At 68.1% G+C, this 56093-nt stretch carries 53 protein-coding genes and 1 riboswitch (1 of these 54 running past the window's edge); of the genes, 31 read left to right on the forward strand and 22 right to left on the reverse strand.

Going from position 1 to position 56093, the window contains the following annotated elements:
- Window positions 1–63: 63 nt before the first annotated feature.
- A complete protein-coding gene (locus AC6CHL_RS12370; RefSeq protein WP_038691305.1) occupies window positions 64–951 on the reverse strand; it encodes a hypothetical protein in 888 nt (295 codons plus the stop codon).
- 92 nt (window positions 952–1043) lie between these two features.
- On the opposite strand from AC6CHL_RS12370, the gene AC6CHL_RS12375 reads away from it, so the two are divergent.
- Window positions 1044–2339: an acetyl-CoA C-acetyltransferase gene (locus tag AC6CHL_RS12375; protein WP_102100653.1), complete on the forward strand. Its 1296-nt coding sequence runs from the start codon at window positions 1044–1046 to the stop codon at window positions 2337–2339.
- Between the two features lie 247 nt (window positions 2340–2586).
- Here AC6CHL_RS12375 and AC6CHL_RS12380 read toward each other — a convergent pair whose 3' ends face one another.
- From AC6CHL_RS12380 to AC6CHL_RS12390, 3 genes are all read right to left on the reverse strand, one after another.
- Window positions 2587–3948 carry a heme biosynthesis protein HemY gene (locus tag AC6CHL_RS12380; protein WP_038691301.1) on the reverse strand — a complete coding sequence of 454 codons (1362 nt, stop codon included), beginning with the start codon at window positions 3946–3948 and terminating at the stop codon, window positions 2587–2589.
- Window positions 3945–4928, reverse strand: a complete 984-nt coding sequence (locus tag AC6CHL_RS12385) for a uroporphyrinogen-III C-methyltransferase (protein WP_038691299.1) — start codon at window positions 4926–4928, stop codon at window positions 3945–3947. The genes AC6CHL_RS12380 and AC6CHL_RS12385 overlap by 4 nt, the downstream gene beginning before the upstream one ends.
- A gap of 108 nt (window positions 4929–5036) precedes the next feature.
- On the reverse strand, window positions 5037–5813 hold the full coding sequence (locus AC6CHL_RS12390) for a uroporphyrinogen-III synthase (protein WP_498294579.1): 777 nt from the start codon (window positions 5811–5813) through the stop codon (window positions 5037–5039).
- Window positions 5814–5856: 43 nt separating this feature from the next.
- Between AC6CHL_RS12390 and AC6CHL_RS12395 the strand changes: the two genes are divergently transcribed.
- From AC6CHL_RS12395 to AC6CHL_RS12415, 5 genes are all read left to right on the forward strand, one after another.
- On the forward strand, window positions 5857–6327 hold the full coding sequence (locus AC6CHL_RS12395; protein WP_038691295.1) for a YiiD C-terminal domain-containing protein: 471 nt from the start codon (window positions 5857–5859) through the stop codon (window positions 6325–6327).
- Between the two features lie 30 nt (window positions 6328–6357).
- Entirely contained in the window at window positions 6358–6792 is a 435-nt protein-coding gene (locus tag AC6CHL_RS12400; RefSeq protein WP_038691293.1) for a hypothetical protein, read from the forward strand.
- 131 nt (window positions 6793–6923) lie between these two features.
- Complete coding sequence (locus tag AC6CHL_RS12405) at window positions 6924–7361, forward strand: rhodanese-like domain-containing protein (protein ID WP_038691291.1); 438 nt, start codon at window positions 6924–6926, stop codon at window positions 7359–7361.
- A 105-nt stretch (window positions 7362–7466) separates the two neighbouring features.
- Entirely contained in the window at window positions 7467–7982 is a 516-nt protein-coding gene (secB, locus tag AC6CHL_RS12410; protein ID WP_038691289.1) for a protein-export chaperone SecB, read from the forward strand.
- A gap of 20 nt (window positions 7983–8002) precedes the next feature.
- A complete protein-coding gene (locus tag AC6CHL_RS12415) occupies window positions 8003–9028 on the forward strand; it encodes an NAD(P)H-dependent glycerol-3-phosphate dehydrogenase (RefSeq protein WP_038691287.1) in 1026 nt (341 codons plus the stop codon).
- 331 nt (window positions 9029–9359) lie between these two features.
- On the opposite strand, the gene AC6CHL_RS12420 is transcribed toward AC6CHL_RS12415, so the two are convergent.
- Window positions 9360–9932 (reverse strand): OmpO family porin, encoded by a 573-nt coding sequence (locus tag AC6CHL_RS12420; protein WP_038692680.1) that lies wholly within the window; start codon window positions 9930–9932, stop codon window positions 9360–9362.
- 260 nt (window positions 9933–10192) lie between these two features.
- Here AC6CHL_RS12420 and AC6CHL_RS12425 point away from each other — a divergent pair, with 260 nt between their 5' ends.
- The 6 genes from AC6CHL_RS12425 (at window position 10193) to AC6CHL_RS12450 (ending at window position 14569) form a co-directional block, all read left to right on the forward strand.
- Window positions 10193–10558, forward strand: coding sequence for a hypothetical protein (locus tag AC6CHL_RS12425; RefSeq protein WP_498294581.1), 366 nt, complete (start codon window positions 10193–10195; stop codon window positions 10556–10558).
- A gap of 46 nt (window positions 10559–10604) precedes the next feature.
- Complete coding sequence (locus tag AC6CHL_RS12430; RefSeq protein ID WP_463600128.1) at window positions 10605–11192, forward strand: DUF3011 domain-containing protein; 588 nt, start codon at window positions 10605–10607, stop codon at window positions 11190–11192.
- A 73-nt stretch (window positions 11193–11265) separates the two neighbouring features.
- On the forward strand, window positions 11266–11745 hold the full coding sequence (locus AC6CHL_RS12435; RefSeq protein WP_498294583.1) for a lysozyme inhibitor LprI family protein: 480 nt from the start codon (window positions 11266–11268) through the stop codon (window positions 11743–11745).
- A 135-nt stretch (window positions 11746–11880) separates the two neighbouring features.
- Entirely contained in the window at window positions 11881–12198 is a 318-nt protein-coding gene (locus tag AC6CHL_RS12440) for a MafI2 family immunity protein (protein WP_498294585.1), read from the forward strand.
- Window positions 12199–12511: 313 nt separating this feature from the next.
- Window positions 12512–13780: a hypothetical protein gene (locus tag AC6CHL_RS12445; protein ID WP_498294587.1), complete on the forward strand. Its 1269-nt coding sequence runs from the start codon at window positions 12512–12514 to the stop codon at window positions 13778–13780.
- Window positions 13781–13822: 42 nt separating this feature from the next.
- Window positions 13823–14569 (forward strand): DUF6794 domain-containing protein, encoded by a 747-nt coding sequence (locus AC6CHL_RS12450; RefSeq protein ID WP_498294588.1) that lies wholly within the window; start codon window positions 13823–13825, stop codon window positions 14567–14569.
- An 86-nt stretch (window positions 14570–14655) separates the two neighbouring features.
- On the opposite strand, the gene AC6CHL_RS12455 is transcribed toward AC6CHL_RS12450, so the two are convergent.
- Entirely contained in the window at window positions 14656–15156 is a 501-nt protein-coding gene (locus AC6CHL_RS12455) for a hypothetical protein (RefSeq protein ID WP_498294590.1), read from the reverse strand.
- Between the two features lie 197 nt (window positions 15157–15353).
- Between AC6CHL_RS12455 and AC6CHL_RS12460 the strand changes: the two genes are divergently transcribed.
- A complete protein-coding gene (locus tag AC6CHL_RS12460) occupies window positions 15354–15752 on the forward strand; it encodes a hypothetical protein (RefSeq protein ID WP_498294592.1) in 399 nt (132 codons plus the stop codon).
- A gap of 36 nt (window positions 15753–15788) precedes the next feature.
- Here the strand turns inward: AC6CHL_RS12460 and AC6CHL_RS12465 are convergent, their stop codons facing one another.
- Window positions 15789–16553 (reverse strand): EAL domain-containing protein, encoded by a 765-nt coding sequence (locus AC6CHL_RS12465; RefSeq protein ID WP_038691260.1) that lies wholly within the window; start codon window positions 16551–16553, stop codon window positions 15789–15791.
- A 149-nt stretch (window positions 16554–16702) separates the two neighbouring features.
- Window positions 16703–17767: a hypothetical protein gene (locus tag AC6CHL_RS12470; RefSeq protein ID WP_498294594.1), complete on the reverse strand. Its 1065-nt coding sequence runs from the start codon at window positions 17765–17767 to the stop codon at window positions 16703–16705.
- A 161-nt stretch (window positions 17768–17928) separates the two neighbouring features.
- On the opposite strand from AC6CHL_RS12470, the gene AC6CHL_RS12475 reads away from it, so the two are divergent.
- The 6 genes from AC6CHL_RS12475 (at window position 17929) to AC6CHL_RS12500 (ending at window position 28390) form a co-directional block, all read left to right on the forward strand.
- Window positions 17929–18561, forward strand: a complete 633-nt coding sequence (locus AC6CHL_RS12475) for a TetR/AcrR family transcriptional regulator C-terminal domain-containing protein (RefSeq protein WP_320489973.1) — start codon at window positions 17929–17931, stop codon at window positions 18559–18561.
- Between the two features lie 50 nt (window positions 18562–18611).
- Window positions 18612–19712 carry an efflux RND transporter periplasmic adaptor subunit gene (locus AC6CHL_RS12480; protein WP_498294596.1) on the forward strand — a complete coding sequence of 367 codons (1101 nt, stop codon included), beginning with the start codon at window positions 18612–18614 and terminating at the stop codon, window positions 19710–19712.
- Window positions 19709–22786, forward strand: a complete 3078-nt coding sequence (locus AC6CHL_RS12485; RefSeq protein ID WP_447591250.1) for an efflux RND transporter permease subunit — start codon at window positions 19709–19711, stop codon at window positions 22784–22786. The genes AC6CHL_RS12480 and AC6CHL_RS12485 overlap by 4 nt, the downstream gene beginning before the upstream one ends.
- A gap of 203 nt (window positions 22787–22989) precedes the next feature.
- Entirely contained in the window at window positions 22990–23820 is an 831-nt protein-coding gene (locus AC6CHL_RS12490) for a carboxylesterase family protein (protein WP_498294597.1), read from the forward strand.
- 74 nt (window positions 23821–23894) lie between these two features.
- Window positions 23895–26255 (forward strand): TonB-dependent receptor, encoded by a 2361-nt coding sequence (locus AC6CHL_RS12495; RefSeq protein ID WP_498294599.1) that lies wholly within the window; start codon window positions 23895–23897, stop codon window positions 26253–26255.
- Window positions 26252–28390, forward strand: coding sequence for a phosphocholine-specific phospholipase C (locus tag AC6CHL_RS12500; RefSeq protein ID WP_498294601.1), 2139 nt, complete (start codon window positions 26252–26254; stop codon window positions 28388–28390). Before AC6CHL_RS12495 ends, AC6CHL_RS12500 begins: the two co-directional genes overlap by 4 nt.
- Window positions 28391–28409: 19 nt before the next feature.
- Here the strand turns inward: AC6CHL_RS12500 and AC6CHL_RS12505 are convergent, their stop codons facing one another.
- The 7 genes from AC6CHL_RS12505 to AC6CHL_RS12535 form a co-directional block, all read right to left on the reverse strand.
- Window positions 28410–28829 (reverse strand): VOC family protein, encoded by a 420-nt coding sequence (locus tag AC6CHL_RS12505; protein ID WP_498294603.1) that lies wholly within the window; start codon window positions 28827–28829, stop codon window positions 28410–28412.
- Window positions 28826–29299: a helix-turn-helix transcriptional regulator gene (locus AC6CHL_RS12510; protein WP_498294605.1), complete on the reverse strand. Its 474-nt coding sequence runs from the start codon at window positions 29297–29299 to the stop codon at window positions 28826–28828. Before AC6CHL_RS12510 ends, AC6CHL_RS12505 begins: the two co-directional genes overlap by 4 nt.
- 55 nt (window positions 29300–29354) lie before the next feature.
- Window positions 29355–29939: a nicotinamide riboside transporter PnuC gene (gene pnuC, locus AC6CHL_RS12515; protein ID WP_181406194.1), complete on the reverse strand. Its 585-nt coding sequence runs from the start codon at window positions 29937–29939 to the stop codon at window positions 29355–29357.
- Window positions 29936–32107 carry a TonB-dependent siderophore receptor gene (locus AC6CHL_RS12520; protein ID WP_498294606.1) on the reverse strand — a complete coding sequence of 724 codons (2172 nt, stop codon included), beginning with the start codon at window positions 32105–32107 and terminating at the stop codon, window positions 29936–29938. Before AC6CHL_RS12520 ends, pnuC begins: the two co-directional genes overlap by 4 nt.
- A gap of 65 nt (window positions 32108–32172) precedes the next feature.
- Window positions 32173–32269: riboswitch (TPP riboswitch) on the reverse strand.
- A 39-nt stretch (window positions 32270–32308) separates the two neighbouring features.
- Window positions 32309–33445 carry a phosphotransferase enzyme family protein gene (locus AC6CHL_RS12525; RefSeq protein WP_498294608.1) on the reverse strand — a complete coding sequence of 379 codons (1137 nt, stop codon included), beginning with the start codon at window positions 33443–33445 and terminating at the stop codon, window positions 32309–32311.
- 116 nt (window positions 33446–33561) lie between these two features.
- Complete coding sequence (locus tag AC6CHL_RS12530; RefSeq protein WP_038691231.1) at window positions 33562–33966, reverse strand: glycine zipper 2TM domain-containing protein; 405 nt, start codon at window positions 33964–33966, stop codon at window positions 33562–33564.
- Between the two features lie 164 nt (window positions 33967–34130).
- On the reverse strand, window positions 34131–34769 hold the full coding sequence (locus AC6CHL_RS12535; RefSeq protein WP_448132717.1) for a response regulator: 639 nt from the start codon (window positions 34767–34769) through the stop codon (window positions 34131–34133).
- A 78-nt stretch (window positions 34770–34847) separates the two neighbouring features.
- Here AC6CHL_RS12535 and AC6CHL_RS12540 point away from each other — a divergent pair, with 78 nt between their 5' ends.
- Window positions 34848–38447 (forward strand): ATP-binding protein, encoded by a 3600-nt coding sequence (locus tag AC6CHL_RS12540; RefSeq protein ID WP_498294610.1) that lies wholly within the window; start codon window positions 34848–34850, stop codon window positions 38445–38447.
- Between the two features lie 15 nt (window positions 38448–38462).
- On the opposite strand, the gene AC6CHL_RS12545 is transcribed toward AC6CHL_RS12540, so the two are convergent.
- From AC6CHL_RS12545 to AC6CHL_RS12555, 3 genes are all read right to left on the reverse strand, one after another.
- Entirely contained in the window at window positions 38463–38849 is a 387-nt protein-coding gene (locus tag AC6CHL_RS12545; RefSeq protein ID WP_463600143.1) for a c-type cytochrome, read from the reverse strand.
- Window positions 38850–38938: 89 nt separating this feature from the next.
- A complete protein-coding gene (locus tag AC6CHL_RS12550) occupies window positions 38939–40615 on the reverse strand; it encodes an electron transfer flavoprotein-ubiquinone oxidoreductase (RefSeq protein ID WP_498294612.1) in 1677 nt (558 codons plus the stop codon).
- Between the two features lie 233 nt (window positions 40616–40848).
- Complete coding sequence (locus tag AC6CHL_RS12555; protein ID WP_051599017.1) at window positions 40849–41349, reverse strand: GNAT family N-acetyltransferase; 501 nt, start codon at window positions 41347–41349, stop codon at window positions 40849–40851.
- 117 nt (window positions 41350–41466) lie between these two features.
- Here AC6CHL_RS12555 and AC6CHL_RS12560 point away from each other — a divergent pair, with 117 nt between their 5' ends.
- A complete protein-coding gene (locus AC6CHL_RS12560) occupies window positions 41467–42630 on the forward strand; it encodes an acyl-CoA dehydrogenase family protein (protein WP_038691223.1) in 1164 nt (387 codons plus the stop codon).
- Between the two features lie 82 nt (window positions 42631–42712).
- On the forward strand, window positions 42713–43177 hold the full coding sequence (locus tag AC6CHL_RS12565) for a hypothetical protein (RefSeq protein ID WP_038691220.1): 465 nt from the start codon (window positions 42713–42715) through the stop codon (window positions 43175–43177).
- A gap of 180 nt (window positions 43178–43357) precedes the next feature.
- Here AC6CHL_RS12565 and trmL read toward each other — a convergent pair whose 3' ends face one another.
- Window positions 43358–43834 carry a tRNA (uridine(34)/cytosine(34)/5-carboxymethylaminomethyluridine(34)-2'-O)-methyltransferase TrmL gene (gene trmL / locus AC6CHL_RS12570; RefSeq protein ID WP_498294614.1) on the reverse strand — a complete coding sequence of 159 codons (477 nt, stop codon included), beginning with the start codon at window positions 43832–43834 and terminating at the stop codon, window positions 43358–43360.
- Window positions 43835–43877: 43 nt separating this feature from the next.
- Window positions 43878–44345, reverse strand: a complete 468-nt coding sequence (locus tag AC6CHL_RS12575) for an XAC0231 family protein (RefSeq protein ID WP_498294615.1) — start codon at window positions 44343–44345, stop codon at window positions 43878–43880.
- Window positions 44346–44749: 404 nt separating this feature from the next.
- Here AC6CHL_RS12575 and AC6CHL_RS12580 point away from each other — a divergent pair, with 404 nt between their 5' ends.
- The 4 genes from AC6CHL_RS12580 to AC6CHL_RS12595 all read left to right on the forward strand — a co-directional run bounded on the left by AC6CHL_RS12580 (window position 44750) and on the right by AC6CHL_RS12595 (window position 50191).
- Window positions 44750–47617: a M16 family metallopeptidase gene (locus tag AC6CHL_RS12580; RefSeq protein ID WP_498294617.1), complete on the forward strand. Its 2868-nt coding sequence runs from the start codon at window positions 44750–44752 to the stop codon at window positions 47615–47617.
- A gap of 173 nt (window positions 47618–47790) precedes the next feature.
- Entirely contained in the window at window positions 47791–48108 is a 318-nt protein-coding gene (locus AC6CHL_RS12585) for a DUF4156 domain-containing protein (protein ID WP_137191338.1), read from the forward strand.
- Between the two features lie 114 nt (window positions 48109–48222).
- On the forward strand, window positions 48223–49239 hold the full coding sequence (locus AC6CHL_RS12590) for a 3-oxoacyl-ACP synthase III (protein ID WP_038691210.1): 1017 nt from the start codon (window positions 48223–48225) through the stop codon (window positions 49237–49239).
- A 61-nt stretch (window positions 49240–49300) separates the two neighbouring features.
- The gene (locus AC6CHL_RS12595; protein ID WP_463600147.1) at window positions 49301–50191 is read left to right on the forward strand and encodes an alpha/beta fold hydrolase; all 891 of its coding nucleotides are present in this window, start codon (window positions 49301–49303) and stop codon (window positions 50189–50191) included.
- A gap of 251 nt (window positions 50192–50442) precedes the next feature.
- Here AC6CHL_RS12595 and AC6CHL_RS12600 read toward each other — a convergent pair whose 3' ends face one another.
- A complete protein-coding gene (locus tag AC6CHL_RS12600; protein WP_038691207.1) occupies window positions 50443–50868 on the reverse strand; it encodes a YkgJ family cysteine cluster protein in 426 nt (141 codons plus the stop codon).
- Window positions 50869–50971: 103 nt separating this feature from the next.
- Between AC6CHL_RS12600 and oleC the strand changes: the two genes are divergently transcribed.
- The 3 genes from oleC to AC6CHL_RS12615 all read left to right on the forward strand — a co-directional run bounded on the left by oleC (window position 50972) and on the right by AC6CHL_RS12615 (window position 53851).
- The gene (oleC, locus tag AC6CHL_RS12605; protein WP_498294620.1) at window positions 50972–52627 is read left to right on the forward strand and encodes an olefin beta-lactone synthetase; all 1656 of its coding nucleotides are present in this window, start codon (window positions 50972–50974) and stop codon (window positions 52625–52627) included.
- Window positions 52624–53634, forward strand: coding sequence for a 2-alkyl-3-oxoalkanoate reductase (oleD, locus tag AC6CHL_RS12610; RefSeq protein WP_038691203.1), 1011 nt, complete (start codon window positions 52624–52626; stop codon window positions 53632–53634). Before oleC ends, oleD begins: the two co-directional genes overlap by 4 nt.
- Window positions 53635–53695: 61 nt before the next feature.
- On the forward strand, window positions 53696–53851 hold the full coding sequence (locus tag AC6CHL_RS12615) for a DUF1328 domain-containing protein (RefSeq protein WP_038691201.1): 156 nt from the start codon (window positions 53696–53698) through the stop codon (window positions 53849–53851).
- An 81-nt stretch (window positions 53852–53932) separates the two neighbouring features.
- On the opposite strand, the gene ddlA is transcribed toward AC6CHL_RS12615, so the two are convergent.
- On the reverse strand, window positions 53933–55039 hold the full coding sequence (gene ddlA, locus AC6CHL_RS12620; protein ID WP_498294621.1) for a D-alanine--D-alanine ligase: 1107 nt from the start codon (window positions 55037–55039) through the stop codon (window positions 53933–53935).
- Window positions 55040–55181: 142 nt separating this feature from the next.
- Here ddlA and AC6CHL_RS12625 point away from each other — a divergent pair, with 142 nt between their 5' ends.
- Both AC6CHL_RS12625 and ubiB read left to right on the forward strand, forming a co-directional pair.
- Window positions 55182–55823: a ubiquinone biosynthesis accessory factor UbiJ gene (locus AC6CHL_RS12625; protein ID WP_498294623.1), complete on the forward strand. Its 642-nt coding sequence runs from the start codon at window positions 55182–55184 to the stop codon at window positions 55821–55823.
- On the forward strand, window positions 55820–56093 hold the 5' portion of the coding sequence (ubiB, locus tag AC6CHL_RS12630) for a ubiquinone biosynthesis regulatory protein kinase UbiB (protein WP_038691196.1). It continues 1385 nt past the right edge of the window; 274 of the gene's 1659 nt are visible here — the first part of the coding sequence; its start codon is at window positions 55820–55822; its stop codon lies beyond the right edge, outside the window. Before AC6CHL_RS12625 ends, ubiB begins: the two co-directional genes overlap by 4 nt.

Consider the following 56093-nt stretch of genomic DNA (forward strand, 5'->3'; position numbering starts at 1 on the left):
CATGCGTGGCTGCCATGATCGCTATCGATGCCCGGAGGAGCCGGCCAGCGGCCGGCACTACCGTTAGCGGGTGAGCAGCTCGCGCGCGTCCTGGCCGGCTTCGCAATGCACGAACAACACCGGCAGGCCATGCGCTTCGAGCACGGCGGCCATCTGCCGCTGGCGCATCAGGAACTGGTCGTAGATGCCCTGCAGGCGCTCGCAATCGCCGGTGCCGTGGTTGTAGAACGCGCACCAGCCGGCGGGATCGAACAGGGCCATACGCACTTCGCCATCAGCGTATCGAAGCAGCGGCTCCGGTGCGGCATCCAGCCATTCCTCAACGTGCGGCGCCATCAGGGCGGTTTCGATCACCGGCCACAGGGCGGCCAGGCCCTGGTTGTCGTACTGCATCGACATCATCGCGGCGAGATCGTTCACCGTGAAGAAGCGTGCGTGCTCGATCTGCGCACCGAAGGCCGTCTGCGCCAGCAGCGCCGTGTCCGGCTGGGCCATGCCCTGGGCCAGCAGCACCTCTTCCAGCGCCTCGGCCACGGCCTGGGTCTGCGCCACTTCGGTGCCGGTCAGCAGGAACGGCACCACGCGCAGGCCACCGCCGGTCAGCGCGGCCTCGGCCTGGAAGGGCAGCGGCACATCACCATCGGCACCGGCACCGAATGCCAGCATGCGCGGGCCCTGGCTGCGGCCGGGGGCGCGCATCTGCAGTTCTTCCAGGCGGCGGTGCACGGGCCAGCCGGGGCGCAGCACTTCGGCTGGATCGAAATGCGCGCCGGCGAACACGAAGTCCAGCCCGCTGACGCCGGGGACCAGCTTGGCCAGGTCGCGGCCGACGCGTTCGGCCAGTTCGCCAGCCTGTTCGGAGGACAGCGCGGCATGGCGCGGCGCGTCGCCGCCGGCCAGTTCCAATGCCAAGACGCCAAGGGCATTCATGCCGGGGTCGGGTTTGCTCATGGTTTCACGGTTGGCCCATCACAGGGCGGCAGCTACACTTGCCCCCATTATGCCTGCTCCTTCGTGCAGGCCATGTTGCAGACACCCCTCCCATGCCAGGTATCTCCATGCCCAACGCCCGTCCCGTCGCCATCCTCGGTGGCGTCCGCATCCCGTTCTGCCGCCAGAACACGGCCTATTCGGACGTCGGCAACCTCGGCATGTCGGTACGTACGCTGGGGGCGCTGGTCGAGCGCTTCGGCCTGCACGGCCAGCAGCTCGGCGAAGTGGCGATGGGCGCGGTGATCAAGCATTCCAGCGACTGGAACCTGGGCCGCGAAGCCACGCTGTCCTCCGGCCTGTCCCCGCTCACGCCCGGCATCACCATGCAGCGCGCCTGCGGCACCTCGCTGGACACCATTATTGCGGTGGCCAACAAGATCGCGCTGGGCCAGATCGACTCGGGCATCGGCGGCGGCTCGGACACCACCTCCGACGTGCCGATCGTGTACGGCAAGAAGCTGCGCGCGCGCCTGCTGGCGGCCAACCGCGCCAAGAGCACCGGCGACAAGCTCAAGGCGCTGACCCGCGGCTTCAAGCTCAGCGAGCTCAAGCCCGAATTCCCCGGCGTGGCCGAGCCGCGTACCGGCAAGAGCATGGGCGACCATTGCGAGGACATGGCCAAGGAATGGAACATCTCGCGCGACTCGCAGGACGAATGGGCGGTGTCGTCGCACAAGAAGCTGGCTGCCGCCTATGAGCGCGGGTTCTTCAACGACCTGATCGCCCCGTTCCGCGGCGTCGAGCGCGACAACATCCTGCGCGCCGATACCTCGCTGGAAAAGCTGGCCACGCTCAAGCCGGCGTTCGACAAGGTGTCCGGTCGCGGCACGCTGACCGCCGCCAACTCCACCCCGCTCACCGACGGCGCCTCGGCGGTGCTGCTGGCCAGCGAGGAATGGGCGCGTGCGCACGGCCACGAACCGCTGGCCTACCTGCGCGACTCGCAGGTGGCCGCGGTGGATTTCGTGCACGGCGAAGGCCTGCTGATGGCGCCCACCATCGCGGTGCCGGAAATGCTCAAGCGCAACGGCCTGACCCTGCAGGATTTCGACATCTACGAAATCCATGAAGCGTTCGCCGCGCAGGTGCTGTGCACGCTGCGCGCGTGGGAAAGCGAGGACTACTGCCGCAACCGCCTGGGCCTGGACGCACCGCTGGGCCGGATCGACCCGGCCAAGATCAACCCGCTGGGGTCCTCGCTGGCCACCGGCCACCCGTTCGCCGCCACCGGCGCGCGCGTGATCGCCACGGCGGCCAAGCAGCTGGCCGAACGCGGCGGTGGCCGCGCGCTGGTCTCGATCTGCACCGCTGGCGGCATGGGCGTGGTGGCCATCGTCGAACGCTGATCCGGCAGGATGCGCAAATCCAAAAGGCCGCCCAAGGGCGGCCTTTTTCATGGGGGGGTAGAGCCACCCCATGGGTGGCTGCACAACCACCGAAGCCCGGTAGTGCCGGCCGCTGGCCGGCTCTTCATAAACCTTGGACGGGTGTGCGTGGAGCCGGCCAGCGGCCGGCACTACCCGTATGCGTGGATCCGGCGTGCGCGATCAGGGCAACCGTGGGTTGCCGTATGCGTGGATCCGGCGTGCGCGATCAGGGCAACCGCGGGTTGCCAAATTCGTCACGGTCATCACGCACCACTGGATCCACCGGATCAATGCGATCGACCGACTGCAACGGCTGCACCGGCAGCGGCTGCGACATCAGCGACTGTTCTTCCACCGTGGCGCGCTCGGGAACCACCGGGCCCAGCGGCGTGACCACCGCGTCGGCGCGCGCCAGTGCGATGCTGTCGTCGCCGCGCTGCTGGCGCAGCGCATTGGCGAAGCACTGTGCGGCCAAGGCCGGCTCGCCACGTTCCACGAACAACTGGCCCAACGCTTCCCACGCCGCCGGACCGGCACCGGCGGCAATCGCGCGGTGCAGGTAGTCCTCGGCCTGGCTGTGCTGGCGCTGGCGGGTCGCGATACGGCCCAGCGCCAGCAGCAATGCCGGGCTGGCCGGCTGGTTGACCAGCCAACGCTGCAGGTTGGCCTGGCGCGTGGCCAGCTTGTCCACCGGCATCTGGCCGTACAACTGCACCAGCGATTCGTCCCAGCGCGTGTCCAGCGCCTGCTCGATGTTGAGCAGGGCCGGTTCGTCCCAGTCCAGCGCCACGGCACGCAGCGCATACGCCGACACCACGTCCGGATCGCTGCGCAGCGCCTTCGGGGTGGCTTCCCATTGCGCGGCCAGCGCATTGACGTCGCCCGCTTCCAGCAGCGACTGCGCCGCCAGGCGGGTTTCCAGCTCGGCCACGGCCTCGTCGGGCAGGACCTTCTGTTTGCGCAGCGCGCCCAGCTGGCCGTATGCCTCATGCGCGCGCTCGGCGCGGGCCAGCGCTTCGGTGCGCAGCCACAGGCCGCGCGGCGGCAGCGGTTGAATGGTGGCGGTGTCCAGCAGGTTGATCGCATCCACCGGGCGCTCCTGCACCAGCAGGCGTTCGGCCTGCAGCAGGGCGTGCAGGGTGGCGTCTTCACCGGCCAGGCGCTGCAGGTACTGGTTCACGGCCGCCTGGTCATCGCGCGCCTGCGCGCTGCGGACCGCGGTGACCATTGCAACGGCGGTCACTTCCTTGTCTTCGGCCGCGCTTTCCAGCAGCTTTTCAGCCCGCTGCCACTGGCCCTGTTCGTGCGCCTGGATGCCGTCGATCAGGCGGGCGCGGCCCTGCTTGCGGCGGTAGCGGCCCCACGCACGGAACGGCGAGGCCAGCAGGCTCCACAGCAGCCACAGCACCAGCAGGCCCACCAGCACCATCAGGGCCACCTGCGGCACCGTGGAGCGGTAGTCGTTGCCGCCGTAGCGGTAGATCACTTCGCCGAACTGGCGCAGTTGTTCGGTGCCCAGGAATTGCGAGGCGATCACGCCAAGGGCTACCGCCAACAACAGCACCACCAGGGATTGGAAGGGTTTCATCGGTCATCTCCATCGCGCATCGCGCGCAGTTGCTGCAAGGTGCTGCCCAGTTCGGGTACCGCAGGATGCAGCACGCGCGTACGCAGTTGCTGCAGTTCAGCACGACGCTCGCGCAGGGCGGGTGAATCCGGCCACAGTCGCGGCAGCCACGCCGCCACGCGGTCCACGGCGCGGGTGAAGCCTTCCTGGTCGCCGCGCTCCACCGCTGCGCGCGCCAAGGTGAGTTCCAGCTGCAGGGAATCCCAGCCGGCCACGCGCTCGGCATCGGTCAACGGGCCCTGCGTGCGGGTGGGGGTGATGGTCACGAACGGCGCCAACACCTGATGCCACCACGGCGTGCCGGCGGCTGCGCCGGCACCGGCATCCACCTGTTCGGGGACCTGTTCCAACGCCGTGGCGAACGCGGCCAGCTGCGCGCCGGTGGTGGCACGCACGCCCGGACCCAGCGCGTCCACCGCATTGCGTTCCTGCATCAATGCCTGGCGCAGGTTGAGATAGTCGTTGCCCTGCACATCGGCCAGGGTGGTGGCGGCCAGCGCGTACAGTCGCTTGGCACCGTCCACGTCGTCGGCGTAGGCCAGGCGCTGCGCGGCCTGGCCCAGCAGCAGTTCGGTCTCTTCCAGCTGCAGCGCCTGCGCGCCATGGCGGGTGCTGTCGGCCAGCTTGGCCAGGTTGTCTTCCAGCAGCGCGTTGCGCTGGCTCAGGCCCAGCATTTCATCGCGCAGCACGCGGTTGGTGGCGGCCGCGTCCTGCACCCGTTGTGAGGTCGAACGCTGGTCGCGGCGCAGCGCTTCCACGCTGTCTACCAAGCCCTGCAGCTGCAGCCCGGCATCGGCCTGCGCCTGGGCGGCACGGGCCTGTTCGGCCTGCCAGCGGGTCCAGCCCCAGGCCACGCCCACGCCAATCACCAGAACGACCGCGAGCGGCACGATCCAGCGCAGGGAACGGGGGTCAGGCGGTGGCGAAACGTCGTCAGTCATGCGGGCATCCTTGTCGCGCGCGCCGGGGTGTCCACAAGCTGGCGTGCGACGTGGTGCACAGCATCACCCGGCGTGCGCGCGGCCCGCAAGGCCGGGAGCGTCGCCTGTTCAGGTAGATGCGGAAGTGATGATCGCCGCGTGTGCGGCCTGCACCAGCTGGCGTGGTAGGGGGCCTTCGGCGACGCAGACCCGCGCGAAGCCGGCTGCGTGGGCCTGATCCGCAAGCCGCGAGCTGGCGGCCACCACAAGCGAGGCACGCAGGCGTGGCAGCAGGTCCGGCGGCGCCTTGGCCAGCAGCAGGTCCAGCGCCTCGCCACTGCTGAGTGCCACCACCCAGGGCGCGGCCCGGCGGCGCAGCCGCTGCAGGGCGCGCGGTGGCAAGGGCAGCGGCACCCGCTGGTAGACGTCGGCACGGTGCAGCGTGGCGCCGCGCGCGACCAGGGTGGCCGCGATGATGCCGCGGCCACCGGGGGCGGTGACCAGGCCCGCGTCGAGCCCGTCCAGAGTGGCCAGTTCAGGCAAGGCCAGCAGGCCTTCGCTGTCCATCCGCGCCGGTGCCAGCACCGGGCCGGCGGTATGGGCGCGCAGTGCCGCCGCGGTCCCGGCGCCGACCGCCAGCCAGATACCGGCACGCGCCGCGTCCAAGGGCAGCAGGCGCGCGGCGGCGTGCACCGCCGCCGGGCTGCTGAATACCACCCGCTGGGCGGCCAGCGCGCGCGCCAACCGGGCGCGGCTGGCGTCGTCGTTGCGCACCTGCAGCGCCCACGGCGACAGCGCCACCACAGTGGCGCCCACGGCCTGCGCAGCCCGCCGCAACGGCGCATGCTGGCCGCGCGGGCGCAGTGAAATCAGGGTCCATTCCGGCACATGTGCATCGCTCTTCATTGCGGGCATTATGCGAGCCCTTTGCCGTCACGTTGTCGTATCGATGTCCAATCCTGAATCCCTGACCGCGCACCTGGCCGAACTGCAGCATGTGCTGGACCGGATGCCCCCGGTGGCGGCCATGCAGATCCGCGTGGTGTCCTACCGCGACGGCATGCTCGACCTGGGCGCGCCGCTGGCGGCCAACGTCAACGACAAGGGCAATGCATTCGGTGGCAGCCTGGCGTCGGCGCTGACCCTGTCCGGGTGGGCGCTGGTGACCCTGCGCCTGCGCCTGGCCGGGTTCGATGCCGACGTTTACGTGGCCGACAGCCATGTGCGGTACCTGGCCCCGGTCTACGAGGACCTGCACGCCCAGGCCCAGGCCGCCGACCCGGCCGACTGGGACGGCTTCCTGGCCACCTTCGCCCAGCGCGGCAAGGCCCGGATCGGGCTGGTGGCCCGCCAGCCCGGCACCGCGGGCAAGCCGGCCGCTGAACTGACCGGGCGTTTCGTGGCCTTCGCAAGGCGGTAGGATGGGCGCCTTGCCGATTGGGGAATTCGCATGCGCCGTTTGTTTCAGATCCTGCTGCTGACCGTGTTCGCGCTGACCAGCGTGAGCGCGCTGGCCGCCGAGCCGAAAACCACCAAGAAACAGCGCAAGGAGCTGGAAGAGACCCAGGTCAAGTACGACTCCACGATGCGCTGGGGCACCGTCGAGGACGCCCTGCCGTACCTGGACCCGGAATACGCCAAGGTCCACCCGCTGACCGACCTGGAGCTGCGCCGCTTCGAGCAGGTGAAGATTTCCAGCTATCGGGCCGGCGACAACGTGCCGCTGCCCGATGGCCGGGTGGGGCGCAACGCCGAGGTGCGGGTGATCAACAACAACACCCAGGCCGAGCGCACCATGCGCGTGAAGGAAATCTGGCGCTGGGATGCCGAGGGCAAGCGCTGGCTCCAGGCCAACGGCCTGCCGGACCTCTGGCAGGAGCTCTGAGCCTCGTAGAGCCGGGCTCTGCCCGGCTGAAGCCATGATCGCCGAACGCTGAGCCCCGCCCAGGCGGGGGCTGGACGCCGATTCGCCCGCATGTGCGACAATCGGCGCCCGATTATCGACCCGTGATCTTAGTGAATTACGAAGAGCTGCTGGCCTTTGCCGGCCGAAACCCGATGTTGTCGATGGCCCTGGTCGGCCTGACCGTGGCCATCATCGTCACCGAAGTACGCCGCCTGTTCCGGGGCTTCAAGTCGCTCAAGCCGGCCGAACTGACCCACCTGATGAATGCCGGTGGCGCGATCGTGGTCGATCTGTCCTCCAGCAGCGATTTCGAGAAGGGCCATATCGCCGGCAGCCGCAATGTGCAGCCCAGCGCGTTCGGCCCGGAGCACAAGCTGGTGGCCAACGCCAAGCAGAGCCCGGTGGTGTTGCTGTGCCGCACTGGCAACGCCTCGGAAACCGCCGCCAAGGCGCTGAAGAAGGCCGGTTTCGAGCAGGTCAACGTGCTCGACGGCGGCATTCCGGCCTGGCAGCAGGCCGAGTTGCCGCTGGTCAAGGGCCGCAACTGATTTCCGCGCGATTGCGCTGCATGCCTTGTGCGCGGCGCCACACGCCCGCATAGCAGGGCATGTAACAATCCATTCTTATTGCATTCATTCTTGGAGCTACAGGAAATGTCCGAAGAGACCACCAACGGCGCCGTCGCGCCGGCCGACGCCGCCACCGGCCCCGCGTTCACCGTCGAGAAGATCTACGTCAAGGACGTTTCGTTCGAGTCGCCCAATGCGCCGGCCGTGTTCAACGAAGCCGTGCAGCCGGAACTGCAGCTCAACCTCAACCAGCGCGTGCAGCGCCTGGGCGAGAACGCCTTCGAAGTCGTGTTGGCCGTCACCCTGACCTGCAAGGCCGGCGACAAGACCGCCTATGTGGCCGAAGTGCAGCAGGCCGGCGTGTTCGGCCTGGTCGGCCTGGACCCGCAGTCGATCGACGTGCTGCTCGGCACCCAGTGCCCGAACATCCTGTTCCCGTACGTGCGTTCGCTGGTGAGCGAGCTGATCCAGGCCGGCGGCTTCCCGCCGTTCTTCCTGCAGCCGATCAACTTCGAAGGCCTGTACGCCGACACCCTGCGTCAGCGCCAGGAGCAGGGTGAAACCTCGCTGGCCGACTCCGAGCCGGCCGGCAACGCCTGATCGGCGCTGCTGTCGTTGCGATGAGCACCCACGCAGAAAAAATCGCGGTTCTCGGCGCCGGCTCCTGGGGCACGGCGCTGGCCAGTCTGCTTGCCCGGCACGGTCATTCGACCGTGCTGTGGGGGCGTGATGCGGCCATGGTCGAGGCCATCGACCAGCGCCACGAGAACACCCGCTACCTGCCCGGTATTCCGCTGCCGGCGGCGTTGCGTGCCACCACCGACCTGGCCGCTGCCGTCAGCGACGCCACCTGGATCCTGGTGGTGGTGCCGTCGCATGCCTTCGGTGAAACCGTGCGCGCGCTGGCGCCGCTGCGTCCGGCCAATGCCGGCGTGGCCTGGGCAACCAAGGGCTTCGAGCCCGGGTCGGGCCGTTTCCTGCACGAAGTAGCGCGCGAGGTCCTCGGACCGGACGTGCCGCTGGCGGTGGTAACCGGTCCGTCGTTCGCCAAGGAAGTCACCGAGGGCCTGCCCACCGCGATCACCGTACACGGTGACGCGCCGGCATTCGCCCAGCAGGTGGCCGACGCGATGCACGGCCCGGCGTTCCGCGCCTACACCGGTGACGACATGGTCGGCGCCGAACTGGGCGGGGCCATGAAGAACGTGCTGGCCGTGGCCACCGGCGTGGCCGATGGCATGCAGCTGGGCCTGAACGCCCGTGCCGGCCTGATCACCCGCGGCCTCAACGAGATGCTGCGGCTGGCCGCGGCGATCGGGGCCAAGCCGGAAACCCTGATGGGCCTGGCTGGCCTGGGCGACCTGGTGCTCACCTGCACCGGCGATCTGTCGCGCAACCGTCGTCTCGGCCTGGCGCTGGGACGCGGCCAGACCCTGCAGGACGCCGTGCGTGAAATCGGCCAGGTGGTGGAGTCGGTGCAGACCGCCGACGAAGTCATGCGCCAGGCCCGCCGCCACGGCATCGACCTGCCGATCTCCGATCGGGTGCGCGCGGTGCTGCACGGCGAGCAGACCCCGGAAGAAGGCTTGCGTGCGCTGCTGGCGCGCGAACAGAAGCCGGAATATCCGGACACGCTGTTCAAGTGATCCACGAAAACCCCGGCAAACGCCGGGGTTTTTTGTAGGCACCGACGCCCGGACACACCGCCCCCGGAAACGAAAAAACCCGGCACATGGCCGGGTTTTTTCGTGGCGTACCGACGAGGGTGTCGCCATGCCAACCGCAAAGAACGCGGCGGCCCTGCAGGTAGAGCCGACCATTGGTCGGCTGCTGTCCGCGCAAAAAATGCGACGGCCCAACACAGGTAGAGCCGACCGTTGGTCGGCTGCCGTGAAAGTGAAGCCCGACCTAAGCCGGGCTTCATGGCGCAGGGGAGAGAGACCGCGCCATCCAACAACGTACCGCGGTGAAACTGTATTACCAGGTGAAGCGCGGACCGACGAACCATTCCTTGTCGCCGCCCTTGGCCAGCTTCACTTCGCCAGCCAGGCCCCAGTTCTGGTTGAGCTTGGCCTGGGCGCCGACGCGGCCGTAGAACTCGCCGTCCGGGTTGATACCGTGCTTCTTGCCGAAGTCTTCGTAACCGGCCAGTGCGTAGCCTTCGAAGTTCGGGGTGAACGCGGTGCGCACGCCCACTTCGGTGGCATAGCCGTTGAAGTCCAGGCCGTGCTTGATGTCCAGCTTCTGGTAGGCAACGCGCGCCACCAGGTCGGTGGTCGGGGCGATGCCGTAGTTGTAGCCCACGCCGACGCGCCACTGGTCAACGTCGTTGCTGCCACGCTTGGTTTCCTGCGAGTTGTAATCGCCGAAGACGTGGAAGTTCGGCGCCACGGCGACCGAGCCCTTCGCGGCCCAACCGTCAGCGTCGCCACCCTTGGCATCGGTGTTCACGTAGCCGCCTTCAACATAGTTGTACGACAGGCCATCGGTTGCAGACGCAGCGAACGGCAGAGCAGCGAGCAGACCCAGGGCAAGCAAGGAAGACTTCATCATCGGGACACCTTTAATTATTTTTGGTTTTGCCGAACCGCCCCCCTTGGGAGGGGGAGAGAAGGGGCGGTCGACAGGTGTTAATTATTCATTTGTCGTCCCAATCGCTCCTGAATATTGAACTGACCGGTACATGAATGAAGCGCCCGTTCAGGGAACTTGAGTGGTAGGCCGATAGCCTCTCGTCGAGCCACCGGCACTGTCCGTTCGTCGCTGGAAACAGAGGAAGTGGCCATGAGGGGGCAGGGCGGAGAAAGCGCATGTTCAGCTCACAGCTTTTTCACCCGTTGGCGTCGTTAATTGGCCGTGGCCAACCGGGCCACGTCGGATTGACTGGAACCCTCATGCGGACCACGTTGATTGGCGCGTTTGCCGTGCTCTCTGGTGCAGTGATGCTGGCGGGATGTGGCACCACCCAGATCAAGGCATGGAGCAAGCCTGGTGCAAGCGAAGAGCAGAAGCAGCGCGATCTGGCCGAATGCGATTACGACGCCTCCAAGGCTACGACCGGGGATGGAAAAGCGCCCAAAAGCACCGGCGACGCAGTAGGGGATGGCGTGGTCCGCGGCATGGAAAAATCGGATCTCATCAAGAAGTGCATGCGAGTCCGCGGCTATAGCGGTTGAGTTGGATGCAGGCGTCAACCTTCCTTCCACGTGCAAGGAGCGTCGTATGCGAGGTTTGCTTTCCTTGGTGGCACTGATCGGTCTGGTTCCCATGGGCCAGGCTGCAGCGGGCGAAACCGTCGAATGCGCGTCGCGCCATTTCGAGTACAACGAGTGCGGTGCCGGACCTCTCAGATCCCCGCAGCTCATTCGCCAATCTTCGTCCAGCGCCTGCATCGTCAACAGTACGTGGGGCTTCAACAGGCGCAGTGGCTACATCTGGGTGTCAGACGGCTGCGCGGGCGTATTTGCGGATGTCGGCGGATACCACCATGGCAGGGGCGACGGATACGACGCCAATGCGCGTCGCTACGACGACCACGGTCATGACGTGGGGGCGGTGGCCGCCGGCGTGGTGATTGCTGCGTTGTTGGCGGGTGCGGCCGATGACAATTCGCACAAAAGCCACAAGCACCACAGCAGCAGCGGCTACGACGGCTGCCATGGCAATGGTTGCCTCGTCGACAACCCCGACGCGATCGATACACGGCCCCAGTTCGACAAGGACGGCAATCCAAACTTTGACACCCATGGCAACTACCAGGGCTGCCACGGCGAGGGCTGCAAGGTAGACAACCCGGACGCCAACAACTGATTTTCCGTGCGGGCGCGCCTAACGGTCGCCAGTCAGTTGGCACCGTATGCACGTCCTTGAAGGAGTGACCCGAATGAGAGTTCTTGTCGCAGTACTTTCTCTAGCGTGCGCCCTCTCCGTTGGGACCGTAGCCAACGCTGAGGCGAAGAAAGGCAGTGCAACGCCTGCGGCGGCACCGCATACCTCCGATGGCATGGCCTGTGACAGTCCCAACCAGTCGCAGGCGGGCCTCAACCAATGTGCAAGCAACAGCGCCAAAAGCGCTGACGCCGAGCTCAACCGGATCTACGCAAAAGTACTGGCCGCCAATGCAACCGACACGGCCTTCCTGGAGAAGTTCAAGGCCGCACAACGTGCCTGGATAGTGTTTCGCGATGCACAGATTGCGGCGCGATACCCGAGTCCCGCCGATTACGGGAGCGTCCTGCCGATGTGTGAAAGCGGAGAGTATGAGCAGCTGACGCGTGATCGGATCAAACAGCTCAATGCGTGGATAGCAGGGACGGAGGAAGGCGACGTCTGCGCGGACTCCTATCCCATGAGCGGACAGTAGAGGACGCGTCGGGGCGTGCCAACGCTTGGTGCGGATCTTGGGGCCGCGTTGTAACAAGCGCTGGCGCGCCGTAGATTTCGCTATGGGTGAGTGATGTAATCAGGCACTGTGGGCTGCTCTGGAGACGTTGGACGCATGGACGACATCGCATCACCCCTGGCGCTCGTCTTCTCGTTGGCCCGAGGCCTCTGGGGCGAGGTCCATCCAACCTTACGTCAGGCTTCGATCGAGACCGACGAGGAAGCGCAGATGGTTCGTCTTCGTTTCGAGTACGACGGAGACGCCACGGGTCCGGCTCAAGAGAGTTGCTCATGCGCGGCGACCAGCGTCATCGCTGATTTTCCCTCGCCGTGGGACGTGGATGAGCAGCATGTAGCGTCTCCGGCACCAAGCCCTCTATCCCCGCTAAGGCACGTTGTTTACCGCCGCTGGGAGCCTGATGGTGCGGCCTGAAGGTGAAGCGTGGGCCGTGGATGCTCCTGGTCCAGGTTCCACCCGATGCCCTTGCCTCTGGCGCACAGCATCCAATTCCAACCATCGGATCACCAGACGTAGTTTCGCCCGGATGGAAAAGAATCGAGCGCTGTAGAAAAGCGGCGAACGCCTGCTCTACACTGGCCCGCAGCTCGTCCACCCGCTTCTCCTGGGCCTACGGTCCAGAAGGCGTTGAACGGGCTGCACGCAGCGAAGGGAGCTGTGGCCGCGATTCAACTCGCGGTCTTTCGGGGATAGCCGTAACGCCGAGTCATCCAAGGGGATAAGCGAGATGCGTCTGACGTTGATTGGGGCGGCACTGTCGCTCGCCTGCCTGTGCGCCGCGTCCGCTCATGCGGAGACCGTTGTACCGCTCACCTTCGCCGACCGCCTGGCACAGGCGGGGTCGCCGCTGACCGTCCGGCCGGACGGCTTCTCGGGTCCGGGCGCCGCCATCTTGTCGGGCGCCGTAGATGCCAGCCGGTACGTCCTCATCGGCGAGAGCCATTTCTCGCGCGAGATCCCCGCCTTCACCACGAACGTCTGTCGATTGATGGCGCCCGGCGGCCTGACCGCCATGGCCGTCGAGACCGGGCCGGAGGCCGCCGGCGCAGTCAACGCACGGATGAGAGCACCGGACCGCGAACAGCAGATTGCCGACTTCCTGACCACCTATCCCGACGTCATGGCGTTCCTCAACAGCCGCGCCGAAGGCCAGACGGTGGCCGATTGCGCCGCTGTGGCCGGGCCGGGCTTCACGTTGTGGGGGCTGGACCAGGAGTTCCTGGGGGTAAGCGGCTATCTGTTCGACCAGATGCTGGCGTCCGGCCCCGGGCCGCTCGCCCGTGCCCAGATCGAGGCCTTGGCCACGCAGGAGCGGGCGGCCGTGAAAGCCGCGCTCGCCTCCGGTTCCCCCATGGACCTGTTCCTGTTGAAGGCCACCGATGCGACGCTGGATCCGGCAGGGAAAGCCATCAACCAGGACGGCGGCGACCGGGCAAAGGCGCTGTTCGCCGCCTTGCGCGAAACACGCGCCATCTATCAGGCTTCGCAGTCTGGTCGTGGCGATGCGAACGGACGCAGGGCACGGCTGATGAAGCGGACGCTCACGGCCCATTTCGCCGAGGTGCCGCAGGCGCGCGTGCTGATGAAGTTCGGCGCCTATCATCTCTACAAGGGCTACAACCCACTCGGCCAGCGCGACGTGGGTAACTTCGTCGCCGAACATGCCGACGGACAGGACGTGAAGGCGCTGAACCTGATCGTCGGGGGCGCGAAAGGCGTGGGCGCCGGATACAACGGCGTCGGTCGCCCGATGAAGGTGTACGACTTCGATGCGACCACGGGCGAGGACAGCGACTGGCGCAAGGATGTGATGTTGGCCCGCCCCTCGGGTGCGGCGCCCGGGGACTGGATTCTGGTGGATCTGCGCCTGCTGCGCAGCAAGGATCTGGACGCCCCGACGCCGGAATGGCGCGCGCTCATCTTCGGCTACGACCTCGCCATTGTGGCGCCGACGCTGTCTCCGTCCACCAAGCTTGGCGCGGATGTCGGCCTCTAGCGGGCGTACGCGTTCCAAGGCCGGCATCAGGCACCCACACCGATGAAAGGCATGCGCAAAACGGGGCTTCGGGCGATCGCGTTGCTTTCGCTGGCGCTTGTCGCGTGCGCGCCGCGCGCGTCTGACGCGCCGGCGAGCGCCTCGTTGCCTGGCACCGTTGACGAAGCCGTCGACCGACTTCTGGCTGAACTGTCGGCCGATGACATCGATTGGATGCGACGAAACCCAAAGGCCAGTGTCCTCAGCCAGCTTTACATGGGATACGGTACCGGCGCGCGCAACGAGTTTGGCGTGTGGGGTGGCAACCAGGCCCTGCTCACGTCCTGCGGAACTGACGATGCGGAGGGGTGCTCGGTCGTCATCCTCCATGGACTGTGGGACAGAGTGCAGGCGCAAACCGATCTTGCGCTACGTGCGTCCCTGCAATGCCAGTTCGCAACGGTGCACACGATCCGAATCGATACGACGGGTTGGTATCTGCTCACCGTGGGCGACATGCTGGATGCCATGCAGGCGCAGATTGATCGCCAAGTGGCCGACGCGGCCGCACCGGGCTGCCCGACCCAGTTGCGCATCGTGCCCGTGGGCGAGGTGAACCGCCACTGCTTCGTGCGTGCGGAGTTCGAGCATGAGGAGCCGCTGGACGTCGTGTTGATGTGGCTCGGGTTCCGAAACGCGCTTACTCCTCGGCATGCGCCGCCCGATCTGGAGCTAGAATTCAACCAGGCGTGCGCGTGGCCCGAGCGTCCGATGCACTTTGAACCCGAACACAAGGCGTCCGCTGGCTGACACGGGACGCGTAGCGCGTGTGCCAAGGTCTGCTTCTGGCCGATAGCGGACCTCGATGAGCGACCGTTCGAGCCTGTACACCGCGTCTAATTGATTCCCTTGCTTGGCGCACTGAAGTAGATCCACGCACATGCTAGTCCTGCGACTGCTCCAAAGGTGGCGAACTGTGCTACGTCGCTCAGGCCTCCAGGGCGGCTCGCTGCAAGTGTCAGGATCGATGAGAGCACTGCGCCAAGAGCACAGCTTACGGTGAGCGCGCGCCACCCCCACAGCCACGGCTTCAATGCCCCGATGATTGCGCCCGTAGCTATCGCCGGAATTGCACCAATCGGGTAACCAAACAACAGGAAAATCAGCAAGCCGAGAGAGTTGGGCAGCGTTCCAGCCATCAGCCAAGCCATGAGGAACGCTGCAAGTGACCCTACAAACGGGCCAACAAATACGTACAGAGTCAGGGCGAAGAATTGGTCTACAACGCAATCCCAAGCGGACATCCGAGCCCCACCATCCACATTCGCACATGCCCAGATCCGGAACATAGCTGCCAGCAACGGAAGGATCAGGATCAGCGCATAGCCCTTGTGCATCTGGATGCTGGATCTAGGTCAGCCGGATCGGCGTACATTTATACAGTTTGGAGCGGCGCGCGAGCAATCTGGTTGGACGCGCATCCGGAGTAGCGTAGCCAGGAATGGCGAAAGCAGACACCCCGCCGGGGCGGGGTCGTTGCGCCCGTGGTAGTGTCCGCTTCCGATCCAGAACGCATGCATGGACTTGTAAATTCATGGAACCCAGCAAGATCGATCCGGCATGGCCAAACGCCCTTCGTTGGTTTCTAAGTCAGGGACTGACCCGGTTCACGCCATGGCATTTTTTGTCCGACGCCTCTGATTTTGCATTCGCTTCGCGCGCTTTCCAGCGCGAGGACGTAAGCGGCGAAGAGGTCTTTGTTTTTGCTGCCCGGCAAGATCGCGACGACTTCGCGGGTCTATTGATTGTTGATGGCCGCATCACAGATCGGGTTGTGTACTTCCATCCGGTTTTTGCCGACAGCAGCCAGCCATCGCCCAGGACATGGAACATCGTCTGCGACGCCTACGTAGACGTGTTCGAGTTCGTCAAGGCGCGGGTGATTGAGGATATGAAGGATTGCGCGCTCGACGAAGACGCTGCGGATCTTTGAGCAACGACCGCTTCTGGCCGAACGCGAGCGCGCCTCTCATATCGCCCAGGGTATGTCCGCCTCGCATGCAGCGCTCTCGAACTGCGGCCGGCCGAACCAATAGCCTTGCATCAGGCGGATGCCGAGATCGGACAGGCAGTGCGCTTCATCGCGGGTCTCTATGCCTTCGGCAATTACGCCAATAGACAGTTGCTCACACATGGACACCACGCCGGCCACGATCGCGCGACGCGGCGGGCTGTGGTCGATTCCGCGGATCAACGCCATGTCCAGCTTGACCATGTCCGGCTGGAAGTCGGCCAGCAGATTCAGGCCGGCGAAACCGGCGCCGAAATCATCAATGGCCGTCTTGAAGCCGATGCGTTTGTACTCGCTCAGGATCTCCGCCAACCACTTTCCATCGCTGACCTGCTCTCCCTCGACGGTCTCAAAGATGATCCGCTCAACAGGAAAGCCATACCGTTCCGCTGCCTGAAGCGTGGAGCGTATGCACACCTCGGGCCGGTAGATCGCATTGGGCAGAAAATTGATGGAGAGATGGGATCGCAGATCCAACGATGCAGCGATCCGGATCGCCTTCTCACGGCAGGCCTGATCGAACGAATAGCGGTTATCCGCCGTGACACGTGACAGCACCCAGCTCGCGGGCTCGCCGGCCGGACCGCGTACCAGCGCTTCATGCGCGAACACCTCGCGCGCATGCACATCGACGATGGGCTGGAATGCGTAACTGAAGTCGAACTGCAGCGGCTCGGCATCGCGGCATAGGGCACAGCCAGCACGCATATTGGTGGAAGGCATGCGCCTGATCCCGTGTTCGGATGGAGGAAACCAGAATAGTCGACGCCCATCACGGCCATGTGGACGTCGCCTGCGCCGCCGCGGCCAATGGCCGCCAACGGGCACCCGGGCAGTACCCTTCGCTTCTGGCCGGAAGCGGTCTCCCGAGGCTACAGCGCCTCCGCCGCACCCGGCTCCTTGCGCAGGAACGCCACCAGCGCAGCCACCTGGCAATACTCCGCCGCGGCCATGAACGTGGTCGGCACGTGCTCTTCGGTCTGTTGCGCAGTGCGCATGCTGTCGATCGGTTCGACGATGGCCGGGAAGTCCTTGGCCTGCTCGTCGAGGACGCGTTTGAGCCGGTCGAACAACGGGCTGGTGTAGTCGAACCCCGGGGCGACGATGCACATCTGCGTGCCCGGGCGCGTGGCGATCTCGCGCATCGCACCTTCGAACGCATCGGCGTGGGCGGCGGCGTCGGACTGCAGTTCCAGGTTGGCGGACTCGCCGGTCACCCGGTAGTACACGCTGCCGGGCCGGAACAGGAACGTGTACAGGTGCGCACCGTCCACCTTGCTGGTCTGCGGCGAGCGCTGCCGCTGCCGTTCGCCGCGCAGTGGGGTGGCGCTGCCGTCGGCCAGCAGCTGACGGGCCGTGATGCCGCAGCCTTGACCGTCGGTGCCGAAGGACACTTCATAGTCCGTACCCGGTTCGGCCGTGAAGGACACCGAGGGGCCACCGATGTAGCGCAGCGCATCGCGCGACTGACCAGCGGCGGCCACCGGAATGCAGCGTCGGTTGGGGCCCTCGAAATTGGCCGAGATCGTCACGTGTTGGCCAGGGTCCACCGCGACCTCGTGGTAGAACGGCTTGGCACCGAAGCGGGTGTTCTCGTTCAAGGTGCGGGTGGCGAATGAGGCCGGCATGCCGATGGTCACGTTGTCGTTCTTGCGCGCCATCGAAAACAGGGCGCCGATCGGCGTGACGCTACCAGCGCTCCTGCCCTCCACGCTGACCATCTCGGCCTTGCCGCCCTGCTCAAGGGCATTGGCGCGCAACGACAGCCGCACCAGGTTGCTGCCAAACAGGCGCACCCGTGCCTGTTGCTGCAGTGCCGTGGCCGACGATGGGGCGGGCCCCGCTGCGTCAGGCGCGGCCACGACCGGCGCGGAATCGGCCAGCGCGGTCGCTGAAAGGGCCAGGCAAAGAACGAACGCGGCAACGCGAAGGGTCATCGGTATATCTCCATGAATATTCAGGCGCCTCATGCGCCATCTGCGCCGCTCCATCGGCACCCTGGCGAAAAACTTGAGTCGGCGCGGGGGGCGAGGGCCTTGCGGGGCACTCCCTAACACTGTTAGATTCGCCCCCTAACAGCGTTAGTCCAGGTCCCTTCGTGCGCCAACCCATTGCCCGCGAGAACATCGTCGAGGCCGCTTTCCGGATCCTCGATGAAGCCGGCCTGGAAGGCATCACGCTGCGCAAAGTGGCCTGCTCGCTGGGCATCCGAGCGCCGTCGCTGTACTGGCACTTCAAGAGCAAGCAGGCGCTGATCGACGCCATGGCCGACGCGATGATCTGCGACGTCGCCCGTGACATCCCCGCCGGCCAGCCCTGGCGGCAGACCCTGCTGCAGATCGCGCGCGAGTTCCGCCTGGCGTTCAAGGCCCGACGCGACGGCGCACGGGTCTATGCCGGCACCTTCCTGGCCACCGAGAACGTGCTGCGGGTGGGCGAGGCCAGCCTGGCCGCACTGGTCGGCGCCGGGTTGCCGGCGCGCTTCGCCGCGACCACCGCGATGGACCTGGTGTACTACACGATGGGCTTTGTGATTGAAGAGCAGTCCTGGCCCGGCGACGGCAGCATGGAAGCGCTCGGTGAGACGTTCATGGCATTGGCCGAGCAACGTTTCCCGCATTGCTGGTCTGCCCGCGAGGTGTGGAGCGAGGTCGATTTCGACGCGCGCTTCGAACAGGGTCTGGGGCTGATGCTGGACGGCATCGCACTGCGCCTGGCTGCTACCCCCTGATCCCGCTAACTCCCCGCTGTTCCCGCTGCTCCGACACGGAAGCCCCACCGATGCGTGACCGAATTCTTCGCTGCTCTTCCCTGATCCTGGTTGCCGCGCTGCTCAGCGCCTGTGGCGGCAAGGATGACACCCCGTCGGCCGAGGCCACCGCCGAGACCTCGGCGTTGCCGGTGTCGCTGGCCACCGCCCAGCAGCAGAGCATGGCGCGCACGGTGCTGGTGTCCGGACCGGTCAGCGCCTACGAAGAGATGCAGCTGGGCGTGGAAATCAGCGGCCAGCGCGTCACCGCGTTGCCGGTGGACGTGGGCCAGTGGGTCAAGAAGGGCCAAGTGCTGCTGCAGTTGGACCACCGCACCCTGGACAGTGAACTGGCCCAGGCCGACGCGTCGCTGCGCCAGGCGCAGGCCTCGCAGGAGCTGGCGCGCCTGAACTACCAGCGCAGCGAGAAACTGGCGGCGCAGCAGTTGATCAGCGCCAGCAGCCTGGACGAACTGCGCGCTGCCCGCATCAATGCGGAGGCGCAGACCGCCACCGCGCGCGCGTCCCGCGATGCCGCCCAGCTGCGGCGCGACTTCGCCGACCTGCGCGCGCCGGCCGACGGGCTGATCTCCAAGCGCCTGGTGCAGCCCGGCCAGGTGGTCTCGGCCGGTACCGAGCTGCTGCGGCTGATCCGCGATGGCCGCCTGGAGTGGCGCGCCGAACTGCCGGAGAACCAGCTGGCGGACGTGGTGGTGGGCAACACCGTGGAACTGCCCTATGCCGGCCAGGTGGTACGCGGCCGCATCCGTGCCGTGAGCCCCGGGGTGGATGCACAGACCCGCACCGGCACGCTGTACGCCGACCTGCCCACGCCGGAGCCGCTCAAGCCGGGCATCTACGTGGAAGGCCGCATCGTCACCGGCGACGGCCAGGTGCTCACCATTCCGACCGCGGCGATCGTGCAGCGCGATGGCCACAGCTACGTCTTCAGCGTGAACGACAAGCAGCAGGCCACCCGCCACCGCGTGCGCACCGGCCAGGCCGTCAAAGGCCACACCGCGATCCTGGAAGGCCTCAAGGCCGGTGATCGCGTGGTGGTGGACGGCGCCGGCTTCCTGGGCGAGGGCGACCGCGTGCGCGTGGTGACCAACACCAAGGCCGCCGCCCGATGAACATCTCCGCCTGGGCAATCAAGCGCCCATTGCCCGCACTGCTGATCTTCTTCGTGCTGTGCGTGGCCGGCCTGTGGGGCTTCTATCAGCTGCCGGTGGCGCGCTTCCCGGACATCGCCTTCCCGATGACCACTGTCACCGTCACCCAGCCCGGTGCGTCGCCCAGCCAGCTGGAAGCGGAAGTCACCCGCAAGGTCGAGGACTCGGTGGCCACGGTCAACAACGTCAAGCGCGTGATCTCCTCGGTCAGCGAAGGCGTCAGCACCACCACCATCGAATTCCAGCTCGAGGCCGACCTGGCCACCGCGCTGGACGACACGCGCGATGCGGTCACCCGCATCCGCACCGACCTGCCGCAGGACATCCAGGAACCGGTGATCTCCAAGGTGGACATCGGCGGCTCGCTGATGACCTACGCCCTGGTGGCCCCGCACATGACCCCCGACGAGGCCAGCTGGTTCGTCGACCGCGACGTCTCGCGCGCCATGTACGGCGTACCGGGCGTGGCCCGGGTGACCCGCGTGGGCGGTGTGCAGCGCCAGGTGCGGGTGGACCTGGACCCCAATGCGTTGATCGCCATGGGCATCACCGCCGGCGACGTCTCACAGCAGCTGGCCCGCATCCAGGTGGAGCGTGCCGGCGGCAAGGCCGAGATCGAAGGCGCGCAGCAGACCATCCGTACGCTGGGCACAGTGGGTAACGCGCAGGCCCTGCGCGATTACTCCATCGCGCTGCCGGACGGCCGCGCGGTGCGCCTGTCCACGCTGGCCACGGTTACCGATGCCGCCGCCGATCCCACCGAAGCGGCGCTGCTCGATGGCGGCGAGGTGGTGGCGTTCTCGATGTCGCGCACACGCGGCTCCAGCGAAGTGAAGGTGGAGGCGGGCGTGCACGCCGCGCTCGACACCATCAAGGCCGCCCATCCCGGCATCGATTTCCGCCTGGTCACCACCGCCATCGACGAGACCCACCGGTCCTACGATTCGTCGATGACCATGCTCTACGAAGGCGCGCTGCTGGCGCTGCTGGTGGTGTGGTTGTTCCTGCGCGACTGGCGCGCCACCTGGGTGGCCGCGCTGGCGTTGCCGCTGTCGATCATCCCCACCTTCGCGGTGATGTACTTCTTCGGCTTCACCCTCAACATGATCACGCTGCTGGCGTTGTCGGTGGTGGTCGGCATCCTGGTGGACGATGCGATCGTGGAGATCGAGAACATCGTGCGCCATTTGCGCATGGGCAAGCCCCCGCTGGAAGCGGCGCGCGAGGCTGCCGGCGAGATCGGCAACGCGGTGATCGCCACCTCGCTCACCCTGGCGGCGGTGTTCGTGCCGGTGGCGTTCATGCCCGGCATCGCCGGCAAGTTCTTCCGCGAGTTCGGCTGGACCGCGGCCACCGCCGTGCTGTTCTCGCTGCTGGTGGCGCGCCTGCTCACCCCGATGATGGCCGCCTACCTGCTCAAGCCGCACGGCGAAGAGAAGCCCGATTCCAGGTTGATGGTCTGGTACCTGGGTTGGGTGGACGCTGCCCTGCGCCATCGCGGCCGCACGCTGTGGCTGGCCACCGGGCTGTTCGTGGCCTCGCTGGCGCTGGTGCCGTTCATCCCGGCCACCTTCATTCCGCAGTCCGACCTGGGCCGCAGCAACCTGAGCCTGGAACTGCCGCCGGGCACGCGCCTGCAGGACACCGTGGCCGTGGCCGAACAGGCGCGCGCGCTGCTCAAGGACATGCCCGAGCTGAAGCAGGTGTACACCGCCGTGGGCAGCGTGCTCGACCTCGGCGACCCCAGCGCGACCGGTGTGGGCGAGGCACGCAAGGCCACGCTGGTGCTCGACTGGGGCACCACCGACACCCGCGACCGTGACCAGCGCGTGCTGGAACGCGACGCGCGTGCACGCCTGGCCAACCTGCCCGGCGTACGCGTGAGCTACGTCAGCTCCGAGCCGGGCAACCTGCTGCAGCTGGTGCTGTCCGGCGATGATCCGCAGCGCCTGCAGGACGCATCCACCGCACTGGAACGCGACCTGCGCGGCATCCAGGGGCTGGGCAGCGTCACCTCCACCGCCTCGCTGCTGCGCCCGGAAGTGCAGATCGTGCCCAACGCGGCGCGTGCGGCCGACCTTGGCGTGGCCACGGCCGACATCGCCGAAGCGGCGCGCATCGCCACCGCCGGCGACTACGAACAGCGCCTGGCCAAGCTCAACCTGCCCGATCGCCAGGTGCCGATCCGGGTGGGCTTTGCCGAGGCCACGCTGGCCAACCCGGCGTTGATCGGGCAGCTGCGCGTGCCCGGCCGCAACGGCCCGGTGCCGTTGGCGGCCGTGGCCGACATCCAGCAGGGCAGCGGCCCGTCGCAGATCTCGCGGTACCAGCGCCAGCGCAACGTCACCCTCACCGCCGAACTCAACGGCCGCCCGCTGGGCGAGGTGATGACCGAGGTGCAGGCGCTGCCCAGCGTGAAGCAGCTGCCGCCGGGGGTGAGTTTCCTCAACACCGGCGATGCCGAGGTGTTCGTCGAACTGTTCATCGGCTTCATGCTGGCGATGGCCGCCGGGTTGATCTGCATCTACATGGTGCTGTTGCTGCTGTTCAACCATGCGCTGATGCCGGTCACCATCCTGGCGGCGGTGCCGCTGTGTGCCGGTGGTGCATTCGGCGCGCTGCTGATCACCCAGAACATGCTGTCGCTGCCGGCGCTGATCGGCTTGTTGATGCTGATCGGCATCGCCACCAAGAACTCGATCCTGCTGGTCGACTACGCGGTGATCGCTGAAGACGAACACGGCATGAGCCAGCACGATGCGCTGATCGATGCGTGCCGCAAGCGCGCCCAGCCGATCATCATGACCACCCTGGCGATGGGCGCCGGCATGATGCCGATCGCGCTGGGCTTCGCCGGCGATTCGAGCTTCCGCGCCCCGATGGCCATTGCGGTGATCGGCGGCCTGATCACCTCCACGCTGCTCAGCCTGATCGTGATCCCGGCCGCGTTCACGGTGATGGATGACCTGGGCGAATGGCTGTCGCGCAAGTTCCGTCGTCGCTCATCGCATGCGGTGGCCGGGCACACGGAGTAGAGCCACCCCATGGGTGGCTGCGCGGTCCGCTTCGATCACCCCGTTCATGCCGATGCAGCCCAGGCGAGTAAACGCGGCCAACCGGCGGCGGCGGTGGTATGAGCACAATGCATAGGTGGCATGCGGAAATACCGTGGCGGGCGCAGCGCGCCCGCCCCTGCCGCGCCGATACACTGCCTGCACGTTCTGACCGGTTGCCCGCCATGCCTCTGCGTACCCCCGTTGCCCTGCTGATGTGTCTGGTGTTCGCGACCAGCGCGCCTGCATCGGCGACGAATGCACCGGTGACGGGCGTTGGCCCACTGGCGGCCGATGCCGTGGCCACGGTGGATGCCGAATTGTTCGCACGCGGCAGCTTCACTGCCGCCGACGGCACGGTGCTGCCGTACCGGATCCTGCCGCCGCGCCACGTGCGCGCGGGTCAGCGGTATCCCCTGGTGCTGCAGTTCCACGGCTCCGGTGGCATCGGTACCGACAACGCCGCGCAGCTGGATCGCCTTGCCAGAAGCTGGGCGATGCCTGCCACGCGCGAACGCTACCCCGCGTACGTTCTGGTGCCGCAGTTCGCCGGGCGCAGCGCGAACTACGGTCCTGCCGCCCCCGACCAGGCCGCCACGGCGGCACCGGCACTGCACGCGGCCCTGGCGTTGGTGCGGCACGTTGCGGCAACGCATCGGGTCGACACCTCGCGCATCTACGCCGTGGGATTCTCGATGGGCGGCTCGGCGGCGTGGCTGTCGCCGACACTGGCACCGGGCCAGTTCGCGGCCATCGTGCCCATCGCCGGTATCGCCCCGCCCAACACTGCAGCATCGGCCTACACCCACCTGCCGGTGCTGGCGATGCACGGCGATACGGACGAGGAGAATCCGATCACGGCTGATCGGCGTTTCGTACGTACGCTGCACGCGCGCGGTGGTCAGGCCGTGCTGCGCGAGTACCGCGGCCTGGCCCATCAACCGCCCGCCGACATCGTGCCGGGCACGTGGTGGCGCGACTGGTTGTTCCAACAGAAACAAATGCCGCCGCGCTAACTGCAAGCGCAATGTCATGGGGAAGTCACTGCGGGCACCAATACTCCGCCGGTCCTCCACTACCCCGTCGACCCATGCGCGCTTCCGGCCACGCCCCCCGTGTTTCCCTGCTTGCTGTGTTGCTCACCGCTGCCGTCCAGGCCATGGCCGCCGAACCTGCACCTGCCGACGACGCACGCACGCTGGATCAGGTGCAGGTGATCGGCCAGGCCACCAGCTACGCCAAGACCACGGTGAGCCAGGAAACCCTCAACCGCCAGCAGGTCATCAGCAGCGTCAACAACGCGCTCAATGAACTGCCGGGCGTGGTGGTGAGCGAAGCCGATGCCACCGGCTCGTCGGTATGGGGCACACAGATCAGCATGCGCGGCTTTGTGACCAACCGCGACACGCAGCAGATCGGCACCACCATCGACGGCCTGCCCAACGGCGGTTCCGGCTACGGTGGCGGCTCGCTGGCCAACCGCTACATCGACACCCTGGATCTGGAGACCGTCGAGGTGAGCCAGGGCACCGCCGATATTTCCTCGCGGTCCAACGAGGCGCTGGGCGGCACCCTGAACTTCCTCACCAGCGACCCGCTGGCCGAACAGCGGCTGCGCATGGTGGTTGGGGGTGGCGACCACGACGCGCGCAAGTATTACGTGCGCTACGACACCGGCCTGCTCGGTGGGCATACCCGCGCCTGGGTGAGCGCGTCCTCGGCGCGCGTGAATGACTGGATCGACGGCACCGGCCATGTCAGCAATGACAACCTGGCCGCGAAGTTCGTGACCGAGCTGGACCGCTGGACGCTCAGTGGCTACGCCTCCTACAACGACGCTGACGAACCGGAGTACACCAGCGTCACCCCGGCCGCGTTTGCGACCAACCCCGACCGCGACGGCCTCACCGGCACGCTCACCGGCATTCCCTACCTGGACCAGAACTTCCGCTCCGGCTCGCGCGCGCTGCGTGAAAACACCTTCGGCTACCTGCGCGGGGCATTCGACAGCGGCAACGGCTTCAAGGCCACGCTGACCGGCTACGCGCACAGAATGGAAGGCCGCGGCGACTGGCTGCCGCCGTACCTGGTGCAGGCGCGCAACGATGGCGCCGGCCGGCCCGAGTCGGAGTACCTGGGCGGCAGCACCGTGTATGGCGGCAGCGCGCTGGGCCAGTTCTACTTCGTCAATCCCGATGGCAGCGCCGCGCAGATGCGCGCCGGCTGCGTACCGCGTGCCGGTTTCAGTGCCGAGTACGACCCCAACTGCTACGCCGCCGGCGTGCAGGGCGTGCAGTCCTACCGCCATTCGCACTACGACAACGACCGCGCCGGTGCCACCGCCGACGTGGAATGGACGCAGACGCTGGGCAGCGTGGACAACACCGTGCGCGGTGGCGTGTGGGTGGAGCAGTACGACCGCAGCGTGCGCCGCGACTGGCACCGCCTGCTCAACGTGGGCACCGACATCGGCTTCGACCACCAGCCGTACTGGGTGCAGTTCGAAGACCGCTACAAGACCAGCGAGCAGATGTACTACGTGGAAGACGTGGCGCGCTTCGGTCCGTTCAGTGCGCGCGTGGGCGTCAAGCAGTTCTTCGTGGACCAGAAGCGCAACCGCGTGATCGGCAATGCCGAGAGCGTGCGGTCGGATTCCAAGTCCGACCCGCTGCTGTCGGCCGGTGCCACCTGGACGTTGCCGGTCGACGGCCTGGAGCTGTTTGGCGGCTACTCGCAGAACTTCGCCGCCATTCCCTCCGGCGTGCTCGGTGAAACCGATGCGCAGCGCTTCGCCCGGGTTGAACCGGAGACCGCCGACAACATCGAGCTGGGCCTGCGCGTGAGCCGCTGGCCCTTGACCGGCTCGTTGACCCTGTACAACATCAAATTCGACAACCGCATCGTCTACCTGCCCGCACGGCTGGCCGACGGTATCGACTATCTGGACGAGACCGATGGTGTCTACGAGAACTTTGGTGGCGTGGAAAGCACCGGTCTGGAAGCGGCGCTCGGTTATGGCTGGGACAACGGCTGGCGCCTCAATGGGGCCTACACCTACAACCGCTCCAAGTACCTGGGCAGCGGCAACGCCGCGCGCGATACCGAGCTGGGCATCGTCGACGGTGCCCAGGTGATCGGCCAACCCAAGCACGTGCTGGTGGTGTCGGCCGATTGGCAGGGCGACAGCTGGAACGCCGGCATTTCCGGGCGCTACCTGGGCGAACGCTACCTGGATGCGTCCAATACCGCCAAGCTGCCGTCGGCCACGGTGTTCAATGCCAACATCGGTTTCGACCTGCAGAGCCTGTCGCCCCGGCTCGAGGGCGTGGGCGCCAGCCTGGTGGTGAGCAACCTCACCGACCGCAAGTATCTTGCCGGCGTGGACGGCAGCAATTCGGCCTTCATCGGCGCGCCGCGCACCGTCGGGTTCTCGGTGCGGGTCGACCTGTGAGTCCAGCGCGGCCACCGCTTGCCGACCCGGTACGCCGCCGCCTGCTGCAGGGCGGCCTGGGGGCGGGTGTGGCCGCGCTGCTGCCCAGCATCGCGCGGGCGGCGGCCATCGCCCCGCATGCACGCAGCGGCAGCCTGGAGGACGTGCAGCACATCGTGGTGTTCATGCAGGAGAACCGGTCGTTCGATCACTACTTCGGCACGTTGCCCGGTGTGCGCGGGTTCGGCGACCGCTTCGTCGCGCCGGCCCCACCGCTGGCGCCCGGGCAGCCGCCGCGCACGCTGTGGTTGCAGCCCAATGCCGCCGGCACGCGCGGCATCACGCCGTTCGCGCTGGATACCGCCGCGCAGTTCGGCCTGATGCGCGTGGAAGGCACCCCGCACACCTGGCCCGACGCGCAGCGCGCCTGGGACCACGGGCGCATGGCGCACTGGCCGGCTGCCAAGCAGGACCACGCGATGGGCTACTTCCGCCGCGATGACATGCCGTTCCAGTTCGCGCTGGCCGAGGCATTCACCGTGTGCGATGCCTACCACTGCGCGATGCAGGCCGGCACCAATCCCAACCGCCTGTTCCTGTGGACCGGCCACAACGACCCGCACGCCCGTGCGGGCGGCCCGGCCGTGGCCAACTCGCACGACAACTTCCCCGAGCTGGGCGGCCACCCGGCGTCGTACACCTGGACCACCTACGTCGAACGCCTGCAGCAGGCCGGCGTGCGCTGGCAGATCTACCAGGACATGGCCGACAACTTCACCGACAACCCGCTGGCCGGCTTCGCGCCCTTCCGCCAGGCCTGGCTTGGCGCGCCGGGGCATGATGCGGCGCTGCGTGCGCGTGGGGTGAGCACGCGCGGGCTGGCCCAGCTGCGCGAGGACGTATTGAAGGGGCAGCTGCCGCAGGTCAGCTTCATCATTGCCGATGCCGCCGGCAGCGAGCACCCCGGCCCCTCCAGCCCGGCCCAGGGCGCGGCCTACACCGCGCGCGTGCTGGACGCGCTCACCGCCGACCCGGCGGTGTGGAGCCGCACCGCGCTGGTGCTGATGTTCGACGAGAACGACGGCTTCTTCGACCACATGCCGCCCCCGGCACCGCCGTCGCGCGATGCGTCGGTGGCCGGTGGCTGGGCCGGTGCATCGTCGGTCTCCACCGACGGCGAATACCACCAGCATCCGTCGCCCGGCAACGAGACGGCCGATCCGCTGGACCTGCGTGGACGCCCGTACGGTCTGGGCCCGCGGGTGCCGCTGTATGCGATCTCGCCGTGGAGCCGTGGCGGCTGGGTCGACTCGCAGGTGTACGACCACACCTCGGTGATCCGCCTGATCGAACGCCGCTTCGGCGTGGCCGCGCCGGAACTGTCGCCGTGGCGCCGCGCGGTGTGTGGCGACCTCACCGGTGCATTCGATTTCTCGCAGCGCGACACGCGGCCCTTCGTGGCCTCGCTGCCGGCCACGGCGGCGGTGGCCGCACGCGCGGCGGCCCTGCCGGGCCGTACCGTGCCGGTGCTGCCCGAGGGCCTGCAGCCGGCACGGCAGGAACCCGGGGTGCGCCCGGCACGTGCGCTGCCGTATCGCCCGCAGGTGGATATCGCGCTGGACGACGACCACATCCGCCTCGACCTGGCCTGCGATGGCGCCGCAGCGGTACTGCACGTCTACGACCGCACGCAGCTGGGGGCGATCCCGCGCCGTTACACGCTGGCCCCGGGCATGCCGCAGCACGCGCGCTGGGCGATGGATGCGCAGCGCGGCTACGACCTGTGGCTGCTCGGCCCCAACGGCTTCCACCGCCACTACCGCGGCCAGCCCGGCACCGCCGCGCCGCTGCAGGCACGCATCGACCGCGACGGCGACCGCCTGCAGCTGTGGCTGCACAACCCCGGCACGGCGGCGCTGGCGGTCAGCGTGCGCCCGGGGGCCTATGTCGATGCCGCCCCGGACAGGCAGCTGCAGCTGGCGCCCGGTGCGCGCACCGCACTGCACTGGGATGCCGCCGCCAGTGGCGGCTGGTACGACCTGCATGTCGAGCAGCCCGGGGCCTCCCAGCGCCTGGCCGGGCGCGTGGAAGACGGCCGGCCGGGCAGCACCGACCCGGCCATGGGCACCGAGCCGATGCGCCTGCTGCTGGACTGAGGGCTACGCCGACGCGCTGTCAGGCGGGACCGCGGGCGGCCGATTCGATCATCTTCCAGCCGTTGCCGGACGGATCGCGGAAACCGGCATCCACCGTGCCGTAGCGCTCCACCGGTGCCTGGGTGAATTCGACACCGGCCGCGCTCAGCCGCTGGTAGGCCGCACGGCAGTCGTCCACGGCCAGCACCAGGGCCGGCATGGCGCCCTTGGCCACCAGGGCCGCCAGGGCCTGTGCGGTGGCGGCGTCATGCACCGGCGGACCCGGCACGAACAGGCCCAGCTGGAACGCGGGCTGGTCCGGGTGCTGGACGGTCAGCCAGCGGTACGGGCCATTGCGCACGTCGGTGTGGATCTTGAACCCCAGCGCGTCGACGTAGAACGCCACCGCTTCGTCCTGGTCGCGCACGTACACGCCGACCACCTCGATACCCTGTGTCATGGAACCTCCGTTGGTTGAGGCTCTGTTGTACCGGCCCCTTCGCGCTGGCGCTTCTCCGAAACTGAGGTGGTGAGGTCCGGGCGCCGGGCGGCGCGCAGGATGCACTCGGGGGTGCTGCCCGGTGACGCCTGCGCCGGTGCCGTATCGCGCAGGTCGCCGGGACACTGCCCGGTGATGTCGCGGAACACCCGGCCGAACGTGCCCAGACTGCTCCAACCGGTCTGGTAGGCGATCTCGGTGATGGGCAGGTCGGTGTCGCGGCACAGCGCCACCGCCCGCTCGATGCGGCGGCTCAGCAGGTAGCGGTGCGGCGGCAGGCCGAAGGCCAGCCGGAACTGGCGCGCGAAGTAGGCCTCGGAGGTGGCACTCACCTCGGCCAGGCGCCGGACCGGCCAGGCCTCGTGCGGTGCCTGGTCCATCCGGTCCTTGGCCCGCAGCAGGCGTCGCAGCAGTGCAGGACTCTGGGTCATGGGCTTCCTCCGCCCGGCGATGCTACGACCGGGCGCGTCCGCCAGCAAGGCGCCGTCAGCGGCGCTGCATGGCGCCCGGTGCCTCGTCTGCTGCCGTCCAGGCGCGCAGGCCCATCACCGCCAGCCCGACGAACACCAGGTACAGCCCGGCGGTGACGTCCAGCGACTTGACCAGGTACATGCCCACATAGACCACGTCGACGATGATCCACAGCCACCACGTGGCGATATGGCGACGTGCCTGCCACCACTGCGCCACCAGGCTCAGCGCGGCGAGCATGGCATCCAGCCAGGGCAGCGCGGCATCGGTCCAGGTGTGCATGGCGGCGCCCAGCGCGATGCCGAACACCACGCCCAGACCAAGATCGCGCAGCAGCTGCCGGCGCGGCAGCGGCGCGATCACGATCGCACCGTCCTGCTGCGCGTGCCGGCGCCAGCTCAGCCAGCCGTACAGCAGGAAGCCGCCGAACACGACCTGCAGCAGCGTGTCCGAATACAGCTTGGCCTCGATGAACACCACCGCATACAGTGCCACCGCCACCAGCCCCACCGGCCAGGCCAGCATGCGCCGGCGCGCCATCAACCACACCCCGAGGATGCTGGTGGCTACCGCCGACCATTCCAGGATCGCCGCGTTCATAGCCCGAACGTCACCGACAACCGGGCCTGGCGCGGCGCACCGGCGAACAGGTAGTAGTCGCCGGCGGTGCTGCCGGTATCGCGCCAGTAGAAGCGGTCGAACACGTTGTCCACCGACAGGTTCCAGGTCACCGGATGGTCGGCCAGCGCGTGCTTGAAGCGCAGGCCCAGGTCGACCACATGGTAGGCCGGTGCGCGCACGTTGCCATCCACCGTGGCGGCGTTGGCCGAGGCGTAGCGCCAGCCGCCGGTGAGCGACAGCCCGCTGGCGAACGGCAGCGCGTAGTCGGCATGCACGCTGGCGCGCAGCTTGGGCACGTTGACCAGCTGGTGGCCTTCATACAGCGCGGTGCCACTGCTGCGCGCGCGCGCCTGCAGCGCGCTGACGCTGGCGTTGAGCACCAGGCCGTCGGCAACACGGCCATTGGCGGTCAATTCCAGCCCGGTGTGGGTCTGCTGGCCTTCGGCCACGAAGGTGTAGCCGGCGTCGCTGCTGTCCGGCTTGGCGTATTGGAACGGCTGCGAGGTACGGAACAGCGCCGCGCCCAGTGTCAGCGCGTCGGCGGCGGCGTACTTGATACCCACTTCGGTCTGCCGCGACAGCACCGGCGCCAGGAACGCGCCGTCGTTGGAGGTCCAGAACGGGGCTTCCTGGCCCAGCGAAATGCCGCGCACGTAGCTGGCGTAGACATTCACCTGTTCGGTCGCTTTCCAGACCAGCGCGGTCTGCGGCAGGAAGCGCGACAGCGTGCTGTGGCGCTCGGGGGTGCCGCGCTTGTCGAACGCGCGCTCATCCAGGCGCACGAACCGGCCACCGGCCAGCCACTGCCAGGCATCGCCGAACTGCATGCGGTCCATCGCGAACACGGCCGTCTGCGCGCTGTCCAGGCGGCGCACCGAGGGGCCGGGCTGCAGCGGCGACGGCGCGAACACCGGCACCTGCGCGTCGTGGATGTTGGCCGTGCCGACGTACTCGTTGACGTTGCGGCGCTTGTCGATGGTGCGCTCGAAGCGGTCCGCGCCGACGGTGAGTTCGTGGCCGACGCGGCCGGTGCTGAAGCTGCCGCGCAGTTCGGCGCGTGCCTCCAGGTTGCGGCGGGTGTCGTCGGGGCTGCGGTAGTCGTAGATGTCGTAGTCGCCGTTGGGCGCGAAGTAGTTGCCCGGCACGCTGCCATCGGCACACTGCGCGGCGTAGTAGCAGCCGTAGGCGAAGGCCACGTTGTCATCGATCACCGACCGGCTGTAGCCGGCCGACACGCGCGACTGCCACTGCGCGTTGAACTGGTAGGTGTGCAGTGCGGTGATGTTGGTGCTGTCGATGCCCACCGGCCGCTGCCACGGCTGGTAGCCCAGCATGTGCTCGCGGTCCACCCCGCGCGGCAGTTCGCGCGCGCCCAGCAGCTGGTAGCCGGAGGCCGAGCGCTGCGAGCTGGTTTGGTAGTTGGCATCGACCTCGAGCTTGCTGCGGTCGCTGATCAGCCAGTCGGTGGCCAGCGAGTAGAAATTGCGGCGGCCCTCGGCGTGCTCGATATACGACTCGCTGCCGTCCCACGCCGCGTTCACGCGCACGCCCAGGCGCGGGGTCAGCCAGTGGCCGACATCCACCGCGGCGTAGCGCGAGCCCTCCGAATCGGTGCCCAGGGTGACGTTGCGGACCTCGGTCGGGCGCTTGCCGACGTAGTTGATGATGCCGCCGGGCGCCATCACGCCGGCGGCAAGGCCGGCTTCGCCCTTCAGGATTTCCACCTGCTGCACGTTCTCCAGCGCCAGGCGCTGCTCGCCGGTGGTGCTCAGGCCGTTGAAGCGGTAACCGGTGCCGGTGTCCAGCGGGAAGCCGCGGATGGCGATGTTCTGGTAGTAGCCCACCGGGGCGTAGCTGTCGCCGAGCGAGGCGTCGCTGCGGGCCAGTTCGGACAGGCTGCGCACCTGGCGGCTGTCGAGCAGGTCGCGGTCGAGCACGGTCAACGCGGCCGGGGTGTCCTTCCAGTCGCCACTGCCGAAACTGGTGGTCTGCACGGTGTCGGCCACCGGCTGGCGGGCCTGAACGCGCACGGCGGCAAGCTCGGTCGGGGAACGGTCGGGCGCGTCCGGGGCGGCGTCGCTGGCATACAGCGGCAGGGCGGCGCACAGGGCGGCGGTCAGCAGGGCAGGGCGATAGCAGCGGTTCATTCGATTCGTCATCAGCCAGAAGAGACGAAGCGACGGCGCGCACGCACCGACTCATCCGGTCGTTGCGCCCACTGCACAAAGCTCCCTACGCCGGTATCAACCGGATCAGGTTCCAAGGGACTCTCTCAGCCTGGTTTTGTCCAGGCACCCCCGCTTCGGCGACCATTTCACCACAAACGGCCCCGCGATGCCCGCCACGGCTCAGGCGGCGGCGTGCAGCGCCTGGAGCAGGGCTTGGCCGTGGCGGCCCTTGAACCACAGCGCGTGGCCCAGCAGGAAGGTGTGATAGGCCACATCCGCGTTGGCCGGCGAGGCGGTGATGCCGTTGAAGTACTCCACTTCGGACAGTGCAAAGTCCAGGTGCACGATGGGCAGCAGGTCGGCCAGCAGCTGCACCCGCGCGGCCGACACCGGCAGCACCTGCCGGTAGCCTTCGACCAGGGCCAGTGCAATGGCGATGCGCGCCGCATCGGTCTGCTGCTCCAGCGCCAGCCAGGCAATGGCATTGCGTTCGATCGCGGTGGCCAGGTCGAACAGCGCGCTGGTGGGCGAGGCCAGGCCGAAGTCGAACACGGTCTGCACCTGCGGGGCGTTGCTGTCGGCACGCCAGAGCAGGTTGGACACGTGCCAGTCGTTGTGGGCCCACAGCCGTGGCTCGGCGTGCAGGCGCCCGGCCAGGCCGGCGTGCCAGGGCAGCACCGCGCGCTGCAGGTCGTCCTGCCAGTGTTGCCGGGCCAGGTAGGCGGCCAGGCCGGGGCGCTGGCCCAGGTCGGCCTGCAGCATCGCCAGCGGGTCGGCGGCGCGGATCAGGTCGTCGCGTGCCACCAGCAGGTGGGTGCTGCGCTGGGGCGCGTGGTAGCCGGCCGAGGCCTGGTGCAGGGTGGCCAGCATGCGCCCGGCCTCGCGTGCGGCGGCGGGGTCGGCCAGCGGTGTCCAGGACGGCGCATCGCGGTACAGGTCCTGGCCGTCGCCCACGCTGTGCAGCTCGTAGGTCCAGCCGTCGTGCTCGGGGGCGGTCGCACCGTCGGCATCGCGCAGCACCTGCACCACGGGTACGCCGGCGGCCGCAAGGTGGGCGATGAAGCGGTGTTCTTCGCCCAGCGAAGCGGCGTCGCGCACGCTGTGGTGGTGGCGTTTGACGAATACCCGCCCGCGCCCGCTTTCCAGGAGGGCGGCCGCCGACAGGGGGCGCGGGCTGTGCCAGGCCACGCCGACCTCCGTGCCCAGCTGCGGGTAGCGCCCGCGCAGCCAGGCCACGTCGCGCGCATCGATGGCAGGCCAGTCGGCGGCCACGGCGTCGTTGTCCAGGCCTTGCACGAGGTGGGCGGTGTGGGTCATCGGCGAGCAGGCACAACGTGCGTCGGGGTGCGGGGCAGACAGGGTAGCCGAACGCACAACGGGCGGGTCATCGACCCGCCCGTTGAAGGCGCTGCGCACGGTGGTGGGGGCGGGGCTTACCAGCCGCGGCCGTGCTGGCGGTCCCAGTTGCGGCGATCGCGCTGCTCGCGTTCCCAGCGGCCACGGTCGTTGCGACGGTCATAACCACGGTCATAGCCGTAGCGGCGGTCATGGCGACGATCGTCATAGCGGCGGTTGTCGTAGCCACGGTCGTACCGGTGGTCGCGCTTGTCGCGGGTGGTCAGGTTGCCGATGGCGCCGCCGGCCACCGCGCCGCCCACGGTGGCCGCCGTATCACCGTTGGAGAGCAGGTGGCCGGCCACGCCGCCCACCACCGCGCCTACCACGGTGCGCTTGTCCTTGCGGGACATCGCGCTGGCGTCGCCGACGGCGGCCAGGCCGACCGTCAGGGCCAGGGCCACGGCCAGGCCACGAAGGCTGAGTGCGGAAATGTTGAGCATGTTCGGTTCTCCAGTCGGGTACAGGCCACGCTGGGGTTCCAACATTGTCGGAACATTGCCGCGCGGCCCGGGTGGGTCTGCGTATTCATCTAGCGGCAATGCGGATGAAGCGAGGCTGAAAGTGCCGGTGCCCGCTCAGGGTCCAGCAAGGTCCGGCGCGGGGGTCAGATCTCGCCGTCGCGCAGGTAGTCAAACAGTTCGGCATCGCCCTTGAGGCCGAGCTTGAGCATTGCATCACCCTTCTGGCGGCTGATCGTGCTGACGCTCTTGTGCAGCTGCAGGGCGATCTCCTTCACGGTCTGGCCGCTGCCGAGCAGGCGCAGCACCTCGATTTCACGCGGCGACAGCGGCTTGGTACCGACGTCATCGACCGTGTTGGTGCCGATTGCGTCAATGCGTTCCTTCAGCGTGCGGCTCACATACGGCAGGCCGCGCTGCACGGTCTGGATCGCCAGCGGCAGCTCTTCCATCGAGGAGGTCTTGTCGACCAGTCCAAGCACGCCGGTGGAGGCCACCATGCGCAGGATGGCCAGGTTGTTGGACACGCTCAGCATCAGCACCGGCAGGTCGGGAAAGCGGCGCCGGATCATGCCGATCATGGTGAACCCGTCAGCCTGCTGGCTGCCGGGCATCGAGTAGTCTGTCACCAGTACATCGCAGGGCTCGCTGGCCAGCGCGGCCATCAATTCGTCGGCGCTGCTGGCCTCGGCCACCACCACGCCCACGCCGCTGGATTCGATCACCGCCTTGGTGCCGATCCGGACCACCGGGTGGTCGTCGGCGATGATGATGCGAAGTGTCATGGGCTGGTATGGTTGCCGGGGCGGATGCCGCACGGGCCAGGCCGTGGGCGAGAGATCATTCTACGGAGATGGGACTGCATGCGTACTCCGGTTGTCCGCTGGCTGCTGCTGATCGTCCTGGCCTGCGTGCCGATGCTGGCCGCAGGGGCCGATGCACCCGCCACCGGCCCGACGCTTTCGCATCGCCAGAGTGAATGGCTTGGTCGGCACCCTACCATCATCCTTGGCCTGTACGACAGCGGCTGGCCGCCGTTCGAGTCCCTGCGCGACGGCAAGCCGGAAGGCCTGGGCTATGACTACCTGAGCCTGCTTGCACAGCGCCTGGGCATCCGCGTGGAGGTGCGCGTCTACCGCGACTGGGCGGAGGTGCTGGACGCGGCCTGCCGGGGCGAGGTCGATGTGGTGATGAACGTCACCCTGACCCCGGACCGCACCCGCTGCATGGTCTACACCCGCGGCTACGCCTCGGCGGCGTTGGCCGTGGTGGGTCGGCTGGACGATACCCGCACCTCGACCGATCCGGACCTGCACGGCCTGCGCGTGGTGACCGAGCGCGAGTTCGTCACCCGCGACCAGGTGCGCGCCCGTTTTCCCGGTGCGCTGCGGATCACCGCGGCCGATACGCTGGCCGCGTTGAAGATGGTCAGCGACAACGAGGCCGACGTGTACATCGGCAATGCACACGTGGCCAGCACCCTGATCCAGCGGCACGCGATGGAGCGGATCACCCTGCTCAGGCCCAGCGACCTGCCACCGGAGCGCCTGCACTTCGGCGTCCCCAACGCCGAGCAGCCGCTGGCCGAGGCGCTGGACAACGGGCTGGCGCAGCTGACCCGCGCCGAACGCGACGCATTGGCCCAGCGCTGGCTGGGTCCGCTGCACTGGTCCACCCAGTCGCGGCTGATCCTGGGCAACGCCGAGAAGCGCGTGCTGTCCACGCCCCTGCGCCTGGGCTTTGCGCCGAATGCGGCACCGCTGGCGTTCGTCGACCAGGCCGACCAGCCCAGCGGCGTGGCTGGCGACTACCTGCGCCAGCTGCGCATGGTCGGCGCGCATCTGGTGCGCGTACCGGCACACGACTGGTTCGAGGTGCGCGAGCAGATGCGCCGCGGCGAGGTCGACGCGATCATGGGCATTCCCAACGACTCGGCCTACCTGGGCGAGGGCTGGGTGTTCAGCCAACCCTTCATCACCGTGCCCAACGTGATCGTGGTGGGCAGCGGCAGCCCGTCGGTACTGGCCCTGGCCGACCTGGACGGGCGCAGCATCCTGCTTTCGGACCCGGACCGGTTGCGCGGCTACATCCTGCAGCACGCGCCCAAGGCGCGCATCGTGCCGGCGCGCAGCACCGAGCAGGCCCTGGAGCGGCTGGCCAACGGCGACGCCGATGCCTACGTCGGCAACCTGGCCATGGTCGACCGCATCGTGCGCGACCGCTACCCCGCGCAGCTGCACGTTGCCGCACCGGCCGGCTTCAGCGACCGCCTGTCGCTGGCGGTCAAGCGCGAGTACGCGCCGCTGGCCACCACCTTCGACCGGGTGCTGCTCAACCTGACCCCGCGCGAGCATGAGGCCATCCGTGGCGACTGGCTGTCGGCCGAATACCACAGCGACGTGGACTGGCGCGCGATCGCGCGCTGGGCGGTGCCGCTGTCGCTGGTGCTGCTGACCGCCATCGTGGTGCATGGGTGGGGCCACTGGCGCCTGCGCCGCGAGGTCGCCATGCGACGGCATCTCGAACAACGCCTAGCCGAGGTCACCGACAACCTGCCGGCCACCGTCTACCAGGCGCGGCGCGACAGTGATGGCCAGTTCTCGTTTCCTTACATTGCCGGTGACATGGAGGCCCTGTTCGGGATCAGCGTGGCCGAGGCGATGGCCGACGAAGGCTTGGTGATGGAGCGCATCGACGTGCACGACCGGGAGCGCGTGCGGCAGACGCTTGAGCAGGCCGTGCGCGATTTCACCGTGCTGGACATGGAGTTCCGCACCTGCCCGCACGGGGAGGTGCGCTGGATACGGTCGCGTGCGCTGCCCTACGCGGTCGACGACGGTGCCATGCTGTGGAGCGGCTACTGGGTGGATGTCACCGAGGCCCGCGCGCAGGCCGATGCACTGGTGGCAGCCAAGGCCGCCGCCGAGCGTGCCACGGCGGCCAAGTCGGACTTCCTGGCCACCATGAGCCATGAGATACGCACGCCGATGAGTGGCGTGCTGGGGATGGTGGAAGTGCTGGCGCACACGCCGCTGGACGGCGAGCAGCGGCGCATCATCGCCGTGATCGAGGACTCGGCGCAGATGCTGCGCCATATCCTCGACGACATCCTGGACTACTCGCGGATCGAAGCCGGTGCGTTGCCGCTGGAACTGCAGCCGGTGGCGTTGCGCAGGTTGCTCGACAACGTGCAGCAGCTGCTGTCGCCGCAGGCCTCGTCAAAGGGCCTGGCGTTGCAGCTGCACGTGGACCCGGCAGTGGCCCCGATGCACCTGGGCGACGGCATGCGCCTGCGCCAGATCGTGTTCAACCTGCTCAGCAATGCGATCAAGTTCACCGAGCACGGCGAGGTGTCCATCACCCTCGGCCTGGACGAAGACAGGGACGTCGACATCGACGGGGCGCAGCCGCTCTGCCTGCGCGTGGCCGACACGGGGATCGGCATTTCCGCCGAGCAGCGCGAACGCCTGTTCAAGCCATTCGCCCAGGCCGACATCGCCACCACGCGGCAGTACGGCGGCACCGGCCTGGGCCTGAGCATCTGCCAGCGGCTGGTGGCATTGATGGGCGGCCACCTCGACCTGCACAGCACGCCGGGCGAAGGCACTGAAGTGGTGGTGCGGCTGCCATTGCCGGTGGTGCCGGCACTGGAGCCGGGCGATGCCGCGCCGTCGGATCCGGACCGGGTGGCCGCCCTCCCGGCGGCGCTGCAGGCGTTGCGCGTGCTGGTGGTGGAGGACCATCCCACCAACCAGGCGCTGATGCGCTGGCGGCTGCAGCAGCTGGGCCTGGCCCACGATGTTGCCGCGCACGGGCAGGCCGCGCTGGACCTGCTGGCGAACACCCACTTCGATCTGGTCATCACCGATTGCCGCATGCCGGTGATGGATGGCTATGCCATGACCCGGCGGCTGCGCGAACGCGAGCGGGAAACGAGCGCGCCACGGGTGCCGGTGATCGCACTCACCGCCAGCGCCCTGGCCGAAGACCTGCAGCGCTGCCGCGAGGCGGGCATGGATGACCTGCTGGCCAAACCGGTGGCGCTGGCCACGCTGCGCCAGGTGCTGGTGCGCTGGTTGCCCGGCCACAGCGGCGGCGCGGTCGACGGTGTGCCACCGCCGCCCACCCCGGGCGGTGCCGCGGCCCCCAATCGCGCCGCCATCGTGCAACGCTTCGGCTCCGGGCACGTGGCCAGCGTGATGATCGACAGCATGCGCAGCACCACCGAGGACGACCTGCAGCGCGGCCAGGCCGCGCGCGCCGACGGCGACAGCCAGGCGGCCGCAGAAGTCCTGCACCGCATCGCGGGCGGGCTGGGCACGCTCGGTGCCATGGGCCTGGTGGAGCAGGCGCGCACATTGATGGCGCAGATCGACGCGGCCGGCGTGGAGAGTTGCCATGCCGACATCGAGGCCTTCGAACAGGCATTGCGCGATTATCTGGCGTCACTGCAGGCCACGTGATGGCTGCAGCGCGGCTCAGCGCGCCTGTTGCAGGTACTCGATCACCTGCCTGCGTCGCTCCGGATCGGCGGTGGCGTTGAGCATGCGCGAACCGGGCACCACGCTGGCCGGTGCGCGCAGGAACGCATCCAGGGTCGTCTCGTTCCAGGTGAGGTCGGCCTGGCGCATGGCGTTGGAATAGGGGTAGTCGCCCAGGCTGCCGGCACGCCGCCCGATCACGCCGTGCAGGTTGGGGCCGAACCGGTGCACGCCCCCGGGGGTGACGGTGTGGCAGCCGGCGCAGATCGCGAACGCGCGCTGCAGCTGCTGCTGGTGCTGTTGTTCGGGCGTCTGCGGCGCGCGCGCGCAGGCGGCCAGCCCCAGGCAGGCAACCAGCACACAGCACAGGCGCAGCAACGGCATCGTCGGGATCGTCGGGCAAGGGCGAGCGCAGATGATAGCCAGCGCCCGCGCCGCCGCGGCCTGCGACCAAAGGCCGCAGACCGGGGGCATCACATGCCGGTGTAGTTCGGGCCGCCGCCGCCCTGCGGGGTCACCCACACGATGTTCTGGGTGGGATCCTTGATGTCGCAGGTCTTGCAGTGCACGCAGTTCTGCGCGTTGATCTGCAGCTGTTCGCTGCCCTGCGCACCCACGAACTCGTACACGCCGGCGGGGCAGTAACGCGCTTCCGGGCCGGCGTATTCGGCCAGGTTGACCTGCACCGGCACGCTGGCGTCCTTCAGCGTGAGGTGGCTGGGCTGGTCTTCGGCGTGGTTGGTGCTGCTCAGGAACACCGAGCTGAGCCGGTCGAAGGTGAGCACGCCATCGGGCTTGGGATAGACGATTCTGGTGTGCTTGTCCGCCGGTTCCAGGCAGGCATGGTCCGGCGTGCTGTGGCGCAGCGTCCACGGCGGGTTGCGGATGCCCAGCTTGGGCAGCAGCCACTGCTCGATGCCGGTCATCAGCGTGGCCACGGTCTGGCCCTTCTTGAACCACTGTTTGAAGTTCTTGGACTGCTTGAGCTCGTCATGCAGCCAGCTGCTGTCGAACGCGGCCGGGTACGCGCTCAGTTCGTCGTGCTGGCGGTCGGCCGCCAGCGCATCGAAGGCGGCATCGGCAGCCAGCATGCCGGTCTTGATCGCGGCGTGGCTGCCCTTGATCCGGCTGACGTTGAGGTAGCCGGCTTCGCAGCCCACCAGCGCGCCACCGGGGAACACGGTCTTGGGCAGCGACATCAGGCCACCGGCGGTGATCGCGCGGGCGCCGTAACCGATGCGCTTGCCGCCTTCGAGGTGCGTGCGGATGGACGGGTGGGTCTTGAAACGCTGGAACTCCTCGAACGGGCTCAGCCACGGGTTCTTGTAATCCAGGCCGACCACGTAGCCGATCGATACCTTGCCACCGTCGGCGTGGTACAGGAACGCGCCGCCGTAGGTGTCGTTGTCCAGCGGCCAGCCGGCGGCGTGCACCACCAGGCCCGGCTCATGCTTGGCCGGGTCGATCTGCCACAGCTCCTTGATGCCGATGCCGTAGGCCTGCGGGTCCTTGCCGGCATCGAGCTGGTAGCGGGCGATCAGCTGGCGGCCGAGGTGGCCGCGCGAGCCTTCGGCGAAGATCGTGTACTTGGCATGCAGTTCCATGCCGCGCTCGAAGTTCGGGCCGGGCTGGCCGTTCTTTTCGATGCCCATTTCGCCGGTGGCCACGCCCATCACCGCGCCGTCGGCGGTGTACAGCACTTCGGCGGCGGGGAAGCCGGGGAAGATCGACACTTCCAGCGCTTCGGCCTGCTGGGCCAGCCAGCGGGTGACCTCGCCCAGGCTGACGATGTAGTTGCCGTCGTTGTGGAAGCACTCGGGCAGCAGCGCGTGCGGGGTGCCACGCGCGCCGGTTTCACTCAGGAACAGGAACTCGTCGCGGGTGACCTTCTGCTTCAGCGGTGCGCCGCGCTCGGCCCAGTCCGGGAACAGTTCGGTGAGCGCGCGCGGGTCCATGATGGCGCCGGACAGGATGTGCGCGCCGGGCTCGGAGCCCTTTTCCAGGATGCATACCGACAGCTCGCGGCCGGCCTCGATGGCGCGCTGGCGCAGGCGGATCGCGGTGGCCAGGCCGGCGGGGCCGGCACCGACGATCACCACGTCGAATTCCATGGCTTCACGCGGGGGCAGGGCGGGGATCTGTTCGCTCATGGGGGTGCGTAACTCTTGGGTAGTACCGTCGGCCGGAGCCGGCGGCGGTTGCCTGGGAATCGCGCGCGGGACACACGGCGCAACGGCTGGATCAGGTGAGCAGGGTACCGGGACGCGGCGTTTACGCCTAGATCGCCGACGTTGGCACCACGTCGCGACACCGTTCGCGGGTGTTTTTGTTGCGCTGCATCAATGCGCGGATGCGCGCGCGGCGCGCGTGCTGTCGCCCGGTTTCACGCGCTGGCTTCGAAGCCGGCGTGGTAGCGCACGTCGGCATCGGGGCTGTCGCCGCGCAACCGGCGCGCCTGGAAGAACGCGGCCGGGATGCCCGGCAGGCGCAGGCGCGGGTCGGCTTCGAACCCGAACCGCCCGTAGTAGCCCGGATCGCCCAGCACCACGCAGCCGGCGGCCTGGCGCTGCTGCAGGGCCTCGATCGCGGCGTGCATCAAGGCGCTGCCGATACCGCGACCCTGCTTCTCCGGTGCCACCGAGATCGGCCCCAGCCCGTACCAGTGCAGGCTGCCGTCGCTGAGCTGCACCGGCGACAGCGCCAGGTGGCCCACGATGCCATCGTCGTCTTCGGCCACCAGCGACACCGCCAGCGCGCCGGCATCGCGCAGCGCATCGACGATGAACTGTTCGGTGCCGCTGCTATGCGGGGCGTCGGCGAAGGCCGCGCGGGTGAGGGCATGGATGGCATCCCGGTCGGCGGGGTGTTCGTCGCGGATCCGCATGTCCGGCTCCTGTACGAGGGAAGCCACAGTGTAGGCCGTGCTGCGGCGTGCCTTGGCCCGGCGCGGCGCAGCGACCACAATGGCCCCCTGTTTGATCGCCATCACGCCCGGGTAGCCATGTCACTGAATCCGTATGACCTGTTTGATGTCCGCTCCCTGCTCAGCGACGAGGAGCGCGCCGTGCAGGCCACGGTGGCGCGCTTCACCGACGAGCGCGTGCTGCCGATCATCGGCGACGCCTTCGACCAGGGGCGCTTCCCGGACGAGTTGATCCCGGAGATCGCCGCGCTGGGCCTGCTCGGCTGCAGCCTGCCCGAGCAGTACGGCGGCGGCGGGCTCAACGCGGTCAGCTACGGGCTGATCTGCCAGGAACTGGAACGCGGCGATTCGGGCCTGCGCAGCTTCGTGTCGGTGCAGAGCTCGCTGTGCATGTACCCGATCTTTGCCTACGGCAGCGAGGAGCAGCGCACGCGCTGGCTGCCCGACATGGCCGCCGGCAAGGTGATCGGCTGCTTCGGCCTGACCGAAGCGCACGGCGGCTCCGACCCGGCGGCGATGAAGACGCGCGCGGTGCGCGACGGCGGCGACTGGCTGGTCAACGGCAGCAAGATGTGGATCACCAGCGGCCCGGTGGCCGACATCGCCATCGTCTGGGCACACACCGAAGACGGTATCCAGGGCTTCGTGCTGGAAAAGGGCATGGCCGGCTTCACCACGCAGGAAATCAAGCACAAGATGAGCCTGCGCGCCTCGCTCACCGGCGCGCTGTTCTTCGACAACGTGCGCGTGCCCGAGCGCAACCGCCTGCCCAACGTGCAGGGCCTGAAAGGCCCGCTGGGCTGCTTGAACCAGGCGCGCTACGGCATCAGCTGGGGCCCGATCGGCGCGGCGGTGGCCTGCCTGGACGAGGCGCTGAACTACACCAAGCAGCGCGTGCTGTTCGGCCGGCCGGTGGCTGCCACGCAGAGTGCACAGATCAAGCTGGCCGACATGGCCCGGCGCATCACCACCGCGCAGCTGCTGGCCTTGCAGCTGGGCCGGTTGAAGGACGCCGGCCAGCTGCAGCCGCAGCAGGTCAGCCTGGCCAAGTGGAACAACTGCCGCATGGCCATCGACATCGCCCGCGAATGCCGCGACCTGCTCGGCGGTGCCGGCATCACCACCGAGCACATGGCGATCCGCCACGCGCTGAACCTGGAATCGGTCATCACCTACGAAGGCACCGAAACCGTGCACCAGCTGGTGATCGGGCGGGAGCTGACGGGCATCAACGCGTTCTGAGCGGATCGGTAGTGCCGGCCGCTGGCCGGCATGGCCCAGGAAGGTGCGCAACATGCAACGCCCAGCACGAGAGGTTAGATGAATGAAAAACAATCTTGCAAAGACGCTGGTGTGGTTCTCGTTGGTCTTCCACGCCTGCGCGCTGCAGGCGGCGTTGGCAGGCAACCGGGACGGGGAGGCATGGACAGGCCAGTACTCGCAGCCGAGCGATCTCTGCACTGAACCGCGCACCGGACGTAGTTGCCGCGACGACTTCAGGGACGGCCTGTCGATCGTCGAAGAATCAAAGGGATACAGGGTTGAGCTGCATAGTACCCAGTCGATGCAGCATGTCTGCACATTTGTGCTGCATATGAAGCCAGTAGCCGGAAAGCTGATTTATGAGTCCGAACTAGGCGTCGTGGCTATCGAGAAACATGTGGATGCGCTGAGAGTCTCATCCGGCGGCATTGATCCCACTGCTACTGGCTTGGGCATGTGCGGTGCACATGCTGATATTGATGGTCTGGAGTTTTCTTCCCTGGGCAAGCTCACACACTCTGGGTGAGGCGATGGTGCCCGCCCCTGATTGATCCAGGCAGAAGGCATCCAATGTGCGGCTGTCGGGCTCGCTTGGAAGCGAGCCGAGCACCGCGGAACCGGCGGAGCGAATGAGCGCCGCCGGTTCCGCGCCGTCCCCCCGACGGACCGAGGAGCGCAGGGTACCGGTGCGCCGCACAAACGCGAACTACACCCCGCCGGCAAACCCGCGCTGCCGCCAAGCCTCGTACATCACCACGGCGACCGTGTTGGACAGATTGAGGCTGCGGTTGTCCGGCTGCATCGGCAGGCGCAGGCGCCGGCCATCGGGGAGCGCGTCGAGCAGGTCCTGGGGCAGCCCGCGGGTTTCCGGGCCGAACAGAAAGGCATCGCCGTCGGCGAACTGCGGGGTGTCGTAACGCACGCTGCCGCGGGTACTCAGGGCGAACAGGCGCTTGGGTGCAATGGCCTGCAGGGCGGTATCCAGGTCGGGATGTACCTGCAGTCGAGCGTATTCGTGATAGTCCAGGCCGGCGCGCTTGAGCTGCTTGTCGCTCAGGTCGAAACCGAGCGGCTCGATCAGGTGCAGCCGCGCGCCGGTGTTGGCGCAGAGGCGGATCACATTGCCGGTGTTCGGCGGAATTTCGGGTTGGAACAGGATGACGTGGAACGTGGGCGCGGTCATGGCCGCAGTTTACGCGGCTGCTGCGTATTACCGCAGCAACCGATTACGGACGGACCAGCACCTGGGCAGCGGTTTCCAGCGCCAGGGCCTGCAGATCGGCGGCCGACGGGCGCACCTGCAGAGCCGGCAGATTGACGATGACGTCGCGGGCAACGGCGGTGGCAGCGGCGGCCAGCGTGGCCACGTAATCGCGGTGGGTCACCTGCTCGGCCGCCAGCGCCTGGTACTGCTCGGCGGTCGGACGGACTTCGACGGCGGCCAGCGTGGTCACGCGGCGGCTGCCGGCCAGCTCGGCGCGGTAGTCGGCGATCAGGCCGGCGCCCGGGCGGACTTCCACCAGCGACAGGGTCGGAATGGCGCTGGTGCGCTCGATCTCGGCCTGGGCGATCTGGTCGGCGGACGGACGCACCTGCACGGTGTCCAGGGTGGTGATGGTGGCGGCCTGCACGTTCGAAGCAAACGTGGCGCCGGCGGCGAGGGCGATGGCAATGGCGAGGGTCTTGGTGTTCATGGCGGGCCTGTTTAGTGTTGGTGGGCAGTGGTGTGGTAGTAAGGTAGTACACCGATTCGGGGCATGCAAGAACAATTTCAACTTTTTCGTTTCGGTTCAGCGGGCAGTCATGTTGGATCTGTTCCTGCCTTTGCCACAGCCAGTACCAAGCAGGTGCCGTGCCAACTTTTTCTCGTTGATTCGTAAGGGTTTTTCGCCACTGACGGGGTGTCCGCTGTCCGGACACCTGTCCGATGGCGGTGCGCAGGTGTCCGCGCCCAGGCGTTCAGGCAGGGCCGAGCTGACCGCTGCCCTCGCCTTCAACCCCGAAAACACCCACGGGACCCGCAGTGACTGTTGGCCGATGCCGCAGGCGCCCGTCACGCGCTAGGATCGGCCTTCACTTTCATGACCAAGGAACCGGAATGACCGTCCAATTTCGCCCGCGTGCCGCGCTGCTGGCTGTAGCGCTCTCCGCCGCCCTGGGCAGCGTCGTGCCGGCCCCTGCGCTGGCCAAGCCCGCCACGCCGGCCAAGGTCGACATTCCGTTCGAGCAGTTCACCCTTCCCAATGGCCTGCGCGTGGTGGTGCACACCGACCGCAAGGCGCCGATCGTGGCGGTCAACGTCTGGTACCACGTGGGCAGCAAGGACGAACCGGCCGGTCGCACCGGCTTTGCGCACCTGTTCGAACACCTGATGTTCCAGGGCAGCGAAAACCACGACGGCGAATATTTCGAACCCTTCAAGCAGGTCGGCGTGACCGGCCAGAACGGCACCACCAATACCGACCGCACCAACTACTTCGAGAACGTGCCCACCACCGCGCTGGACATGGCGCTGTGGATGGAGTCCGACCGCATGGGCCACCTGGTCGGCGCGATCGACCAGGCCGCGCTCGACGAACAGCGCGGCGTGGTCCAGAACGAGAAGCGCCAGGGCGAGAACCAGCCCTATGGGCAGGTGTGGGACAAGCTGACCCGCGCCATGTACCCGGAGGGCCACCCGTACCACCACGGCGTGATCGGTTCGATGAACGATCTCAACGCCGCGTCGCTGGATGACGTCAAAACCTGGTTCCGCACCTGGTACGGCCCCAACAACGCGGTGCTGGTGCTGGCCGGCGACATCGACGTGGCGACCGCCAAGGAAAAGGTCGCCCGCTACTTCGGTGACATCCCGGCCGGCCCGACCATGGCCCAGCCCAAGGTGGACGTGGCCCAGCGCGAGAAGAGCACCCGCGAGGTGATGACCGACAAGGTGCCGCAGGCGCGTATCTACCGCGCCTGGAACGTGGCCCAGGTCGGCACCACCGATATCGACCAGCTGCAGCTGTTTGCCCAGGTGCTGGGCGGGGCCAAGTCCTCGCGCCTGGACCAGCGCCTGCTGCACCAGGACAAGCTGGTGGACAACATCAGCGCCGGTGCCTACAGCTCGCAGCTGGGCTCCAACTTCGTGGTGATGGCCACGGTCAAGCAGGGCGTGGACCCGGCCAAGGTGGAGGCGATCATCGATGAAGAGATCAAGCGCCTGGCCAAGGACGGTCCCACCGCCGACGAACTGAGCCGCGGCAAGACCGCCTTCCGCGCCGGCTTCATCCGCGGCATCGAGCGCATCGGCGGGTTCGGCGGCAAGGCCGACGCGCTGGCCGAGTGCACCGTGTTCGAAGGCGACCCGGGCTGCTTCCGCCGATCGCTGGCCAACATCGACGCGGCCAGCGCCGCCGACGTGCGCGCGGTGGGCGCCAAGTGGCTGGGCGTGGGCGACCACACCATCGTGGTGGAACCGGGCGCGCGCGTGGCGCTGGCCGAACTGCCGTCGCAGTCGCCCAAGCCGTTCACCGTGCCGGCCGTGGATGCCAAGTACACCACCCTGCCCAAGCAGGTCGACCGCAGCACCGGCGTACCGCAGACCAAGACCTTCCCGGAACTGAAGTTCCCGCAGCTGCACCGCGCCACGTTGAAGAACGGCACCAAGGTGATCCTGGCCGAGCGCCACGACATCCCGGTGGTGCAGTTCAGCTATGAGTTCCCCGGTGGCTTCACCGCCGACCAGGGCCGCAAGCAGGGCACCGCCAACTTCACCATGGACCTGATGGGTGAAGGCGCCGGCAAGCTCGGCGCGCTGCCCTTCGCCAACGCCGCCGACGCTCTGGGTGCCACCCTGGGCGCCTCGGCATCGCTGGACAGTGCCAGCGTCTACCTGTCGGCCTTGAAGGAAAACCTGGCGCCGTCGCTGGCCCTGTACGCGGACATGCTGCGCCAGCCGCGCTTCGAGCAGGGCGAGATCGACCGGGTCAAGGCGACCTGGATCGCCGGCATCCAGCAGGAAAAGGTCAACCCCAGCGCAGCCGCGATGCGGGTGATGCCCACCCTGCTCTACGGCGCCGGGCATCCGTATGCCATTCCGTTCACCGGCAGCGGCAACGAGGCGGACATCCAGTCGCTGACCCGCGACGACCTGGTCAGCTTCCACCGTGACGCGCTGCGCCCCGAACAGGGCACCCTGATCGTGGTGGGTGACACCACCCTGAAGGACATCGTGCCGCTGCTGGAGCGCCAGTTCGGCGACTGGAAGAGCACCGGCACCGCGCCGCAGGTCAAGGCACCGGCCGACGTGGCCCGTCCCACCCATGCCCGCGTGTACCTGATCGACCAGCCCGGCGCGGTGCAGGCCAACCTGTTTGCCAGCCAGCTGGTGCCCTCGGCGATGGACCCGGGCAGCACCCGCTTCGACATCGCCAACGGCGTGCTGGGCGGCGACTTCACCTCGCGCCTGAACATGAACCTGCGCGAGGAGAAGCACTGGTCCTACGGCGCCGGCAGCAGCGCCCCGTCCACGCTGGGCCAGCGTCCGTGGGGCGCGCGTGCCCCGGTGCAGATCGACAAGACCGCCGAGTCGATGCAGGAACTGCAGAAGGACATCCGCGACTTCGCCAGCGGTGCCAAGCCGGCCACGGCGGCGGAAGTGGCGCGCATCCGCAACATCCAGACGCTCAGCCTGCCCGGTGCCTATGAGACCGCCAGCGCGGTGCTCGGGACCATCAGCAGCATCGTGCGTTACCAGCGCCCGGACGATTACGTGTTCAAGCGCAAGGCCGAGATCGAGGCGATGACCCCGGCGCAGGTGCAGCAGGCCGCCGCCACGCTGGACCCCAACACCCTCACCTGGGTGGTGGTCGGCGACCTGAAGCAGACCGAGAAGGAAGTCCGCGCGCTGAACATCGGCGAGGTCCACGTGATCGACGCCGACGGCAAGGAAACGGCTCCGGCCGCCACCCCCGCCGCCCGGTAGTGCCGGCCGCTGGCCGGCTCCACGCGATCCCAACCCAAGGTAATGCCGGCCCCAGGCCGGCACCCTCGACAACGCCACCCGATGGGGTGCCGGGCCACCGCCCGGCACCCCATCACCCCCGATTCAGCCGTTTCCCGCACACTCCTTTCTCGTCGCCCAGCCAGGTTTCCCACATGCGCGTTCTTCTGCTTTCCCTGCTCACCCTCAGCGCCACCGCCTGCACCTGGGTGCCGATCGAACCGGTGGGCAAGACCGTGCGCGTGCTGCCGGCCGGGCAGGTGCCCAGCGGCTGCCAGACCAAGGGCGAGGTGGTGGTGACGGTCAAGAGCAAGGTGGGCTTCTACAACCGCAACCCCTTGCGCGTGCAGGAAGAACTGGAAACCCTGGCACGCAATGAAGCCCCCAGCGCCGGGGCCAATGCGGTCCAGGCCGCCGGCCAGCCGGCCGATGGCAGCCAGCGCTTTCTGGCCTTCCAGTGCCCGCCGCGCTGAACCCTTCAGGCCGCCCGGCCGCACCATACGCCCGGGCGTGAATTCGTAAAGGTGCGGTGAAGGCAGCGCCGGCTTACAATAGCGCCCCCTTTGCCTGAGCCTTGGCGCTAACTGATGCTCTTCAAGAATGTCTCTATCGCCGGCCTGGCGCACATCGACGCGCCGCACACGCTGACGTCCAAGGAAATCAACGAACGTCTGCAGCCGACGCTGGATCGTCTGGGCATCCGTACCGACGTGCTCGGCGACATCGCCGGCATCCACGCCCGCCGCCTGTGGGACGCGGACATGCTCGCCTCCGACGCGGCCACCCTGGCGGCCCGCAAGGCGCTGGAAGACGCCGGCATCGGCGCCGACAAGATCGGCCTGCTGGTCAACACCTCGGTCAGCCGCGACTACCTGGAGCCGTCCACGGCCAGCATCGTGTCGGGCAACCTGGGCGTGGGCGACGAATGCATGACCTTCGACGTCGCCAATGCCTGCCTGGCCTTCATCAACGGCATGGACATCGCTGCGCGCATGCTTGAGCGCGGTGAGATCGACTACGCCCTGATCGTCGATGGCGAAACCGCCAACCTGGTCTACGAGAAGACCCTCGAGCGCATGGCCCTGCCGGGCGTGACCGCCGACGACTTCCGCAACGAGATGGCCGCCCTGACCCTGGGCTGCGGTGCCGCTGCCATGGTGATGGCGCGTACCGAGCTGGTGCCCGATGCCCCGCGTTACCGCGGTGGCGTGACCCGCTCGGCCACCGAGTGGAACCAGCTGTGCCGCGGCAACCTGGACCGCATGGTCACCGACACCCGCATGCTGCTGATCGAAGGCATCAAGCTGGCGCAGAAGACCTTCGTCGCCGCGCGCGAAGCGCTGGGCTGGGCGGTGGACGAACTGGACCAGTTCGTCATCCACCAGGTCAGCCAGCCGCACACCGCCGCGTTCATCAAGAACTTCGGCATCGACCCGAAGAAGGTCATGACCATCTTCGGCGAGCACGGCAACATCGGCCCGGCCTCGGTGCCGATCGTGCTGAGCAAGCTCAAGGAGCTGGGCCGCCTGAAGAAGGGCGACCGCATCGCGCTGCTGGGCATCGGTTCGGGCCTGAACTGCTCGATGGCCGAAGTGGTCTGGTAAGCAGACCGCTGCGTTGATTCCAAGGGCCGGTACTACCGGCCCTTTTTACAGGTGCGATTGCATGCCCCAGCTTCCCGGTTACCCCGCCCACCCGCAGCGTTTCGAGGTCCGCCCCGGTCTGTCGATGAATTACCTCGACGAAGGCCCGCGCGACGGCGAGGTGGTGGTGATGGTCCATGGCAATCCGTCGTGGAGCTATTACTGGCGCACGCTGGTGGCCGGGCTGTCGGATACATACCGCTGCATCGTGCCCGACCACATCGGCATGGGCCTGTCGGACAAGCCCGATGACGCGCATTACGACTACACGCTGCAGTCGCGCGTGGACGACCTGGACGCGCTGCTGGTGCACCTGGGCATCACCGGCCCGGTCACCCTGGCCGTGCACGACTGGGGCGGCATGATCGGCTTCGGCTGGGCGCTGTCGCACCATGCGCAGGTGAAACGGCTGGTGGTGCTCAACACCGCGGCGTTCCCGATGCCGGCGGCCAAGAAGATGCCGTGGCAGATCGCGCTGGGCCGGCACTGGAAGGTGGGCGAGTGGATCATCCGCACGTTCAACGCGTTTTCCTCCGGCGCCTCGTGGCTGGGCGTGGAGCGCAGGATGCCGGCCGACGTGCGCCGGGCTTACGTGTCGCCGTACAACAGCTACGCCAACCGCATCAGCACCATCCGCTTCATGCAGGACATTCCGCTGACGCCGGCCGACAAGGCCTGGTCGCTGCTGGCGCGCGCCGGTGAGGCGCTGCCGTCGTTCGCCGACCGCCCGGCCTTCATCGGCTGGGGCCTGCGTGACTTCGTGTTCGACCACCACTTCCTGGCCGGCTTCCAGGCCGCGCTGCCGCAGGCCCAGGTGCATGCCTTCGAGGATGCCGGGCATTACGTGCTGGAAGACAAGCACGAGGTGCTGGTACCGAAGATCCGGGCGTTCCTGGACGCCAACCCGATCTGACCGGTGATGTGACGACCAACGGTCGTCACCTACCGATCAACCGGTTGATGCCGACGTTGGTTCGGGCCGGAACCCGTCACCGGGCACCGACGTTCGGTCGGATCGAAACCCGTCACCGTGCACCGACGTTCGGTCGGATCGGAACCCATCGCCGGGTACCGACGTTTGACCGAGTCGGAACCCCTCCCCGGTAGAGCCGACCGTTGGTCGGCTGCCCTTCGCTCCAGGCCATCACCCCCGGACGCACACCCTCACGCCGCGATCGGCGCCTGCGGGGCCGGCGAACTGCCGTTGTCGTCGGGATGATCATCGTCGTTGTCCGCCGCGTCCCGCCAGCGCCAATCGGCCAGGGTCAGGGCCGGCATGCCGTGCGCTACCCGCGCCTTGTCGCACTGCGGGCTGGCCTTGCCGTACTCCCACGAGGCGTCCACCTCGCGGCACACGCTGGGCCGGTTGGGGTGGATGGTGCAGCGGGAATACACGCCGATCTCCGCATCCAGCGCCACGCAGTACACCGGCTTGGACAGGGTGCCGCGCATGCACAGCCGGTGCGGGTCCAGCACCTGGGTCAGTTCATGCGGCACGCCACCGGGGGTGACCTCGTCCGATTCCATCCAGTGGAACGCCACACGGTACTGGGTGCAGCAGGCGCCGCAGGTGAGGCAGGGATGGGACATGGGGTACCGGCCTTGGGCGGCAATCGAGCAGGAGGGAAGGGCGCGAATTTTCCACGCCGTTGGCCGTCGCGCAAGATTTTTCTGCAGCGGCGACAATGAACGGATGAACAGCCCCGTCAACATCGCCGCCCGCCTGCCCGAGCTGGCCCGTGAGCGCCCCGACCAGATTGCCATCCGCTGCCCGGGAAAGCCCGGCCCCGGCGGCATGGCGGCCTATGACGTCACCCTGGACTACCGCACCCTCAACGCACGCAGCGACGCGCTGGCCGCCGGCCTGGCCGCGCATGGCATCGGCCGTGGCGTGCGCGCGGTGGTGATGGTGCGGCCGTCCCCGGAATTCTTCCTGCTGATGTTCGCGCTGTTCAAGAACGGCGCGGTGCCGGTGCTGGTCGACCCCGGCATCGACAAGCGCGCGCTCAAACAGTGCCTGGAAGAGGCCCAGCCGCAGGCCTTCATCGGCATCGGCCTGGCCCACGTGGCCCGGCTGGTGCTGCGCTGGTGCCCGGGGGTGAAGACGATGGTGACGGTGGGCCGGCGCTGGGGCTGGGGCGGCACCACGCTGGCCCGCATCGAGGCCGATGGCGCGCGGGCGCCACAGTCGATGGCCGCCACCGACGGCGAGGATGTCGCCGCGATCCTGTTCACCAGCGGCTCCACCGGGGTGCCCAAGGGCGTGGTCTACCGCCACCGCCACTTCGTAGGCCAGGTCGACCTGCTGCGTGCCGCCTTCGGCATGGAGGCCGGCGGCGTCGACCTGCCGACGTTCCCGCCGTTTGCCCTGTTCGACCCGGCGCTGGGCCTGACCTCGGTGATCCCGGACATGGACCCCACGCGCCCGGCCAAGGCCGACCCGCGCAAGCTGCACGACGCCATCGCCCGCTTCGGCATCACCCAGCTGTTCGGCTCGCCGGCGCTGATGCGCGTGCTCGCCGACCATGGCCAGCCGCTACAAGGCGTGCGCCGGGTTACCTCGGCCGGCGCGCCGGTGCCGCCGGACGTGGTGGCGCGGATCCGCCGGTTGCTGCCCGATGACGCGCAGTTCTGGACCCCGTACGGCGCCACCGAGTGCCTGCCGGTGGCGGTCATCGAAGGGCGCGAGCTGGACAGCACGCGCCAGGCCACCGAGGCCGGCGCCGGCACCTGCGTGGGCCGCGTGGTGGCGCCCAACCAGGTGCGCATCATCGCCGTCGACGACGCGCCGCTGCCGCAGTGGTCGCAGGTACGCGAACTGGCGGTGGGCGAGGTGGGCGAGATCACCGTGGCCGGCCCGACCGCCACCGACAGCTACTTCAACCGCCCCCAGGCCACGGCCGCGGCCAAGATCAGCGAAGTGCTGGTCGATGGCCGCACGCAGGTGGTGCACCGCATGGGCGATGTGGGCTACTTCGACGCGCAGGGCCGGTTGTGGTTCTGCGGGCGCAAGACCCAGCGGCTGGAAACCGCGCACGGCCCGCTGTACACCGAACAGGTGGAGCCAGTGTTCAATGCGCTGGACGGCATCGCCCGCACCGCGCTGGTCGGCGTGGGACCGGCCGGCCGGCAGCGGCCGGTGCTGTGCGTGGAGCTGCAGCCCGGCGCGGCCGATACGCCGGCGCTGCGCGAGCGCCTGCGCCACGAGGCCGACGCGCACCCGCACACCACCCGCATCGAACAGTTCCTGATGCACCCGGGCTTCCCGGTGGATATCCGCCACAACGCCAAGATCGGCCGCGAGAAGCTGGCTGTCTGGGCCGCAACCCAAGTGGAAACGCACGCATGAAGATCCTGGTGACCGGTGGTGGTGGCTTCCTCGGGCAGGCGCTGTGCCGCGGGCTGGTGCAGCGTGGCCACCAGGTGCTCAGTTTCAACCGGGGCGATTACCCGCCGCTGGCCGCGCTGGGCGTGGGCCAGATCCGCGGCGACCTGGCCGACGCCGATGCCGTGCGACACGCCGTGGCCGGGGTCGATGCGGTCTTCCACAACGGGGCCAAGGCCGGCGCATGGGGCAGCTATGACAGCTACTTCCAGGCCAACGTGGTGGGCACCGACAACGTGATTGCCGCCTGTCGCGAACACGGCGTGGGCAAGCTGATCTACACCTCCACGCCCAGCGTGACCCACCGCGCCACCCATCCGGTGGAAGGGCTGGGGGCCGACGAGGTGCCTTACGGCGAAGACTTCCAGGCGCCCTACGCGGCCACCAAGACCCTCGCCGAGCAGCGTGTGCTGGCCGCCAACGATGCCACCCTGGCCACGGTGGCGCTGCGCCCGCGGCTGATCTGGGGCCCGGGCGACCAGCAGCTGGTGCCACGCCTTGCCGAACGCGCGCGCGCGGGCCGGCTGCGCTTCGTCGGCGACGGTACCAACCTGGTCGACACGACCTACATCGACAATGCCGCGCTGGCCCATTTCCTGGCCTTCGAACACCTCGCCCCCGGCGCGGCGTGCGCGGGCAAGGCGTACTTCATCTCCAACGGCGAACCGTTGCCGATGCGCGAGCTGCTCAACAAGCTGATGGCCGCCGTGGGCGCCCCGGCGGTGGAGAAGTCGATCAGCTTCAAGACCGCCTACCGCATCGGCGCGGTGGCCGAACGCCTGTGGCCGCTGCTGCGCCTGCGCGGCGAACCGCCGATGACCCGCTTCCTCGCCGAGCAGCTGTGCACGCCGCACTGGTACAGCATGGAGCCGGCGCGCCGCGACTTCGGCTACGTGCCGCAGGTGAGCATTGACGAAGGCCTCACGAGGCTGAAGTCTTCATCGCGCGCAGAGGGCGCCATCACTTCCTGAACACCGCGGTTTGGTGAAGATTGCAGCACGCCAATCCGGCACGCATTACGCGAGGATCGACATGCTGCATTACGCCGTAATCTTTTTCGTCATCGCCATCATCGCGGCGGTGCTCGGCTTCTCCGGCATCGCCGGCGCTGCCAGTAACATTGCCTGGATCCTGTTTGTGGTGTTCCTGATCCTGGCGGTGGTGTCGATGTTCCGCAAGCGAGGGTAGTTCGCCGGGCAGCCCGCGCTACCTCTCTCCAGCGCGGGGTGCCCAGCGGCGCCTGACGACGGCCTGATCCTCGAAAGGGGGTCAGGCCGTCGTCGTAATGGAGCTCTGCAGCGCACGTTCGCGCGCATGCCGCTCCAGCGCCAGTTCCAGCAGGCGGGTGATCAAGGCGGTGTAGCCCAGCCCGCTGGCCGCCCACAGCTTGGGATACATGCTGATCCGGGTGAAGCCGGGCAGGGTGTTCATCTCGTTGATGACCACCTCGCCATCGCGGCCGAGGAACACATCCACCCGCGCCAGCCCGGCGCAGTCCAGGGCCTGGTAGGCACGCACGGCAATGGCGCGGATGCGCTGCTGGTCGGCGTCGCTGATCGCTGCCGGCACCACCACGTCGGCGCCGTGCTCGCTGATGTACTTGGTGTCGTACGAATAGAATTCGTCGTGCACCACCACCTCGCCGCAGACGCTGGCCTCCGGCGTTTCATTGCCCAGCACCGCGCACTCGATCTCGCGTCCGTCGATGGCCGTTTCCACCAGCGCCTTGTGGTCGTAGGACAGCGCCAGCGCCAGTGCCTCATGGAACTGCTGCGCGGTGTGCACCTTGCTCACGCCCACCGACGAGCCTTGGTTGGCCGGTTTGACGAACAGTGGCGCGCCCAGCTGCGCCACCAGGGCCGCGTAGTCGGCGTTGGCTGCGCTGGCGCGGTTGAAGCAGACGAACGGGGCCACGGCCAGGCCGGCATCGCGCAGCAGGCGCTTGGCCACGTCCTTGTCCATCGCCACCGCCGACCCGAGCACGCCGGCGCCCACGAACGGCAGGTTGGCCATGCGCAGCAGGCCCTGCAGCGAGCCGTCCTCGCCCAGCGTGCCGTGCACGATGGGGAACACCACGTCGATCTGTTCCAGCGCGGTGGCCGGGTCGGTGGGCACCAGCTGCTGCTGCGCCAGGCCCGGGCGCACGGCGACTGCATTGCCCGAGCGGTGCAGCGCGATCCGCGCGGGGTCCTGGGCATGCAGCAGAAAGTGCTGCGGGTCGCTGATGTGCCACTGGCCCTGCTTGTCGATGCCGATCAGGGTGACGTCGAAGCGTTCCTTGTCCAGTGCGTCCACAATGTTCTTCGCCGACTGCAGCGACACTTCATGCTCGGCCGAACGGCCACCGAAAATGATGCCTACCCGGGTCTTGCCCATGTCTGTTGATGCTCCTGCGCTGATCTTGGCTGCACAGCATGAACCGGTTGGCCGCCGACGGGGCTCCCGGGCTTCATGCACGCGTCAGGCTTGGCGCGCGTGCGGCGGTCCCGGCCCGGCATGGGGCAGGTAGAATGCACCGATGGCCCGTTCCCTCCTCAGTTCCCTCAAGCCGCTGGCCGGCAATGCGCTGCAGCTGGCGCTCAACCGCGCGCTGGCGCTGGACCCGGACACCGGCGCTGCACTGGCCGCGCTGGATGGCCGCCACATCGCCCTGACCCTGGAATCGCCGGCGCTGGCGATGCGCATCGGGGTGGACGGGCCGCGCCTCACCGTGGGCCCGGTCGACCCGCAGCAGGAGCCGGACCTGGCCGTACGCAGCACGCTGGGCGGGGTGCTGGCGCAGTTGCCGTTCCTGGCCCATGCACGTCGTGGCGGCGACGCCCCGGCCGGGCGGGTCAAGGTGTCCGGCGATGCCGAGCTGGCCCGGCGCCTGCAGCAACTGGCCAGCCGTTTCGATCCGGACTGGCAGCAGCCGTTCGTGCGCGTGTTCGGCGAGGTGCTGGGGGTGCAGGTGGCCAACAGCCTGCGCGCGGCGCTGCAGCACGCACGCCGTGGCATGTCCGACCTGGCGCACAGCGCCGCTGAATTTGTTACCGAGGAGTCGCGCGACGTGGTACCGCGAGCAGAACTGGAAGCCTTCCACGACGACGTGGATGTGATGCGCGACGATGTGGAACGCATTACCGTGCGCGTGCAGCGCCTGCGCCAGGTGCGCGCATGAAGGCGATGTTCCGCGCCACCCGCATTGGCCGCGTGATCCTGCGTTACCGCCTGGACGACCTGCTGGAAGGCACCGTGGCCGAGCGCTGGCTGCGCGTGGCCAAGCCGTTCGTGCCGCGCGCCTCGGCCGACATCGCCGCCCAGTCGCGCGGCGCGCGCCTGCGCCTGGCGCTGCAGGACCTCGGCCCGATCTTCGTCAAGTTCGGGCAGATCCTGTCCACCCGCCGCGACCTGATCCCGGCCGACATCGCCAACGAACTCACCCTGCTGC

It is taken from the genome of Stenotrophomonas sp. GQ19, assembly GCF_059758695.1.

Coding starts and splice junctions, on each gene's coding strand:
- AC6CHL_RS12535 (WP_448132717.1), bottom strand. CDS start 34,769: ATGACACTTCGCATCATCATCGCCGACGACCACCCGGTGGTCCGGATC.
- oleC (WP_498294620.1), top strand. CDS start 50,972: ATGAACAGCCCCGTCAACATCGCCGCCCGCCTGCCCGAGCTGGCCCGT.
- AC6CHL_RS12505 (WP_498294603.1), bottom strand. CDS start 28,829: ATGACACAGGGTATCGAGGTGGTCGGCGTGTACGTGCGCGACCAGGAC.
- AC6CHL_RS12460 (WP_498294592.1), top strand. CDS start 15,354: ATGGAACCCAGCAAGATCGATCCGGCATGGCCAAACGCCCTTCGTTGG.
- AC6CHL_RS12580 (WP_498294617.1), top strand. CDS start 44,750: ATGACCGTCCAATTTCGCCCGCGTGCCGCGCTGCTGGCTGTAGCGCTC.
- AC6CHL_RS12480 (WP_498294596.1), top strand. CDS start 18,612: ATGCGTGACCGAATTCTTCGCTGCTCTTCCCTGATCCTGGTTGCCGCG.
- AC6CHL_RS12400 (WP_038691293.1), top strand. CDS start 6,358: ATGCGCCGTTTGTTTCAGATCCTGCTGCTGACCGTGTTCGCGCTGACC.
- AC6CHL_RS12615 (WP_038691201.1), top strand. CDS start 53,696: ATGCTGCATTACGCCGTAATCTTTTTCGTCATCGCCATCATCGCGGCG.
- AC6CHL_RS12485 (WP_447591250.1), top strand. CDS start 19,709: ATGAACATCTCCGCCTGGGCAATCAAGCGCCCATTGCCCGCACTGCTG.
- AC6CHL_RS12540 (WP_498294610.1), top strand. CDS start 34,848: ATGCGTACTCCGGTTGTCCGCTGGCTGCTGCTGATCGTCCTGGCCTGC.
- AC6CHL_RS12420 (WP_038692680.1), bottom strand. CDS start 9,932: ATGAAGTCTTCCTTGCTTGCCCTGGGTCTGCTCGCTGCTCTGCCGTTC.
- AC6CHL_RS12370 (WP_038691305.1), bottom strand. CDS start 951: ATGAGCAAACCCGACCCCGGCATGAATGCCCTTGGCGTCTTGGCATTG.
- AC6CHL_RS12450 (WP_498294588.1), top strand. CDS start 13,823: ATGAAAGGCATGCGCAAAACGGGGCTTCGGGCGATCGCGTTGCTTTCG.
- AC6CHL_RS12530 (WP_038691231.1), bottom strand. CDS start 33,966: ATGCTCAACATTTCCGCACTCAGCCTTCGTGGCCTGGCCGTGGCCCTG.
- AC6CHL_RS12430 (WP_463600128.1), top strand. CDS start 10,605: ATGCGAGGTTTGCTTTCCTTGGTGGCACTGATCGGTCTGGTTCCCATG.
- AC6CHL_RS12425 (WP_498294581.1), top strand. CDS start 10,193: ATGTTCAGCTCACAGCTTTTTCACCCGTTGGCGTCGTTAATTGGCCGT.
- AC6CHL_RS12380 (WP_038691301.1), bottom strand. CDS start 3,948: ATGAAACCCTTCCAATCCCTGGTGGTGCTGTTGTTGGCGGTAGCCCTT.
- AC6CHL_RS12440 (WP_498294585.1), top strand. CDS start 11,881: ATGGACGACATCGCATCACCCCTGGCGCTCGTCTTCTCGTTGGCCCGA.
- AC6CHL_RS12415 (WP_038691287.1), top strand. CDS start 8,003: ATGAGCACCCACGCAGAAAAAATCGCGGTTCTCGGCGCCGGCTCCTGG.
- AC6CHL_RS12590 (WP_038691210.1), top strand. CDS start 48,223: ATGCTCTTCAAGAATGTCTCTATCGCCGGCCTGGCGCACATCGACGCG.
- AC6CHL_RS12435 (WP_498294583.1), top strand. CDS start 11,266: ATGAGAGTTCTTGTCGCAGTACTTTCTCTAGCGTGCGCCCTCTCCGTT.
- AC6CHL_RS12550 (WP_498294612.1), bottom strand. CDS start 40,615: ATGAGCGAACAGATCCCCGCCCTGCCCCCGCGTGAAGCCATGGAATTC.
- AC6CHL_RS12595 (WP_463600147.1), top strand. CDS start 49,301: ATGCCCCAGCTTCCCGGTTACCCCGCCCACCCGCAGCGTTTCGAGGTC.
- AC6CHL_RS12575 (WP_498294615.1), bottom strand. CDS start 44,345: ATGAACACCAAGACCCTCGCCATTGCCATCGCCCTCGCCGCCGGCGCC.
- AC6CHL_RS12520 (WP_498294606.1), bottom strand. CDS start 32,107: ATGAACCGCTGCTATCGCCCTGCCCTGCTGACCGCCGCCCTGTGCGCC.
- AC6CHL_RS12525 (WP_498294608.1), bottom strand. CDS start 33,445: ATGACCCACACCGCCCACCTCGTGCAAGGCCTGGACAACGACGCCGTG.
- AC6CHL_RS12600 (WP_038691207.1), bottom strand. CDS start 50,868: ATGTCCCATCCCTGCCTCACCTGCGGCGCCTGCTGCACCCAGTACCGT.
- ddlA (WP_498294621.1), bottom strand. CDS start 55,039: ATGGGCAAGACCCGGGTAGGCATCATTTTCGGTGGCCGTTCGGCCGAG.
- AC6CHL_RS12465 (WP_038691260.1), bottom strand. CDS start 16,553: ATGCCTTCCACCAATATGCGTGCTGGCTGTGCCCTATGCCGCGATGCC.
- AC6CHL_RS12560 (WP_038691223.1), top strand. CDS start 41,467: ATGTCACTGAATCCGTATGACCTGTTTGATGTCCGCTCCCTGCTCAGC.
- AC6CHL_RS12470 (WP_498294594.1), bottom strand. CDS start 17,767: ATGACCCTTCGCGTTGCCGCGTTCGTTCTTTGCCTGGCCCTTTCAGCG.
- AC6CHL_RS12390 (WP_498294579.1), bottom strand. CDS start 5,813: ATGAAGAGCGATGCACATGTGCCGGAATGGACCCTGATTTCACTGCGC.
- trmL (WP_498294614.1), bottom strand. CDS start 43,834: ATGACCGCGCCCACGTTCCACGTCATCCTGTTCCAACCCGAAATTCCG.
- AC6CHL_RS12625 (WP_498294623.1), top strand. CDS start 55,182: ATGGCCCGTTCCCTCCTCAGTTCCCTCAAGCCGCTGGCCGGCAATGCG.
- pnuC (WP_181406194.1), bottom strand. CDS start 29,939: ATGAACGCGGCGATCCTGGAATGGTCGGCGGTAGCCACCAGCATCCTC.
- AC6CHL_RS12385 (WP_038691299.1), bottom strand. CDS start 4,928: ATGACTGACGACGTTTCGCCACCGCCTGACCCCCGTTCCCTGCGCTGG.
- AC6CHL_RS12555 (WP_051599017.1), bottom strand. CDS start 41,349: ATGCGGATCCGCGACGAACACCCCGCCGACCGGGATGCCATCCATGCC.
- AC6CHL_RS12375 (WP_102100653.1), top strand. CDS start 1,044: ATGCCAGGTATCTCCATGCCCAACGCCCGTCCCGTCGCCATCCTCGGT.
- AC6CHL_RS12445 (WP_498294587.1), top strand. CDS start 12,512: ATGCGTCTGACGTTGATTGGGGCGGCACTGTCGCTCGCCTGCCTGTGC.
- AC6CHL_RS12585 (WP_137191338.1), top strand. CDS start 47,791: ATGCGCGTTCTTCTGCTTTCCCTGCTCACCCTCAGCGCCACCGCCTGC.
- oleD (WP_038691203.1), top strand. CDS start 52,624: ATGAAGATCCTGGTGACCGGTGGTGGTGGCTTCCTCGGGCAGGCGCTG.
- secB (WP_038691289.1), top strand. CDS start 7,467: ATGTCCGAAGAGACCACCAACGGCGCCGTCGCGCCGGCCGACGCCGCC.
- AC6CHL_RS12510 (WP_498294605.1), bottom strand. CDS start 29,299: ATGACCCAGAGTCCTGCACTGCTGCGACGCCTGCTGCGGGCCAAGGAC.
- AC6CHL_RS12490 (WP_498294597.1), top strand. CDS start 22,990: ATGCCTCTGCGTACCCCCGTTGCCCTGCTGATGTGTCTGGTGTTCGCG.
- AC6CHL_RS12395 (WP_038691295.1), top strand. CDS start 5,857: ATGTCCAATCCTGAATCCCTGACCGCGCACCTGGCCGAACTGCAGCAT.
- AC6CHL_RS12565 (WP_038691220.1), top strand. CDS start 42,713: ATGAAAAACAATCTTGCAAAGACGCTGGTGTGGTTCTCGTTGGTCTTC.
- AC6CHL_RS12495 (WP_498294599.1), top strand. CDS start 23,895: ATGCGCGCTTCCGGCCACGCCCCCCGTGTTTCCCTGCTTGCTGTGTTG.
- AC6CHL_RS12455 (WP_498294590.1), bottom strand. CDS start 15,156: ATGCACAAGGGCTATGCGCTGATCCTGATCCTTCCGTTGCTGGCAGCT.
- AC6CHL_RS12545 (WP_463600143.1), bottom strand. CDS start 38,849: ATGCCGTTGCTGCGCCTGTGCTGTGTGCTGGTTGCCTGCCTGGGGCTG.